The 57,671-nt window shown below is 69.7% G+C and carries 44 protein-coding genes and 4 pseudogenes (1 of these 48 running past the window's edge); 24 read left to right on the top strand and 24 right to left on the bottom strand.

Annotated features, from left to right (window positions below; translation table 11 throughout):
• From NRB56_RS16700 to NRB56_RS16690, 4 genes and pseudogenes are all read right to left on the bottom strand, one after another.
• Positions 1 to 618, bottom strand: partial view of an AI-2E family transporter gene (locus tag NRB56_RS16700; RefSeq protein WP_153343226.1) — the 5' portion only. The gene continues 564 nt to the left of window position 1, outside the view; the window shows 618 of its 1,182 coding nt (coding positions 1–618); the start codon lies at positions 616 to 618; its stop codon lies beyond the left edge, outside the window.
• 136 nt (positions 619 to 754) lie between these two features.
• Positions 755 to 978 (bottom strand): annotated as a pseudogene (locus NRB56_RS39035) (cytochrome ubiquinol oxidase subunit I); the annotation flags it as partial.
• A 20-nt stretch (positions 979 to 998) separates the two neighbouring features.
• Entirely contained in the window at positions 999 to 1,613 is a 615-nt protein-coding gene (locus NRB56_RS16695; RefSeq protein ID WP_319943093.1) for a flavodoxin family protein, read from the bottom strand.
• A 33-nt stretch (positions 1,614 to 1,646) separates the two neighbouring features.
• Entirely contained in the window at positions 1,647 to 1,871 is a 225-nt protein-coding gene (locus NRB56_RS16690; protein WP_153343739.1) for a DUF6480 family protein, read from the bottom strand.
• Between the two features lie 120 nt (positions 1,872 to 1,991).
• Between NRB56_RS16690 and NRB56_RS38380 the strand changes: the two genes are divergently transcribed.
• Complete coding sequence (locus NRB56_RS38380) at positions 1,992 to 2,129, top strand: hypothetical protein (RefSeq protein ID WP_194290888.1); 138 nt, start codon at positions 1,992 to 1,994, stop codon at positions 2,127 to 2,129.
• A gap of 23 nt (positions 2,130 to 2,152) precedes the next feature.
• Here NRB56_RS38380 and NRB56_RS16685 read toward each other — a convergent pair whose 3' ends face one another.
• A complete protein-coding gene (locus NRB56_RS16685; protein WP_153343224.1) occupies positions 2,153 to 3,349 on the bottom strand; it encodes an alcohol dehydrogenase catalytic domain-containing protein in 1,197 nt (398 codons plus the stop codon).
• A 468-nt stretch (positions 3,350 to 3,817) separates the two neighbouring features.
• Between NRB56_RS16685 and NRB56_RS16680 the strand changes: the two genes are divergently transcribed.
• Positions 3,818 to 5,917 carry a catalase gene (locus tag NRB56_RS16680; protein WP_319943092.1) on the top strand — a complete coding sequence of 700 codons (2,100 nt, stop codon included), beginning with the start codon at positions 3,818 to 3,820 and terminating at the stop codon, positions 5,915 to 5,917.
• Between the two features lie 275 nt (positions 5,918 to 6,192).
• Here NRB56_RS16680 and NRB56_RS16675 read toward each other — a convergent pair whose 3' ends face one another.
• Both NRB56_RS16675 and NRB56_RS16670 read right to left on the bottom strand, forming a co-directional pair.
• Positions 6,193 to 6,837, bottom strand: a complete 645-nt coding sequence (locus tag NRB56_RS16675) for a DUF305 domain-containing protein (protein WP_319943091.1) — start codon at positions 6,835 to 6,837, stop codon at positions 6,193 to 6,195.
• Positions 6,834 to 8,399: an LVIVD repeat-containing protein gene (locus tag NRB56_RS16670; protein ID WP_153343222.1), complete on the bottom strand. Its 1,566-nt coding sequence runs from the start codon at positions 8,397 to 8,399 to the stop codon at positions 6,834 to 6,836. Before NRB56_RS16670 ends, NRB56_RS16675 begins: the two co-directional genes overlap by 4 nt.
• Positions 8,400 to 8,642: 243 nt before the next feature.
• Here NRB56_RS16670 and NRB56_RS16665 point away from each other — a divergent pair, with 243 nt between their 5' ends.
• Together NRB56_RS16665 and NRB56_RS16660 are read left to right on the top strand one after the other, a co-directional pair.
• Positions 8,643 to 10,379, top strand: coding sequence for a sensor histidine kinase (locus NRB56_RS16665; protein ID WP_153343220.1), 1,737 nt, complete (start codon positions 8,643 to 8,645; stop codon positions 10,377 to 10,379).
• Positions 10,380 to 10,535: 156 nt separating this feature from the next.
• On the top strand, positions 10,536 to 10,904 hold the full coding sequence (locus NRB56_RS16660) for a hypothetical protein (RefSeq protein WP_153343218.1): 369 nt from the start codon (positions 10,536 to 10,538) through the stop codon (positions 10,902 to 10,904).
• A gap of 4 nt (positions 10,905 to 10,908) precedes the next feature.
• Here NRB56_RS16660 and NRB56_RS39030 read toward each other — a convergent pair whose 3' ends face one another.
• Positions 10,909 to 11,262 (bottom strand): HIT family protein, encoded by a 354-nt coding sequence (locus tag NRB56_RS39030; protein ID WP_227837869.1) that lies wholly within the window; start codon positions 11,260 to 11,262, stop codon positions 10,909 to 10,911.
• Between the two features lie 145 nt (positions 11,263 to 11,407).
• Between NRB56_RS39030 and NRB56_RS16650 the strand changes: the two genes are divergently transcribed.
• From NRB56_RS16650 to NRB56_RS16630, 5 genes are all read left to right on the top strand, one after another.
• Positions 11,408 to 12,481, top strand: coding sequence for an NAD(P)H-dependent amine dehydrogenase family protein (locus NRB56_RS16650; RefSeq protein ID WP_153343216.1), 1,074 nt, complete (start codon positions 11,408 to 11,410; stop codon positions 12,479 to 12,481).
• A 48-nt stretch (positions 12,482 to 12,529) separates the two neighbouring features.
• On the top strand, positions 12,530 to 12,976 hold the full coding sequence (locus NRB56_RS16645; protein ID WP_406603489.1) for a Zn-ribbon domain-containing OB-fold protein: 447 nt from the start codon (positions 12,530 to 12,532) through the stop codon (positions 12,974 to 12,976).
• Positions 12,969 to 14,171 (top strand): lipid-transfer protein, encoded by a 1,203-nt coding sequence (locus tag NRB56_RS16640; RefSeq protein WP_153343214.1) that lies wholly within the window; start codon positions 12,969 to 12,971, stop codon positions 14,169 to 14,171. Before NRB56_RS16645 ends, NRB56_RS16640 begins: the two co-directional genes overlap by 8 nt.
• Positions 14,172 to 14,273: 102 nt before the next feature.
• On the top strand, positions 14,274 to 15,323 hold the full coding sequence (locus NRB56_RS16635) for an SDR family NAD(P)-dependent oxidoreductase (protein ID WP_153343212.1): 1,050 nt from the start codon (positions 14,274 to 14,276) through the stop codon (positions 15,321 to 15,323).
• Positions 15,324 to 15,457: 134 nt separating this feature from the next.
• Positions 15,458 to 16,519 carry an LLM class flavin-dependent oxidoreductase gene (locus NRB56_RS16630; RefSeq protein ID WP_319943090.1) on the top strand — a complete coding sequence of 354 codons (1,062 nt, stop codon included), beginning with the start codon at positions 15,458 to 15,460 and terminating at the stop codon, positions 16,517 to 16,519.
• A 202-nt stretch (positions 16,520 to 16,721) separates the two neighbouring features.
• Here NRB56_RS16630 and NRB56_RS16625 read toward each other — a convergent pair.
• A pseudogene (locus tag NRB56_RS16625) lies at positions 16,722 to 16,862 on the bottom strand (DUF222 domain-containing protein); the annotation flags it as partial.
• A 93-nt stretch (positions 16,863 to 16,955) separates the two neighbouring features.
• Between NRB56_RS16625 and NRB56_RS16620 the strand changes: the two are divergent.
• Positions 16,956 to 17,441 (top strand): annotated as a pseudogene (locus NRB56_RS16620) (DUF222 domain-containing protein); the annotation flags it as partial.
• A gap of 85 nt (positions 17,442 to 17,526) precedes the next feature.
• On the opposite strand, the gene NRB56_RS16615 reads toward NRB56_RS16620, so the two are convergent.
• The 6 genes from NRB56_RS16615 to NRB56_RS16590 form a co-directional block, all read right to left on the bottom strand.
• A complete protein-coding gene (locus NRB56_RS16615) occupies positions 17,527 to 18,558 on the bottom strand; it encodes an aldo/keto reductase (protein WP_153343210.1) in 1,032 nt (343 codons plus the stop codon).
• Between the two features lie 83 nt (positions 18,559 to 18,641).
• Positions 18,642 to 20,009: an NtaA/DmoA family FMN-dependent monooxygenase gene (locus NRB56_RS16610; RefSeq protein ID WP_319943089.1), complete on the bottom strand. Its 1,368-nt coding sequence runs from the start codon at positions 20,007 to 20,009 to the stop codon at positions 18,642 to 18,644.
• Between the two features lie 11 nt (positions 20,010 to 20,020).
• Entirely contained in the window at positions 20,021 to 21,235 is a 1,215-nt protein-coding gene (locus tag NRB56_RS16605) for an LLM class flavin-dependent oxidoreductase (RefSeq protein WP_153343208.1), read from the bottom strand.
• Between the two features lie 558 nt (positions 21,236 to 21,793).
• Positions 21,794 to 23,260: an MFS transporter gene (locus NRB56_RS16600; protein ID WP_153343206.1), complete on the bottom strand. Its 1,467-nt coding sequence runs from the start codon at positions 23,258 to 23,260 to the stop codon at positions 21,794 to 21,796.
• Positions 23,261 to 23,310: 50 nt separating this feature from the next.
• A complete protein-coding gene (locus NRB56_RS16595) occupies positions 23,311 to 25,800 on the bottom strand; it encodes an FAD-dependent monooxygenase (RefSeq protein ID WP_194290887.1) in 2,490 nt (829 codons plus the stop codon).
• A gap of 32 nt (positions 25,801 to 25,832) precedes the next feature.
• A complete protein-coding gene (locus tag NRB56_RS16590) occupies positions 25,833 to 33,218 on the bottom strand; it encodes an amino acid adenylation domain-containing protein (RefSeq protein ID WP_153343202.1) in 7,386 nt (2,461 codons plus the stop codon).
• A 356-nt stretch (positions 33,219 to 33,574) separates the two neighbouring features.
• Here NRB56_RS16590 and NRB56_RS16585 point away from each other — a divergent pair, with 356 nt between their 5' ends.
• A complete protein-coding gene (locus tag NRB56_RS16585; RefSeq protein ID WP_153343200.1) occupies positions 33,575 to 34,126 on the top strand; it encodes an NADAR family protein in 552 nt (183 codons plus the stop codon).
• 2 nt (positions 34,127 to 34,128) lie between these two features.
• Here NRB56_RS16585 and NRB56_RS16580 read toward each other — a convergent pair whose 3' ends face one another.
• From NRB56_RS16580 to NRB56_RS16570, 3 genes are all read right to left on the bottom strand, one after another.
• Positions 34,129 to 34,815, bottom strand: a complete 687-nt coding sequence (locus tag NRB56_RS16580; RefSeq protein WP_153343198.1) for an alpha/beta fold hydrolase — start codon at positions 34,813 to 34,815, stop codon at positions 34,129 to 34,131.
• A 79-nt stretch (positions 34,816 to 34,894) separates the two neighbouring features.
• A complete protein-coding gene (locus NRB56_RS16575) occupies positions 34,895 to 35,485 on the bottom strand; it encodes a lipocalin family protein (RefSeq protein WP_153343729.1) in 591 nt (196 codons plus the stop codon).
• A 160-nt stretch (positions 35,486 to 35,645) separates the two neighbouring features.
• Positions 35,646 to 36,284 carry a TetR/AcrR family transcriptional regulator gene (locus tag NRB56_RS16570; protein ID WP_153343196.1) on the bottom strand — a complete coding sequence of 213 codons (639 nt, stop codon included), beginning with the start codon at positions 36,282 to 36,284 and terminating at the stop codon, positions 35,646 to 35,648.
• A gap of 175 nt (positions 36,285 to 36,459) precedes the next feature.
• Here NRB56_RS16570 and NRB56_RS16565 point away from each other — a divergent pair, with 175 nt between their 5' ends.
• Both NRB56_RS16565 and NRB56_RS16560 read left to right on the top strand, forming a co-directional pair.
• Complete coding sequence (locus NRB56_RS16565; protein WP_319943088.1) at positions 36,460 to 37,803, top strand: NAD(P)/FAD-dependent oxidoreductase; 1,344 nt, start codon at positions 36,460 to 36,462, stop codon at positions 37,801 to 37,803.
• Between the two features lie 19 nt (positions 37,804 to 37,822).
• Entirely contained in the window at positions 37,823 to 39,616 is a 1,794-nt protein-coding gene (locus NRB56_RS16560; protein WP_153343193.1) for a hydroxysqualene dehydroxylase, read from the top strand.
• Between the two features lie 77 nt (positions 39,617 to 39,693).
• Here NRB56_RS16560 and NRB56_RS16555 read toward each other — a convergent pair whose 3' ends face one another.
• On the bottom strand, positions 39,694 to 42,885 hold the full coding sequence (locus NRB56_RS16555; RefSeq protein WP_153343727.1) for an HAD-IA family hydrolase: 3,192 nt from the start codon (positions 42,883 to 42,885) through the stop codon (positions 39,694 to 39,696).
• Between the two features lie 148 nt (positions 42,886 to 43,033).
• Here NRB56_RS16555 and NRB56_RS16550 point away from each other — a divergent pair, with 148 nt between their 5' ends.
• The gene (locus tag NRB56_RS16550) at positions 43,034 to 44,011 is read left to right on the top strand and encodes an Acg family FMN-binding oxidoreductase (protein ID WP_153343191.1); all 978 of its coding nucleotides are present in this window, start codon (positions 43,034 to 43,036) and stop codon (positions 44,009 to 44,011) included.
• A gap of 74 nt (positions 44,012 to 44,085) precedes the next feature.
• On the top strand, positions 44,086 to 44,733 hold the full coding sequence (locus NRB56_RS16545; RefSeq protein ID WP_153343189.1) for a response regulator: 648 nt from the start codon (positions 44,086 to 44,088) through the stop codon (positions 44,731 to 44,733).
• Between the two features lie 9 nt (positions 44,734 to 44,742).
• Here the strand turns inward: NRB56_RS16545 and NRB56_RS16540 are convergent, their stop codons facing one another.
• Positions 44,743 to 45,345, bottom strand: a complete 603-nt coding sequence (locus NRB56_RS16540; protein ID WP_153343187.1) for a TetR/AcrR family transcriptional regulator — start codon at positions 45,343 to 45,345, stop codon at positions 44,743 to 44,745.
• Positions 45,346 to 45,462: 117 nt separating this feature from the next.
• Between NRB56_RS16540 and NRB56_RS16535 the strand changes: the two genes are divergently transcribed.
• The 7 genes from NRB56_RS16535 to NRB56_RS38375 all read left to right on the top strand — a co-directional run bounded on the left by NRB56_RS16535 (position 45,463) and on the right by NRB56_RS38375 (position 52,349).
• On the top strand, positions 45,463 to 46,629 hold the full coding sequence (locus tag NRB56_RS16535) for a spirocyclase AveC family protein (RefSeq protein ID WP_406603488.1): 1,167 nt from the start codon (positions 45,463 to 45,465) through the stop codon (positions 46,627 to 46,629).
• Position 46,630: 1 nt separating this feature from the next.
• On the top strand, positions 46,631 to 47,446 hold the full coding sequence (locus tag NRB56_RS16530) for a CbbQ/NirQ/NorQ/GpvN family protein (RefSeq protein WP_153343185.1): 816 nt from the start codon (positions 46,631 to 46,633) through the stop codon (positions 47,444 to 47,446).
• The gene (locus NRB56_RS16525; protein ID WP_153343183.1) at positions 47,443 to 49,134 is read left to right on the top strand and encodes a nitric oxide reductase activation protein NorD; all 1,692 of its coding nucleotides are present in this window, start codon (positions 47,443 to 47,445) and stop codon (positions 49,132 to 49,134) included. The genes NRB56_RS16530 and NRB56_RS16525 overlap by 4 nt, the downstream gene beginning before the upstream one ends.
• Positions 49,135 to 49,238: 104 nt before the next feature.
• Positions 49,239 to 50,348, top strand: coding sequence for an NAD-dependent epimerase/dehydratase family protein (locus tag NRB56_RS16520; RefSeq protein WP_153343181.1), 1,110 nt, complete (start codon positions 49,239 to 49,241; stop codon positions 50,346 to 50,348).
• A 478-nt stretch (positions 50,349 to 50,826) separates the two neighbouring features.
• The gene (locus tag NRB56_RS16515) at positions 50,827 to 50,994 is read left to right on the top strand and encodes a hypothetical protein (RefSeq protein ID WP_153343179.1); all 168 of its coding nucleotides are present in this window, start codon (positions 50,827 to 50,829) and stop codon (positions 50,992 to 50,994) included.
• Positions 50,995 to 51,209: 215 nt separating this feature from the next.
• Positions 51,210 to 51,842: a VOC family protein gene (locus NRB56_RS16510; RefSeq protein WP_153343177.1), complete on the top strand. Its 633-nt coding sequence runs from the start codon at positions 51,210 to 51,212 to the stop codon at positions 51,840 to 51,842.
• A gap of 93 nt (positions 51,843 to 51,935) precedes the next feature.
• On the top strand, positions 51,936 to 52,349 hold the full coding sequence (locus NRB56_RS38375; RefSeq protein ID WP_194290885.1) for a hypothetical protein: 414 nt from the start codon (positions 51,936 to 51,938) through the stop codon (positions 52,347 to 52,349).
• Positions 52,350 to 52,401: 52 nt separating this feature from the next.
• Here the strand turns inward: NRB56_RS38375 and NRB56_RS16500 are convergent.
• Both NRB56_RS16500 and NRB56_RS16495 read right to left on the bottom strand, forming a co-directional pair.
• Positions 52,402 to 52,632 (bottom strand): annotated as a pseudogene (locus NRB56_RS16500) (alpha/beta hydrolase fold domain-containing protein); the annotation flags it as partial.
• 387 nt (positions 52,633 to 53,019) lie between these two features.
• Positions 53,020 to 55,272, bottom strand: coding sequence for an MMPL family transporter (locus tag NRB56_RS16495; protein ID WP_153343173.1), 2,253 nt, complete (start codon positions 55,270 to 55,272; stop codon positions 53,020 to 53,022).
• Positions 55,273 to 55,442: 170 nt separating this feature from the next.
• Here NRB56_RS16495 and NRB56_RS16490 point away from each other — a divergent pair, with 170 nt between their 5' ends.
• Both NRB56_RS16490 and NRB56_RS40150 read left to right on the top strand, forming a co-directional pair.
• Entirely contained in the window at positions 55,443 to 56,108 is a 666-nt protein-coding gene (locus NRB56_RS16490; protein ID WP_319943087.1) for an HAD family hydrolase, read from the top strand.
• A gap of 313 nt (positions 56,109 to 56,421) precedes the next feature.
• The gene (locus tag NRB56_RS40150; protein WP_194290884.1) at positions 56,422 to 56,571 is read left to right on the top strand and encodes a nuclear transport factor 2 family protein; all 150 of its coding nucleotides are present in this window, start codon (positions 56,422 to 56,424) and stop codon (positions 56,569 to 56,571) included.
• A gap of 196 nt (positions 56,572 to 56,767) precedes the next feature.
• On the opposite strand, the gene NRB56_RS16475 is transcribed toward NRB56_RS40150, so the two are convergent.
• Both NRB56_RS16475 and NRB56_RS38365 read right to left on the bottom strand, forming a co-directional pair.
• On the bottom strand, positions 56,768 to 57,178 hold the full coding sequence (locus tag NRB56_RS16475) for a hypothetical protein (protein WP_153343171.1): 411 nt from the start codon (positions 57,176 to 57,178) through the stop codon (positions 56,768 to 56,770).
• Entirely contained in the window at positions 57,178 to 57,396 is a 219-nt protein-coding gene (locus NRB56_RS38365) for a hypothetical protein (RefSeq protein ID WP_194290883.1), read from the bottom strand. Before NRB56_RS38365 ends, NRB56_RS16475 begins: the two co-directional genes overlap by 1 nt.
• Between the last annotated feature and the right edge of the window lie 275 nt (positions 57,397 to 57,671).

Here is a 57,671-nt window from a genome sequence, read left to right as displayed (position 1 = left end):
GGTGAGCACGCAGACGACCACCGTGCTCGTGATCGCGCCGAATACGACCTTGCCCGCACCGACCAGCCCGTGGGTCAGATCGGCGGATTTCGTATCGATCGCCTGGCGGATCTTCTCGTCGAGATGGAGTTTCTCGGCGGCCGATCCGAAGGCCGGATAGGAATTCTCCAGTTGCTTCAGGCGATCGGGTGCGTGGTCGACCAGCGCCTGCCCCTGATCCACCAGCGGCGTGATCACCGCCACCAGGAAACCGGCGAGCGCGCCGACGATCACCAGCAGCACCAGCGTGACCGCCAACCCGCGCCCGATCCTGTGCCGGGCCAGCCACGACACCGCCGGCTCCATCCCGATCGCCAGGAACAGCGCGGCGACGACCAGCAACAACGCCTCGTGCGCGGCGAACACCGTCTTCACCGCGCACACGGTCGCCAGCACCCCCGCCGCCCCCGCGACTCCGATCATGAACGGCGACCGCCGATCGAACCGCCGTCCCGGCGTGCCGAGCGGATGATCCGGCCCACTGATCTCGGCCGCCTTCGCCTCCGCGGCGGTGATCGGTTCCGGCTCCCCCGCGGGATGCGGCTGCCCCACCCATTCGTTGTGTTCGCTGTCGTTCATGTCCACCCTCGTAAACCCGGCATCCGGCACGGCGGCAATACCCACGCCGATCGCATCGACACCGGACTCCAGTGGCGGCCCGCATGTGATTCGGCCCGCATCCGTTCCACCATGTGCGGGAGTGCAACTCGAAGGCGGGGCGCTCGGAGGGCCACCCGAAATCCGCTGCGCCGTCTGGAGTTACGAACCCGGCCGTGGCCGTCGTCGTACCGAACGAGTACAGCCGGCGAGCACGTCGACCCGCGGGAACGCCACGTCGGGTGCGCCGATCCATAGCGGCAGAACACAATTCGCGAATCCGAAGACGGTGAACAGCTGGTTGAGCTGTTCCGACGAGAGGAACTGCGGGCCGGCACCGACGGCGAGGCCCGCACTCTCTCCTAGGAGTATCCGGGGTACTGCGCCCCGCGGAGCAGCCGGGCCAGATGCACGGCGTTCCGCGCGGCGGCCTCGGTGGCGGACGCGATCGCCTCGGGCGTCGCGTCCAGATCCTGATAATCGACGGCCTGCATCGCCTCACCGTTCCAATAGGTGGAGCCCTGGGCCGGGATGGTGAACCCGATGTCGTCGAGTCCCTGGAACACGTCGGCGATCACCTTGTGCGCGCCGTCCTCGTTGCCGACCACCGCCACGGTCGCCACCTTGCCCAGCATGCTCGGCCGGCCCTCGTCGTCGGTCTCCGACAGTTCGGCGTCCAGCCGTTCCAGCACCCGCTGCGCCACCGACGACATGTGCCCCAGCCAGACCGGCGTGGACAGCACCAGGATGTCGGCGGCCCGGACCCGTTCCCGGATCCCCGGCCACTGATCCCCGTCCCCTTCATCGATCCGCACGCCCGGCCGGACATCATGGTCCGCGACCCGGATGAGGTCGCCGTCGACGCCGTGACCGGCGAATCCGTTCAGCAACTGGCGCGCGATCAACTCACTGCTCGACCTCGCCGGGGAACTCTTCAGCGTGCACACCAGCGCGACCGCCGTCAGAGAATCTGACACGTGCTTGCTCCTCTTCCGCCGAATCCCGTTCGGCTAGCTGACGATCATCCAGATCAACGCGACCGCGACGGCCACGAACACCGCGACCAGCACCACCACGGCGGCGATCACGGCGATGCCGGTCGGCGGGAAATGCCGCCGGGTGCGTGGTTCGGGCGCGGACAACCCCGAGGTCTGCGCGGTGTCCGGCGGAGTACTGCCGGGCCGGACGCCGCCGCCCGGTTCGAGATCGGGCACGCGGTGCGGGTCGGGATCCATCGACACAGTGCTCACCTCCCGTCGTTTCGCCTGTTCATGCGCGGCGGTTACCCGGCCGTTCCGGCGTCAATCGGGCAACCGGGGCGCGGTGGGACGCGGGGATGTGGGTAACCGCCGCGCATGGAGCTACTGCTGGTACTGATCGTGATCCCGATCGCCGTCGCCATCGTGGTGATCCGGCGCCGGCAATCGGGACGCAACCACGAACCGGAACCTATCACCGGCAACGAGGGACAACGCACCGTCGACGACATCTGACCCGAGGGCCGGGGCAGGCCGGTTCAGGTCAGCGCGGCGGCGGGATCCAGGACGACCTTCACCGCGCCGTCCGATTTGTGCTGGAACATCCGATAGGCGTCGGGCGCGGCCGCCAGCGGAAGCCGATGCGTCGCAAAGGTATCCACGCCGAGCGGGTCGTCGTCACCGAGCAGCGGCAGGATCTGCGGGACCCAGTGCGTGACGTTCGCCTGCCCCATCCGGACCTGGATCTGCTTGTCGAACAGGATCCGCATCGGCAACGGGTCCATCATCCCGCCGTACACGCCGACCACGGAGAGGGTGCCGCCGCGCCGCACGATGTCGATGGCACTGTGCAGGGCGGCCATCCGATCCACGCCGGCGTTGTCGAAAACCTTGCGCGCCAAGCCGTCCGGCAGGAATCCCGCCGACCGCTGGGCCAGCGCGGCGACCGGCGAGCCGTGCGCCTCCATCCCCACCGCGTCGATCACCGCGTCGGTGCCGCGGCCGTCGGTCAGTTCCCGCACCATGTCGCCGACCGGCTGCTGCGCCGTCGTGAGGTCGATCACCTCGGCGCCGCGTGCGGCGACCCGGGCCAGCCGTTCCGGTACCCGGTCGACGCCGATCACCCGCAGCCCGCGGTGCAGTGCGATGCGGCAGGCCATATCGCCGATCGGCCCGAGCCCGAGCACGGTGACCGATCCGCCCTCCGGCACCGCCGCGTACTCGACCGCCTGCCACGCGGTGGGCAGCACATCGGACAGGAACAGGAACCGGTCGTCGGCGGGACCGTGCGGCACCTTGACGTGCGTGGCGTCCGCGTACGGCACCCGCAGTAGTTCCGCCTGCGCGCCCGGCACCTGCCCGTACAGTTTCGAGTATCCGAAAAGGGCCGCGCCGCTACCGTATTCGCGAGCCTGGGTGGTCTCGCACTGGGTCGGCAGCCCCGCCGAGCACATGTAGCACCCGCCGCAGCTGATCTGGAACGGGATCACCACCCGGTCGCCGGGGGCGAGCGTCGTCACCTCCGGACCGACCTCCTCCACGATGCCGATCGGTTCGTGCCCGAGCACGTCGCCCGGGTCCATGTACGCGCCCAGCAGTTCGTACAGATGCAGATCCGAACCGCAGATCGCGGTGGAGGTCACCCGCACGACGGCGTCGGTGGGCGCCTCGATCCGCGGGTCGGGAACCTCCTCGACGGACACCGCACCGCGGCCCTGCCATGTCACGGCTTTCATCCCACCGGTTCCTTCCGCTCGCTGCCTCGTTGCCGTGGACGCCGGGTCCACACCGGGCCGGTTACCCCGTGACCGATCCTCAATCCGGCCGATCGCCGCCGCGTATCCGATCGGACACGATGCGCACCCGCGGCGGTACGCGCGATTGACCCCCGATTCCGGGGGTAGCACGGCGGCGTCGGAAATCTGCGATCCGCATTTCGGAGGAATCGTGCAGTCACTGGAACTCGTTCGTCCCCTCGCCGCGGGAACACCGTTCCCGCCGGCGCCCGACCCGATCCCGCCGACACCGCCGCCGGATCCGCGACCCGAACCCCCGATCCCGGATCCGATCCCGCCGGCGCCGGGACCCCAGCCCGAACCGACGCCGGACGTGCCACCGATCCCGGCGCCGGATCCGCCACCGATGGATCCCGCTCCGCCGCAGCCGCTCTGAACTCGTAGTCACCAGTACCGGGAGGATGAACAGTGGACGATGTATCGGACCCCAAGCAGCAGCAGTTGGACCAGTACCGGGTCGATCGGGAGCAGGGCCGGCTCACCACCCAGCAGGGTGTGCGGGTCGACAGCACCGACGACGCGCTGTCGGTCGGCCAGCGCGGACCGACGTTGCTGGAGGACTTCCACGCACGGGAGAAGATCACCCACTTCGACCACGAACGCATCCCCGAACGGGTGGTGCACGCCCGCGGCGCCGGCGCCTACGGGCGATTTAAGGTGTACGACGATCGGCTGGCCCAGTACACCGCGGCCCGGTTCCTGACCGATCCGTCGCGGGAAACGCCTGTGTTCGTGCGCTTCTCGACGGTCGGGGGTTCCCGCGGCTCCGCGGACACCGTCCGCGACGTCCGCGGTTTCGCGACGAAATTCTATACCGCGGAAGGCAATTACGATCTGGTCGGCAACAACTTCCCGGTATTCTTCATCCAGGACGGGATCAAGTTCCCCGACTTCGTGCACGCGGTGAAACCGGAGCCGCACAACGAGATTCCGCAGGCATCGTCGGCGCACGACACACTCTGGGACTTCGTCGGGCAGCAGGCGGAGACGCTGCACGCGATCATGTGGCTGATGTCGGATCGCGCGCTGCCGCGCAGCTACCGGATGATGCAGGGTTTCGGCGTGCACACCTTCCGCTTCGTCGACGCCGCCGGTCGCGCCACGTTCGTGAAGTTCCACTGGAAGCCGCAGCTGGGCGTGCACTCGCTGGTATGGGACGAGTGCCAGCAGGTCGCCGGCCGCGACCCCGACTTCAATCGCCGTGACCTGTGGGATTGCATTGCGGCGGGCCAGTTTCCGCGCTGGCAGCTGGGCGTGCAGCTGGTGCCGCAGGAGCAGGAGTTCGATTTCGACTTCGATCTGCTCGACGCGACGAAACTCATTCCGGAGGAACAGGTCCCGGTGCTGCCGGTCGGCGAGATGGTGCTCGACCGCAACCCGGACAACTTCTTCGCCGAGACCGAGCAGGTCGCCTTCCACACCGCGAACCTGGTGCCCGGCATCGACTTCACCGACGATCCGCTGCTGCAACTGCGCAACTTCTCCTATCTCGACACCCAGCTGATCCGGCTCGGCGGGCCGAACTTCTCCCAGCTGCCGGTCAATCGGCCGGTGGCCGACGTGCGCAACCATCAGCAGGACGGTTACGGCCAGCACGCGATCCCGCAGGGCGAGGCGGCCTACACGATCAACACCGTCGGCGGCGGATGCCCGGTGGTGGGCGGCGACGGCGAGTTCCGGCATCATCCGGATCGGTTGCAGGGCACCGCGATCCGGCAGCGCGCCGAGAGCTTCCGGGAGTACTACCGGCAGCCGCGGATGTTCTGGCGCAGCATGTCCGAGCCGGAGGCCGACCACATCGTCGGCGCGTTCGTCTTCGAACTGGGCAAGGTGACCCGCCCCGCGATCCGGGAGAAGGTGCTCGAGCATCTGCTCCGCATCGACAGCGATCTGGCCGATCGGGTCGCCACCGGGCTGGGGGCCACCGTCCCCGACATCGCGCTGGGCGATGACGACGACGCCCCGGTGTCGCCGGCGCTGTCCCAGGTGAATACGGCCGACGCGGGCTCGATCGCGACCCGCAAGATCGCGATACTGGCCGCCGACGGCGCCGATCTGCCCGGTATCGCGCGGGTCAGGTCCTGGCTGGACGAGCACGGCGCGATCACCGAGATCGTCGCCCCGCACGGCGGCTCGATCACCGGCGCCGACGGGCAGACCCTGCCCGTGGAGCGGCCCCTGCCGACCGTGGCCTCCGTACTCTACGACGCCGTGCTCGTAGCGGGCGGTACCGGCGCCGTCGAGACGCTCGGATCCGTCGGTCCCGCACTGCATTTCGTGCTGGAGGCGTTCAAGCACCGCAAGCCGATCGGCGCGTTCGGCGACGGTGAGTCGCTGCTGCGGCAGATCGGCCTCGTGGCCGGCGACGCCGAACAAGCCAGGCAGAACGGAGTGGTGGCCACGACCGCGAGTGGCGCCGAGGTACCGGACCGGTTCAGCGAACTGTTCGCGGAACTTCTCGCCGCGCATCGGGTCTGGTCGCGAGCCACCGACGCCGTCCCCGCCTGAGACAAGGATCGACACGGGTCTCGCGCTTGACCGACAGCCGCGCTTGGAGCGGGGCGGGGCGGGGCGGTAGACCGTTCCCGCCCCGCCCGTCCCGATCCCTCGGCGGCCGATCCGCCCGTCCCGATCCCTCGGCGGCCGATCCGCCCGTCCCGATCCCTCGGCGGCCGCCCCGCTCGTCCTGATCCCTCGGCGGCCGCCCCGCTCGTCCTGATCCCCGGTGGCCGCCCCGCTCGTCCTGATCCACCCGTCCCGATCCCCCGCAGCCGATCCGCTGCTCAGCGGCCGAGCGGTCCGGTCTCCTTGTCCAGCAACAGGCCGAGGAGACCGGTTTCGCGGCTCTGGGTCGTGATCATGTCGCGCGCGGCCTGTTTCACGACGCCGGTGGTCAGCAGGTGGTCGGCGGCCTGGGCCATCGCGATGCCGCCGTAGTGGTGGCGTTGCATCAGGTTCAGGAATCGGATCGCGGCGTCCCGGCCGGTGGCGTGGGCCAGGCCGTCCAGGTCGGCCTGAGTCGCCATGCCGGGCATGGTATCCGGGGCCACGGCCGCAGAGGCCCCGTGATGCGCCGATGGGGCGGCGGCGTGCATCCAGGCCATCGGGGCCGGGTCGGTCGTCGTCGCGCCGGCCAGGCGCAGCCAGCCCAGCATCATCCCGATCTCACCCCGCTGGGTGTCGGCGATCTGCTGAGCGAGCCGCACCACCATCGGATCAGCCCCCGGATCGAGCCGCTGCACCAGCAGCAGGGCCTGCTGATGGTGCTCGGTCATGTCCTGGACGAAGGCGATCTCGGTGGCGCTCAGCACCTTCGGGGCCGGGGTGGGCTCGGGCCACAGCAGCGGGCGCAGCGCCGCGCCCATCACCATCAGCAACAGGGCCGCGCCCAGCCCGGCGAGCGCGACGCCGCCGCGGCGGACGGTCACGATCCCACCGTCGAAGACTGGTCGGCGGGAACGGAATACGTGCCGGGCGCCAGTTGCAGAGCCAGGAATCCGTTGTCCGCGCAGGCCGTCCACAATTGGTCGCCGTGCCATTCCGGCGGCGCGAAGCACCAATCGGTGGACAGATCACCGCCGACCAGAGCGCCGGACCGCGGTCCCAGCGCCTCCGCCGGATCGAACAATCCCTGGGCCAGCGCCGCGATGATGGACGGACCGTCGAGCAGCGGGGCGCCGATCACCGAGGCCAGCGCGTGCGGCGAGTTCCACAACTGAGTGTTCTGCCCGGTCCGGGCCGGCGGGTTGTAGTACGCGATCTCCCGCACCCGCGCCGGATCCCGCACGTCGAAGACCCGGATCCCGGAGGATTCCCAGCCGCACGCCAGCGCGGTCGGGTCGACCGGCCGATCGGCGGCGCAATAGTGCGCATCGTAGGCGAACACCGAGCCGCCCATGCTCGACGCCAGCGCCCGATCCTGGTTGGCCGGCAGCTCGATCGCCAGCTTGATCGAGGATACGATGCGCGGCCGGTGGTCGTCGGAGACGTCGATGAGCTTCACCCCGCCCGCGCCGGCCTCGTCGACGGTGAACAGGTATGGCCGGTCGCCGTAGCTGACCGGAATGCTGTGCTGGGTGGCCCAGCCGTCGTTCCAGTGCAGTTCCGCCAGCACCGGTACCCGCGGATTCGGGTCGCGGCGCTGGATCGCGCTGGTGTCGAGCACCGTGATGCCACCGAAGTTGTCCGACAGGTAGACTCGGTCGCCGTCCGCGCTGACCCCCATGCCGTGCATGGACAGTCCGGGCAGGCCCTGCCAGATCACCCGTGGATTCGCGGGATCGGCCAGGTCGACGGCGCTGACGATCCCCGGCGCGACCCCCGAGGCCCAGTAGGTGTTGCCGTCCGGCGAGAATCCGCCCTCGTGGGCCGTGATCGGTACGGGCATCGCGATATTCGTGCCCGGCCCGGGATTGAGCAACCGCGGATGCGCGCAGTCGGAGACGTCGTACACCGAGATCAGCCCGAATCCGGTCAGCAGCGGAACACCGGTGCCCACCAGCAGCTTTCGCGCCGGATTCACCTTGAGGCTCTCCCAGGTGCCCGCCAGCATCGCCGGTTCGGTCAGCGTCGTGGACAGCACCGGATTCGCCGGATCGGCGACATCGACGACCTGCACCCCGGTCGCGGGCCCGAGCAGATCGCCGGGGAACAGACTGCCCATGTACAGGCAGTGATCGAAGGTGGTGGAGGTGATTCCGCCACCGCGACCGGCATATCCGCCGAGCCGCGTGAGATTGCACCGGTACCCCTCGGTGCTGCGGCCGGAGTTTCGGTCGGCGGCGCTCACGTCGCCCTGCAGGCCGGTCTCCGGCCGCGAATCCGGACCACACTGCGCGGCCGGCACCGATACCGAGTAGGCGCCGGCTGTTTCCCGGACCGGGCCTTCGTCGGGTGGTTGCGCGGACGCCGTTCCGAACGGGATCAGGCACACCGCCGCCGCGACGGCCACGAGTAGCTTCCGGACACGAGACACAGGCTGCACGATCATGTTCTCCCTCGCCGATGAGGGTGCCTTCCCGGTTGAGCTCACCACGACAGTCCGGAACGACTGTGGCAAAGAGCTTAACCGTTGCTCGCCCGCGATTCGGCAAGTACGGCAACAATTCTCGGGCCGACCGAGAAACGCGCCGTCCGGAAATTCACAGTTACCCGGCCGGCAAACTTTTCGGCAGCGGGAAAACGACGAATCGGTTTGCTGACACGGAACTTTCGGCATGTGAGAATGGCTGGCATGTCCGACCCGGAGGTGCCGATCGGCGACCGTACGTCCCTGAGCGACGTGTTGTCGCAGTTGCGACTTCGCGAATTACTGATCGAGGTGCAGGACCGCATCGGGCAATTGGTGGGTGCGCAGAGTCGCATCGACCGGCTGATCGAGGCGATGCTGGTCGTCACCGCGGGCCTGGACATCGACGACACCCTGCGGTCCATCGTGCACACCGCGATCGAACTGGTCGACGCGCGCTACGGTGCGCTCGGCGTCCGCGAGACCCGTGGCACCGGGCACAATCTGGCCGAATTCGTCTACGAGGGCATCAACGACCAGACGCGCACGCTGATCGGTGACCTCCCGCACGGCGGCGGCGTGCTGGGGCTGCTCATCGAACAGCCGAAACCGCTTCGCCTGAACGATCTTTCGACGCACCCGACCTCGGTCGGATTCCCCGTGAATCATCCGCCGATGAAGTCGTTCCTCGGGGTGCCGGTCAAGGTGCGCGACGAGGTGTTCGGCAATCTGTACCTCACCGAGAAGGCCGACGGTCAAGAGTTCACCGAGGACGACGAGGCGGTGGTGCAGGCGCTGGCCGCAGCCGCCGGAATCGCGGTGGAGAACGCGCGACTGTACGAGGAATCCCGGCAGCGGCAGCGCTGGCTGGAGTCCACCCGCGACGTCGCCACCGAACTGCTGGCCGGCGGCGAACCGTCGGAAGTGCTCGATACGGTCGCCGATCATGCCCGGGTACTGACCGATTCGGTGTGCACGTTCATCGCACTTCCGGAGGACCCGGACAATTCCGACGACCCCGATGCGGAATTGATGGTGTGCGCCGGCTCCGGCGCGCCCGCCCGGGTGTTGCTGGGCCGCCGAATTCCGGTGCGCGGTTCGCACACCGGTACGGTATTCCGCACCGGCGACGCCGCGACCGCGCGGGAATTGGCCTACAACCCGTTTCCGGATCTGCAGGAACGATTCGGCCCCACGCTGATCCTGCCGCTGCGCGCGCGAAAATCCGTGATCGGCGTCCTGGTCGCGGTCCGCGCGGTGGAGGCCGCCGAATTCGAGGACGCGGCGCTGCCGATGATGGCCCTGTTCGCCGATCAGGCCGCGATGGCCCTGCAACTGGCCGAAACCCAGCGGCGCATGCGGGAACTCGACGTGCTGTCCGATCGGGATCGCATCGCCCGAGATCTGCACGACCGGGTGATCCAGCGCCTGTTCGCGACGGGCCTGGCCCTGCAGGGCACGCTGCAACGCGCCCGCTCGACCGAGATGCGCGACCGCCTGACCCGCAATGTGGACGATCTGCAGTCGGTGGTGGAGGACATCCGGGAGTCCATCTTCGACCTGCACGGCGACGAATCCGGCGCCTCGCCGCTGCGGAAACGGCTGCACGACGTGGTGTCCGACATGACCTCGGCCACCAGCCTGCGCACGGTCACCCAGTTCAGCGGCCCGGTCTCGGTGGTTCCCGGACCGCTGGCCGACGATATGGAGGCGGCGCTGGGGGAGGCGCTGAGCAATGTGGTCCGCCATTCCGGCGCCGACACGGTCACCATCACCGTCTCGGTCACCGACGACGTGACCCTCGAAATCACCGACGACGGAAGCGGTTTCGACCCGGAGGTCACCCGGCGCAGCGGCCTGGCCAACCTCGAGGCGCGGGCCCAGCGGCACGGCGGCCGGGTCACCCTGTCCCCCGCGCCGGCCGGCGGCGCGACCGTGCACTGGTCGGTGCCGCTGCCCTGATCGCGGCGATCGGGTGGCGGGGCGGAGAAGATGACCAATGGCCCTCCCGGCCGGCGGTTCCGGACCGTAGCGTTCCAGATGCGTTTCACACGAGCCCGCACCGGCTCGAACGCCGGATCCGCGCCGGCGACCCGTATACGCTTCGGAGGGCCAGTCATGACCGAGACGTTTTCCGTTCCGTCACCCATCACCCGCGTCGCCGCCGTGCGGCCGCTGCCCGGGGAGGGCGCCGAATCCCCCAGCGGCGCAGCGGCTCTGGCCGAACTCGGCTGCCGGCTGGCCCGGCAACTGTTCGACGCCGGCCTGCGGCTGGACGCCCTGCACGCCGTCTACGATCGCCCGGACGCCTCGCGGGAGGATCTCCGTGCCGCCGGCATCGCCGTCGGCGACATTCTCGATCGGCTGGGCACGATGCTCCACGACACCGGCAAGACCATCCTCGCCGACGCGATCGATCGGATGCCGTACGAGCCCGTCGAGTACGAGCCCACCGACCCGGTCCGGCGCTCCCGCCGCGGACTCTGACCGTTCACCGCGACCGGCCCCCGGTCGGCGGCGTCCACGGCAGGGGCAGCCCGTCGCCGGTGCGGCGCGGGACGTAGTGCACGTGGATGTGCCGAATCGTCTGCGTGGCAGCGGTTCCCGACGATGTGATCAGATTGAAGTCGCCGCCCTGACGCCCGCCGTAGTACTCCGCGTACCCCATCGCGATCCGGACGGCCGCACCACTGGGATGTTCGGCGTGCCAGACGGGGACGAACAACTGGTGTCCGGGGGTCACCGGGTTCAACGGTTCCAGCCGCACCACGACGGAGTTGTAGACCTGGTCGTAGTCGTAGGTCGCGATCCGCGCGCAGAACGGACAGTCCCGAATTTCCGGCATCGCCGCCTCCCCTCCTGTGATCACTCCACGGTAAATCCGGAAGCTGAATTGCGTCCGCAGCGTTCCGCTCGGCTCCGGGAACTTGACACCCGATTCCGCGTGCGGACAGACTCCTGGACACGTGTCCCGTCTCAGGAGGTTCCCGATGGTGTGGCGAGTCGTGCAATGGGCCACCGGTTCGGTGGGGCGGGCGGCGATCGAATGCGTCCGGCGGCATCCGGAACTCGAACTCGTCGGATGCTGGGTGCATTCGCGCGACAAGCACGGCCGGGATGTCGGCGAGCTCATCGGCACGGATCCGCTGGGGGTGGTGGCCACGTCGAGCGCCGAGGAGATTCTGGCGCTGCCCGCCGACGCGGTGGTGTACGCACCGCTGCTGCCGAACCCGAAAGAGGTTGCGGCACTGCTACGTTCGGGGAAGAACGTCGTGACGCCGGTCGGATGGTTCTATCCCGCCGCGGGCGAGGCGGATTCGCTGCGGCAGGCCTGCGCGGAAGGCGGAACCACCCTGCACGGCACCGGAATAGATCCCGGCGGCGTCACCGAGATCTTCCCGCTGATGATGACCGCGATGTCGTCGGCGGTGACGTTCGTGCGCGGCGAGGAGTTCTCCGACATCCGCACCTACGACTCCCCCGACGTGGTCCGGCAGATCATGCTGTTCGGCGCGACCCCGGCCGAGGCCGCCGCCGGCCCGATGCTGTCGCTGCTCGACAACGGCTTCCGCCAGTCGGTGCGGATGATCCTCGACACCCTCGGCATCGCCGCGGACCGCGCCGAGATCCGCGGCATCCACGACTGCGCGGTCGCGACGGCCCCGATCGACTCGCCCATCGGGGTGATCGAACCCGGCCGGGTCGCGGCCCAGCGCTTCCACTGGGAGGCCACCGTCGGCGCGGACACCGTCGTCCGGATCGGCGTCAATTGGCTGATGGGCGAGGAAAACCTCGATCCCGCTTGGACTTTCGGCCCGCAGGGCCCGCGGTTCGAGATGCAGGTGGAGGGCGATCCGGGCAATCATGTGGTGATCCACGGCTGGCATCCCGCCACCGTCGGCGCGGGCCTCACCCGCAACGCGGGCATCGTGGCCACCGCCGCGCATCTGGTGAACTCGATCCCGTACGTGTGCGCCGCACCCCCGGGCATCCGCACCGCCGTCGACCTACCGCTGATCGCCGGTCGGGCACATCCCCGCCTGCTCGGTCCACCGGTGCAGTGAAACCCGCACCCCGTTCCAAAATAGAACGTGTTCCTATACCGTCGGGGTGTGCAGAAAGAACAACGCCCTGCGGTGGCAGGCTGGTTCACCACCGTCGACGACGCGGCACGTCTGGTGGGAAGCCGCTGCGACGCTTGCGGCACACCGTATTTCCCGCGGAACACACTGGCCTGCCGCAATCCGCAGTGCACCGGCCCGAAGAACGGCTCCGAGCTGACCGAGTACCTGTTCTCGACGCGTGGCCGGATCTGGTCGTACGCGGACGCGCGGTACCAGCCGCCCCCGCCCTACGTCTCCCCGGACCCGTTCGAGCCCTATGTCGTCGTGGCCGTGGAGCTCGAGGTCGAGCAGATGGTGATCCTCGGACAGCTCGCCCGCGGCTTCACCGTGGACGATCTGGCCGTCGGCATGCCGGTCGAACTGACCGTAGGCGGGCTGTACGAGGACGAAGAAGCGGAACACACGGTGTGGATGTGGAGGCCGGTCGATGCCTGACCAGAACGATCGCGATATCGCCGTCCTCGGTGCGGGCATGCACCAATGGGGTAAATGGGGACGCAGTTTCATCGAATACGGCCTGGTCGCGGCGCGGGCCGCGCTGGCGGACGCGGGCGTCGACCATCGCGACGTCGGCTACATCGCCGGCGCGGACACGATCCGCAACGGCTACCCCGGCTTCATCGCCGGCTCCACCTTCGCCCAGGCCCTCGGCTGGTCGGGCGCCCGGATCTCGAGCAGCTACGCCGCCTGCGCCTCCGGCGCCCAGGCGATCGCCAACGCCCGAGCCCAGATCCTCGCCGGCCTGACCGACGTGGCGCTGGTGGTCGGCGCGGACGCCACCCCGAAGGGCTTCTTCCAGCCCGTCGGTGGCGAACGCCGCGACGACCCCGACTGGCTGCGCTTCCACCTGCTCGGCGCCACCAATCCCATCTACTTCGCCCTCTACGCCCGCCGCCGGATGGCCCTGCACGGCGCCACCCTCGACGACTTCGCCGCGGTGAAGGTGAAGAACGCCAAGCACGGCCTGAACAACCCCAATGCCCGCTACCGCAAAGAGGTTTCGGCCGAAGAGGTCGCCGCCTCGGCGATCGTCTCGGACCCGTTGCGTCTGCTCGACATCTGCGCGACCAGCGACGGCGGTGCGGCGCTGGTGCTGACGTCGATGGAATACGCCCGCCGGCACGGCATTTCCGATCCGGTCCGGATCCGCGCACTCTCCACGGTGACACCCACCTTCCCGAAAACCGTCCTGGACCTGCCCGACTTCGCGACGGACTCCGCCGTGGCCGTCGCGCCCCAACCCCGGACCTTCCGATCCGCCATCGCGCACGCGGCCTACGAGGAAGCGGGCCTCGGCCCGTCGGACCTGTCCTTCGCCGAGGTCTACGACCTGTCCACCGCGCTCGAACTGGACTGGTACGAGGACATCGGACTCTGCGAGGTGGGCGGCGCCGAGGAGCTGTTGCGCAGCGGCGCGACAACTCTGGGCGGACGCGTGCCGGTGAACCCCAGCGGCGGCCTGGCCTGCTTCGGCGAGGCGATTCCCGCGCAGGCGATCGCGCAGATCTGCGAACTCACCTGGCAGCTGCGCGGCCGGGCCGACGGCCGTCAGGTGCCGGACGCGCGAGCCGGCATCGCCGTGAACCAAGGCCTGTTCGGCCACGGTTCGGCCATCATCGCAACCCGCTGACCTCCGCCTCGCCCGGTGACGTCGGTCATACGGCTTGACTCTGCCATCAGTGTCAGAGTTTAGCGTTCGATCGTTGGCGTCGAAGCGGACGAAGGAGTGGTAATGGCAGCGGTGATCATCGGGGCAGGCCCGGGAATCGGACTGTCGGTCGCCCGGCGGTTCGCGCGAGCGGGCCTGCCGCTCGCGCTGATAGCCCGCTCGGACAAGACATTACGAGCCGCCGCCGAGGCCCTGGAACCCCTCGGCGTCCCGGTGGCGACCTTCGAGGCCGACACCACCGACGAGACGGCACTGCACGCGGCCCTGGCCGCCGCCGAGCGCGCCCACGGCCTGCCCGAGGTCGTCGTCTACAACGCCGCGCTCATCCAGCCGGACGTCCCCGGCCAACTGTCGGTGCGCGCACACGAACAAGCTTGGGCCGTGAACGTCGTCGGCGCGATCAACGCCGCGGCCCGGGTCCTTCCCGCGATGGCCGAACGCGGAAGCGGCACATTTCTCGTCACCAGCGGCATGCCCCGCCCGAAATTCGAGTATGTCAGCCTCTCCCTCGGCAAGGCCGGCGTACGCGCGCTGGTGGAACTGCTCGCCGACCGCTACGGCCCCGCGGGCGTGCACATCGCGAGCGTCACCGTGGACGGCCCGGTGGCCCCCGGCACCGCCTTCGACCCCGACGATATCGCCGAGTACTACTGGCAACTGCACACCCGGAACCGCTCCCGATGGGAACGCGAAATCGTGTACACGGGAAGCGAATCCGGTGCCACAGGCCCCCGCGAACAGGCCCACGCCACGATCGCGGAGACGTTCGCCGCCTGGCAGGCGGCCTTCGACGACCACCGGACTGCCGACATCGCATCCCTGTACACCCCCGACGCCCTGTTCCAGGGCATGGACGCGCGCCTGCGAACCGGCCCGGTGGAGATCCGCGAGTACTACGACGCGGTCACCGCGGGCACGACCGTCGCGGTGACGGTCCTGAACGCGACACCCGTCGCGCCGGGCATCGTGAGCGGATTCGCCGACGCCACCTTCACCCACCGCGACGGCGAGGTCCGCCCCCTCCGCCTGTCGGTGGTCCTCCGACGCGACTCGACCACCTGGCGGATCGCCCATTATCACGCCGCCCCGAACCCGTCCGCGGCCCACCGATAACCGCCCGTCCCGCAACCGAATCCGACAGAATTTATCTCCACCGATAGCCGTCGCCGCAGCTCGGGCACCGTTCCGGTGCCCGGCAGCGGCGGCGCCACCGCACCGGTCCCCGATCTCGGGACGATAATCGTCCGGTGAGCGCCGAATTCCTCTGGTACATACCGAACCAGGCCACACCCGGCCACCGCGGGGACACGGTCACGGCCGATCACAACACCCTCGACACGCTCACCACCCAGGCGCTGGCCCTCGAACAGCACGGCTGGCGGGGCGCCCTGATCGGCACCGGCTGGGGCCGGCCCGACACCCTCACCGTGGCAACGGCACTCGCTGCCCGCACCACCACTTTCGAACCCCTGATCGCCATCCGCCCCGGCTACTGGCGCCCCGCCCACTTCGCCTCCGCCGCAGCCACTCTCGACCATCTTTCCGGTGGCCGGGTACGCGTCAACATAGTTTCCGGCAAGGACGACCTCGCCGCCTACGGCGAATCCGAGGAAGACCAAGCCGAACGTTACGCTCGCACAGCCGAATTCATCACCCTCATCCGCAGACTGTGGACCGAGGAGCGGGTGACCCACACCGGCGCCCACTACCGGGTGACCGATTCGACGGTGGTCCCCCGCCTGACCCCTCGCCCCGGCCGCCCCCACCCCACCCTCTATTTCGGCGGCGCCTCACCCGCCGCCGAACAGGTGGCCGCGACCCTGGCGGACGTACAACTGTTCTGGGGCGAGCCGTATGCCGACCTCGCAACCCGCGTCGAACGCCTGCGAGCACTGGCGGATCGGTACGAAAGACAGCTGCCCCCACTGGAATTCGGCCTGCGGGTGACGACGCTGATCCGCGACACCACCGCGGCGGCCTGGGCCGAAGCCGAAGCGCGGGTAGCCGCGATGGCGGGGGAATCCACTGCCCCCCGCCAGGATTCGCACCGCACCGCGGTGGGTCAGCAACGGCTCCACGATCTGGCCGCCCGCGGCGAGATACTCGACGATAACCTGTATACCGCCCCCGGCCGAGTCGGTGGCGGCGGCGCGGGCACCACCTGGCTGGTCGGCTCCGCTCAGGATGTCGCAAAATCCCTCAAAAAGTATCAGGATCTCGGAATCACCCATTTCATTCTCTCCGATACCCCATATCTGACCGAAATCGCCCGTCAGGGAACACAATTGCTCCCGCTGCTCCGCGACTGAGAACCACCGCCGGTCGGATCACTCGCCGTGCTCCGGCACGGACCGCGATCCGGCGGCTTCGCATCGGAGATCGTGCGCGCCGAACCGAGTCCGGATCGTCGAGGTCGTCGAAAGGAGCCCCGACGCCGATCGCGGCAATTCGAGGATGCGACCGCAGTCGGCAGTCGCAAACGGTTTCGATCCGACACGCCGAAAGTGCTGGTAGGATGACGGTCACCGGAAGTCCGCGATGTCGGCCGAGTCGGCCGGAGGCGATATCGTCGCGCAGCACCGCTTTGAGCGCGTCGTGCTGACGTTGCGCGGTGCTGCGGGTATCACGTTGTGCGGCGGCCTCGTCCGGGTCTCGATGTCCCTTCAGGAGCTGGAAGACGCCGTCGCACAAGCCATCCCCGAAGGACCGCTACCCCGCGTAACCGGTCCCGCCGGTCCGGCCGTGGCCACCGGTGGCGGTGCGGTCATCTCCATCGGTGATGCTCTGCGCCTGGCCTCGCATGCCCACCACTATCTCGCCCTGTTCGACAACAGCGACGGCCGCCCCCTCTACCTCGGCCGCGCCAAGCGTATCGCCTCCGCCGATCAGCGAATCATGTTGCACGCCCGCGACATCGGCTGCACCTTCCCCGGCTGCACCAAACCGGGATACCTGTGCCAGGTTCACCATCGGACCGACTGGGCCACCGGCGGCACCACCGATGCCGACCAGCTGACCTTCGTCTGCGAACCCCACCATCAGCAAGCCGGGACACACGCCACCGGATGGGCTACCATCACCGCCCCGGGCGACCAGCCCGATGCCGGACGCACCCAATGGATCCCGCCGGTCCACATCGATCCGGCCCGGCGCCCCCGGGTCAACCGGTATCACCATCCTGGCGAATATCTCACGCCCACACAACAACCCGTTCACCGAAAACCGGGCTGACCGCCCATGCCCCCGCCCCGCTCCGTCACCGACAGGGCGGGCATAGGCGGATGCGCACGCTGTCGCGAGCCGCGACCGGCCGCCTTCACGACCGCGATCCCGTCCCGTGTACTCCGTGCTCGTCGACCAAGCTCAACTCCTCGTCGGTGAGCGGCGAGAATCGCAGGGCGGCGATGTTGTGGTCCAATTGGGCGGTGGAGCTGGCGCCGATCAGGGCGGAGGTGACCTCGGGGCGGCGCAGCACCCATTGCAAAGCCAGTTGGGCCAGGGACTGGCCGCGGGACTCGGCGAGTTTGTTCAGGGCGGCGGTGCGCTGACGGTAGGTATCGTCGATCATGTCCGGAGACAGGAATGTGCTGTTCTCGGCGCGCGCGCCCCGCGGGATGGTCTCCAGATACTTGGCGGTCAGGAGTCCTTGTGCCAGTGGGGAATACACGATGAGGCCGAAGCCGTCGCGCCGGGCGGTGTCGAGCAGGCCGTTCTGTTCGGGGCGGCGGTCGTAGATCGAGTAGCGGGTCTGGTGGACCAGCAGCGGTACGCCCGCCGCGCGGAGTAGTTCGGCGGCGGCGTGGGCTCGGTCGGGCAGATAGTTCGAGATGCCCACGTACAGGGCCTTGCCCTGTTGGACCGCGCTCACCAGTGCGCCGACCGATTCCTCCAGCGGCACATCGAGATCGGGGCTGTGGTGGTAGAAGATGTCGACGTAGTCGGTGCGCAGGTCGCGCAGGCTGTGCTCGAGCGAGGTCAGGATCGACTTGCGGGAGCCGCCGCGCAGGTAGGGGCTGGCGCCGATCGGGTTGCCCGCCTTCGTCGACAGGATGAGCTCGTCGCGGTAGCGGGTCAGATCCTTCGCGAGCACCGCGCCGAAGGTCTGCTGGGCGGCGCGATGCGGCGGGCCGTAACGGTCGGCATTGTCGAAGTGGCTGATGCCCAGATCGAAAGCGTGCAGGATGATTTCGCGCTGGGTGGTGAACGGGTAGTCGGCGCCGAACTTCTGCCACAGCCCGAATGAGAAGGCCGGCAGGTCGAGGCCGCTGGCGCCGCTGCGCCGATAGGGCAGCGTCTCGTAGCGGTCCGCTGCGGCGGAATAGGGGGCGTCGGCAGGGCGTTCGGTCATGGCGTCCTTTCGGATCGGTCGATCGTACATTCAGAAGTGCCCTGGGGGGCCGGCGATCGGGTCAGGTCGCCGGCCCCCGGTGCTCAATGTCGCGTGCTCGCCTCGAGATTCACCCGCGGCACCGGAATCCCCAGATTGTCCCGGAGCGTCGTGCCGGTGTACTCGGCGCGCAGCACGCCGCGGTCCTGCAACAGCGGCACCACCTTCTCGACGAATTCGTCGAGCCCCCAGGGAACCAGGTGCGACCCGAGGATGAATCCGTCGGAGCCGTCGCCGTGCACGAACGAAACGATGCGGTCGGCCACCTGGGCGGGCGTGCCGACCAGCGCTCCGCGTTCGTACTGATCGATCACCGCCTCGCGCAACGAGAGTTTCTTCGCGGCGGCGACCGCGCGCAACCGTTCGGCGGTCGCGAACCGATCCTGATGGACGAACGCGCGACCCTGGATGATCGGCGGCGCCTCCGGATCCGGATCGATGTCGGGCACCGGCCCCTCCGGATCGTAGCCGGACAGATCACGATTCCAGATCTGTTCCAGCAGAACCAGAGCCGTCTGCCCGGTGACCTGTTCGAGCTGCACCGTGCGGTACTTCTCGAGCGCCTCCGCCTCGGTGTCGCCCAGCACGAAACTCGCGGAGGGCAGGATCTTGATGTCGTCGGCGGACCGTCCGGCCGCCACCGCCCGCGCCTTGATGTCGCGGTAGAAGTCCGCGGCCTGCGGCAGTTTCCCGTACGGGGAGAAGATCGCGTCGGCGTTGGCCGCCGCGAACGCCCGCCCCTGCGGCGAGACGCCGGCCTGCAGGATCACCGGCCGGCCCTGCGGACTGCGCGGTACGGTGAACCGGCCCGAGATGTCGAACTGACTGCCGTGGAACGCGAATGCGCCGGCGTCCGGCCGGGCCAGGTAGCGTCCGGTCGCCGGATCGGCGGCGATGTCGTCCTCGCGCCACGAATCCCACAGCGCGCGTGTCGCTTTCAGAGTCTCCTCGGCCCGCGTGTAGCGATCGGCCGGGTCCAGGAAGCCGCCGCGGCGGAAGTTCTGCCCGGTGAAGGCGTCGAAGGAGGTGACCACGTTCCAGGCGGCCCGCCCGCCGGACAGATGGTCCAGGCTGGCGAACTGCCGGGCCAGTTCATACGGCTCGTTGAAGGTCGTGTTGATGGTGCCGGCCAGTCCCAGATGTTCGGTGACCGCGGCGAGGGAGGCCAGCACGGTGAAAGTGTCGGGCCTGCCGATGATGTCCTGATCGAAGATCTGCCCGGCGCGCTCGCGCAGGGCGAGTCCCTCGGCGAGGAAGAAGAAGTCGAAACGCCCGCGTTCGGCGGTGCGCGCGGTGTGCTCGAAGGTGCCGAAGTCGATCTGGCTGCCCGCCTCGGGATGCCACCACGAGGTGTGATGGTTGACGCCGCCGAGGTAGGCGCCCAGGATGACCTGTTTGGGTTGCGTGCTCACGGTGGCCTCGCTCAGCTGGTCGCGTAACGGTTGGGAACGTCGGACGGCAATCCGAGGACCGCGCGTAGCGGCCCGTCGGGATAACCGGTGCGGAACAGGTTGCGGCGCTGGAGTTCCGGTACGAGCCGCGTGGTGATCGCGGCGAGATCGTCGACCGCGACGCCGGGCCGCAGCCGGAAGCCGTCCACGCCCTGTGCCCGCCAGCCGGCCAGCAGATCGCCCAGCTCCGCGGCGCTGCCCGCGAATATCGCCGCATCCGAGGTGAATTCGGCGCCGGCGAGTTCGTTCAGCCGGTCCAGTCGCTGCCGCCCGGTCGCCTGCGCGGTGTCGAGGAACACCACGAGGTCGGCGTGCACCCGCAGCGGCCGGCCGCCGCGCCCCACCCGCGCCGCGGCGTCGGCCACCTGCGCCACGATCGGTGCGGGCCCGTCTGCGAGGGCGGGCGTGACGAACACGAGATCCGCACCGCGGGCGGCGAATTCGTAGATCAGCGGGGCGTGCGCCAGCGCGGCGACCACGGGCTGTCCCTGCGGTGGGCGGGGCGTGATGGACGGCCCGCGGACACTGAAGTACCGGCCCTCGAAGTCGACGTAGTGCAGCTTGCCGCGATCGATGAAGCGGCGGGACGCCACATCCCGGATCTCCGCGTCGTCCTCCCAGCTGTCCCACAGCCGGCGCACCACCTCGACCACATCGGCCGCCTCGTCGAACAGCTCGCGCGCCGCGTCCGGGAAGGCCCCGGAACCCACCGCCGCGGCCAGTTCGCCCGCGGTGAGCTCCGCGATCGTGCGCCGCCCGAAATGTGCTGCCTCCGTGGCGGTCCCGGACACCCGGACCTGCCAGCCGGCCCGGCCCCGCGAGGTGTAATCGAGGGTCGCGATCGCCTTGGACACATGGAACGGTTCGGTGTGGGTGGCGGTGACCACCGGGATCAACCCGATGTGCCGCGTCACCGGAGCGACGCGCGCCGCCACGAGATGCGCGTCCAGCCGGGCCCGGACCTGGTCCACGACATCGCGCGGCGGCCCGAACCGGTCACCGGGAAGGGACAGACTGTCCTCGACGGTGACATAGTCCAGCAGGCCGCGTTCGGCGGTGGTGACGAGGTCGGTCCAGTAGCCGGGGTCGAACAACTCGCCCGGACGGGAATTCGGTTCGCGCCAGGCAGCCGGATGCCAGCCCGCCCCGTCGAGCGCGACGCCGATGTGCAAGGGGTCCGATGCCATCGTCCCTCATTTCTCTGGGTACCAGACGATTCGGTACCGCCAACGCGCGCCCGCCACCGCCGCGGTCGCCCCCACCCCGCGCCGCCTGCCGTCGTGGTCCGCCGCGCTGACGCATCACCGCAGCTCCGGCGCCCGGATCGGCCGACCCGGCGGACGTGTCAACCCTTCGATTCAGCTCGAGCCCGGGGGAATACGCCGTACGTGGTCGGTACCGTGCGGCCGCCGCGGTCACTTGTCCCGTCGCTGTTCGCGGCCCGGGTTCCCGGCTCAGGCGTCGGCTCTGTGCGGCACCCGGGCCCGACCGGCGACCAGGCGGGTCGCCACCGTCCGGTCCGCCGCGTTTACTCGTCCGCAGCGTCCTGTTCGCGGCTGGGTTCACGGCCTCGGCTCGGCGCAGCGAGTCGCCCGTCGGCGACCACGTGGTCGACACCATCCGGCCCGCTGCATTCCCTAGTCCCCGTCGTGCCGTTCGCGGGTCGGCTTCGGCTCCATGCGGCCACCCGAGCCCGACCGGCGACCAGTGTTCCGGCGCCGCCGCCGCTTTCTCGGACCCGATCGTCAGCCGGCCAGGTCGGCCGGTGCCTCCCGATCGGCGGTCGGCGCGGCGGCGGTAGTGGTCGCGTTCGGGGCGAGGAACGCCGCCGCGACGGCGCAGAGCACGAGCAGGCCGACGGTGAGGTAGAGCGAGTCGGTCATGGCCGAGGCGTAGGGCGCCTTGTCCGGGTCGGCGACGTGCCCGGCGTCGGCGGACGAGGTGGGCAGGGAGTGGGCCGTCAGACGGGCGGTGATCAGCGCGCCGATGCCCGCGCTGCCGAGTGCCGAGCCGACTTGGCGGGTGGTGTTGTAGATTCCCGAGGCCGCGCCCAACTGGGTCAGCGGCAGGTTCCGCAGCGCGGTCGCGGGCAGCGGCGCCCAGATGCAGGCGCTGGCAATCCCGCAGACCGCCGACATCACGCAGATGAGCGCGATGGACCCGTGCGGGGTGGCGAGGCCGATGAACCACAGCAGACCCACCGTGAACAGGACGAAACCGAACGTCGGCAGATACCGCGGCGGCAGCTTGTCGGACAGCCTGCCGACCACCGGCGACAGCACGCCGGACAGGACCGCCATCGGCGCGAACACCAGGGCCGCCTCGGTCGGCGACAGGTCGCGCACCGCCTGCAGATAGAAGTACGACGGCACCATCTGGGCCGTCATCGCCGCGCCCAGCGCGCCGGTCGCCACGTTGCCGAGCGCGAAGTTGCGGTCGCGGAACAGGTTCAGCGGCACCAGCGGCTCGATCCGGTTGCGGCCCTGGTAGATCAGGTACGCGGTGAGCACGACCAGGCCGCCGAGGATCAACCCCCACACCCAGCCGGCCCAGTGGTAGTCGTTACCCTCCTGGATGCCGAACACCAACGCGGACATGGCGATCGCGACCACGATCACTCCCGGTACGTCGAAGCGGTGCCGGTTCGTCGGGAGCGCCGGCACCAGCCACACGCCCAGCGCGAGCGCGACCAGGCCGATCGGCACGTTGACGTAGAAGATCCACTCCCAGCCGCCGTTGTCAATGAGCACGCCACCGAACACCGGGCCGATCAGCGTCGCCACACCGGCGACGCCGCCCCACACGCCCATCGCCGCGCCGCGCTTGTCCGCCGGGAAGATCCGGCCGATCAGCGCCATCGTCTGCGGTGCGATCAGCGCGGCGCCGAGCCCCTGCACGGCGCGCGCGGCGATCAGCGACCCGATGCTGTTGGCCAGGCCGCACCACAGCGACGCCAGCGTGAAGACCGAAAGCCCGGCCAGATACAGGTATTTCGGCCCGAACCGGTCGCCGAGCCGGCCGGTCACCAGCAGCGGCACCGCGAAGGTGAGCAGGTAGGCGCTGGTCACCCAGATCACCTCGGACATGTCGGTGCGCAGGCCGGTCATGATCGCCGGGTTGGCCACCGCGACGATGGTCATGTCCAGCAGGATCATGAAGTAGCCCACGCACAGCGCACCGAGCGCGCCCCAGGGGCTGCGTTCCGTCGACATCGTTTTCCCTTCTCGCAGAAGCGGTACCGGATCCCCGATCCGGCGGCGGCTCACGGCGCGGCGGTCTCGGTGGCGGGCAGGCCGTTCCGCAGTGCCGTGGTGACCGCCGCGCTCAGATTCCCCGCACGTTCGGCCGTCAGCAGGCCCTCGATGTAACCGAGGTTCAATGATAAAGCGTCGGAACCGATTCCGACGGCGAGCATCGTCATCCCGCTGATCGACATACCCGATGCGAACTCGGCGCCGGAGATCCGCCACTCGCCCACCCGATCCGGGAATTCCCGGGTGTCCAGGTAGGTCAGGCAGAGATTGCCGGGGCCGTGCGCGTCCAGGCGCTCGATGACCTCGCCTGCCCGGTCCGGGGTCTCGGGCACCAGGAATTCGATGCCGGCCAGACCGGCCAGATGCGCGCGGTCGGCCACCCGCGCGGCGAAATCGCGCTCGAACTCGGCCGCGACGGCCCACAACGACGGCCCGGCCGGAATCGGCAGCCCGAGCATCGCCTGGTACGCGCCGGTGCGAAGGTCGTCCAGCGGCCGTTCCAGATGTTCCCGGAACAGCACCGAGACGCCGATGGTGTGATGTGCCTGCGGCGCACCGGTATCCGCGGCGGCGGCGCGGGCCAGCGCGGCGGCCACCAGGCTGCGTGGCGTGACGCCGTGCTCCTGGCAGGCCGCCAGCAGTGCCTCGTAGTCGGCGCCGGTCACGACGCGGCGCACCGACCGGGTGAACCGTTGCGCGGGAGCCACTTCGGCGTCCGCCGCCAGCCGCACCGGATGCCGCGAGCCGTCCCGCTGCGCGTCGGCCCGTAACCGTTCCAGCGCCCTCCGCTTGCCCTCCGCTCCCCGGAATTCGCTGGGCAACAGCGCTTCCGGACCGGGCAGCGCCGGGATCTCGGGTACCCAGCCGGTCGTGCCGGCCGCGGCGAACTCCAGCACCTGCCGGGCGAACGACAGGATCGTCACGGCGTCGGCGATCGTGTAGACCGAGGTCAGGATCAGATCGTGGATACCGGGCGCGACGGTGACCAGGGTGGCGCGCAGCGGCGGCGCGCCGGCGGCGAACCGTTCCCGCAGTTCGGTGTCGATCTCGGCGGTCCAGTCTCCGGAGGTGGCCTCCCGCAACGGAATCGGCTGTGCGGCGATCGGTACGAAGCACGGGTCGCGACCCTCGTCGCTGTGGACGACGGCATGCAGCATCGGATGCCGCCGGACCAGCGCGGCCAGGCCGGTGCGCACGGCCTCGGCGGTCAGATCACCGTCGACGCGGAGCCGGGACACGATGTGCAGCGGTGCGACCCGATCGACGGTCCAGTGCCAGCGTTCCAGCGGCGACAGCGGCCGCGGCAGGGTGCCACCCCCTTCCGGATCGCCCAGGCCCGGCCAGGTCATCGGCTCGAGCATGCGGGTCCGGCCGCCCTCCTCGCCGGGTTCGGACATGTAACGGTCACGGGCGGCGACCACTTCGGGATCGACGGTCTGCTCCAGGTGGCCGAGCTTGCGCGATTCGTCGACGAACATGGTCATGCGGGCGATCCGGCGGTGTTCGTAGCCGCGCAGCGCGGTCTCGGCGTCGTCGTGTGTCGCCAGGGCGTGCGCCAGCACGATCGCGTCCTCGATCGCGGCGTTCGCGCCCTGGCCGAGGCTGGGCAGCATGGGGTGGGCGGCGTCGCCGAGCAGCGTGACCCGGCCGCGACCCCATTCCGGCAGCGGCGGCCGGTCCTGTGCGGGCAGCGCCAGGATGTCGGCTTCGGGTGTGCCCGAGATGATCTCGGCGATCTCCGGCGCCCAGCCGGTGAACCGGGCCAGCAGGTCGGCCTTGTCGTGCGGCCACGCCGCCGCCAGTTCGGCGGTGGTGGTCAGCGTGCCCCACCAGTAGATCCGGCCGTCGCCGAGGTCGCTGATGCCGAATCGCTGTCCGGTGCCCCAGTATTGGACCGACTCACCGGGTTCGACGACCGGATGGTCGAACCGCGCGAGCGCGAGCCAGCACACGAATTCGCCCGAGCGCGGTGGTTGCGCACCGTGCAGCCGGGCCCGGATCGTGGAATTGATGCCGTCCGCGCCGATCAATACATCGGCGGCCAGCGTGCGGCCGTCCGCGAGTTCCACCGCCACCGCGTCGGCGGTCTCGGTGAATCCGCGCACCTCCGCGCCGGATTCGACTCGCAGATCGGGGCCGCAGTGGGACAGCAGCACCTCATGCAGGTCCGGCCGTGCCAGAACCACCGCCGGCGCGCCGAGCAGGGCCTCCATCGGGGCGACGTCGACCCGGCGCATGACCGAACCGTCCGGCCGCCGGTAGCTCGCCGACCGCGCCCGCTCGCCGGCCCGCAGCAGATCCTCGTCGATCCCCGTGCCCAGGGTGCGCAGCGCGTTCATCGCGTTCGATTGCAGGGACAGGCCGAAACCGGCTGCGCGCAAGGTCGACCCGCGTTCACACAGTACGACCTCGAGGCCGGCCCGGCGCAGCGCCGCCGCCGCGGTGAGGCCGCCGATACCGGCTCCGACGACGAGGGCCGAACGCGCGGGAGAATTCACGGAATGTCCTTGCTGTAGCGGAACGGAACGGTTCACGAGACACTCGCCGTGGTGGGGCCGAGCAGTCGCTCGAGCTGGGCGGCCACCTCGACGACCCGCGGCGGTTGGATGAGCGTGAGATGATCGCCGGACACCTCGATCACGTCGATTCCCCCGGCGGCGTGGACATCCCAGCCGTTGGTGGGGTCCCGATGCAGGGTGCCGACCCGATCGTGCGACAGGCGCAGCATCGCCGGCAGCGGTTCGGCGGCGCGCAACAGGGTGATACGGCCGGCGTAGGGCTGCGGGCGATAGCCGGTGAACGCGCGCCAATTGTTCACGAACACATCGAACAGCCGCCGGACCAGCGCCCGCGAACCGGCGGCGGGCAGCACGCCCGCCTCGACGGCGGCCGCGAGCATGAAGTCGAAAACCTCGTCGTCGCCGACGAGTTCGGCCGGGATCTCGACCGCGGCGTCGTCCGCGCCGCGCGCCGGCAAGAGCAACTCCCACAGGAAGAATTCCCGCAGCCGGTGCTCCGACACCGGTGCGGCGTCGCCGTGCCCGACCGTCATGGCGTCGATCAGCACCAGTGTGCTCACCTGCTCGCCCACCTCGGTCAGCTGCCGGGCCATCTCGAAGGCCGTCATGCCGCCCAGCGACCAGCCGCCCAGGTGGTAGGGACCCTCCGGCTGGATCCGCCGGATCGCGGCGAGATGGTCGCGCGCGATCTCCCGCATCGACGCCGACGCGACGGTGCCCGGTTGCAGGCCCGCGGACTGCAACCCGAAGAGCGGCCGGCCCTCGGGCAGCAGCTTGCCCAATTCGACGTAGCAGAGCACATTTCCGCCGATCGGCGGCGCCAGGAACAGCGGGGCGCCCTCGCCGTCGCGCAACCGGACCAGCGGATCGACTCGCGCGTCCGGCCGTTCCCGCAGCCGCCGGGCCAGCGCGGCCACCGTGGGGCCGGTGGCCAGCGACGAGACCGGCAGCGAGATCCCGAACCGCTGTTCGAGGGATACGATCAGCCGCACCGCGGTCAGCGAGGTACCGCCCAGCGCGAAAAAGTCGTCGTGGACGCCGATTTCGGTCAGTCCCAGCGTTTCGGCCACGAGTGCCGCCACCACCGATTCGGCCGGGGTGCGCGGCGCCACCGCGCCGACCGGCGCGACGGGCGGCAACGGCCGGGCGGCCAGTACCGCGTCGGCCCGTTTACCGCTGGGAGTCAACGGCATCGCGTCCAGCCGGACCACTCGCGCGGGAATCATGTACTCCGGCAGCCATTCCCGGAGCGCGGCCAGGATGCCGGGTTCGTCCACACCGGCGCGGGAACCGACCAGGAACGCCACCAGCCGGGTGTGCGCACTGGAGTCACCGGCACTGTGGTGTGCGACGACGGCGACCTCGGTGACGCCCGGCAGCGACGCGGTGACCCGCTGCAGGGCCAACTCCACCTCCATCGGTTCCACCCGATGACCGCGGATCTTGACCTGCCCGCTCCGGCGTCCGTCGCACACCACCTCGCCGGTGGGCAGCCGGCGGCCGATATCGCCGGTGCGATAGAGCCGCGCGCCGGCCGTGCCGGGATGCGGCCGGAAGGCGGCAGCGGTCAGGCCGGGGCGGCCGAGGTAGCCGTCGGCCAGTGCCGCGCCGCCGAGATGGATCTCACCGGGCACCCCGTCGGGCACGGCCCGAGACTGGTGGTCCAGGATCAGGATCTCGGCGTTGCCGATCGCGGTCCCGATCGGCGGCAGCACCGGGAACCGCGCCGGGTCGCCGATCATCGTGTAAGCGGTGGCGACATGGGTTTCGGTGGGGCCGTACTGATTTTCCAGGATCACGCCGGTGCCCGCGGCACAGAGGGCGCGGATCTCGTCGGTGATCCGCAATTGCTCACCGGCGGAGACGATCACCCGCAGCGTCGCCGGCGCGGTGCCCAGCCGGGTGGCGGCCTCGGCGAGTTGCTGTAAGGCCACGTACGGCAGGAAGATCCGCTCGGTGCCGGTGGTCCGCAGCAGACCGGCCAGCGCGGGCAGATCGTGCCGTTGTTCCTCGGTGAGCAGGACCAGCCGCCCGCCGCCGCACAGCGTCGACCAGATCTCCTGGAACGCGACATCGAACGACAGCGGCGCGAATTGCGTTGTCACCGGGGCGCGTCCGGTCTCCGGCAGCCGTCCGCTGGGCGCCGACAACTGCCACCGGATCAGATTCGCCAGCGCCCGGTGCGGCATGGCCACCCCCTTCGGCGTGCCGGTCGAGCCGGAGGTGAACAGCACGTACGCGGTCGCGGCCGGGGGGACCTGGGGCAGCTCGGCCGACGGGGGCGAGTTGAGCAGTTCATCCAATCGCAGGCACGAATACTCCTGCGGCACAGTCGTTTCGAAACCAACGCCGGTGATCACCGCGACCGGCCGGGCCTGCTCTAGCATGGCCTGCCGGCGAGGCAGCGGATAGCTCACGTCCAGCGGTACACAGGCGGCACCCGCTTTCGCGATGGCGAGCACAGTGGCCACCAGTTCCGGCCCGCGGTCCATCGCGAGCGCGATCCGGTCGCCAGGCCGGACCCCACGTGCCACCAGGGCTGCTGCGATTCGTTCGGACATATCGGCCAGTTCCGCGTATGTGACGGTGCGGGAACCGAATTCGAGGGCGACGGTCTCCGGCGCCGCAGCGACGCAAGCGGCGAACAGATCGATCACGGTGCCGGGCCCAGGGGCAGCTGTGGGCTGTTGCGGCGTGACTGGAACGAACGTGCCGGGATCGGTGTCGGTTGTGGGCTGTTGCGGTAGGGCTGGAGTGGGCGTGCCGAGGTCGGTGTCTGTTGCGGGCCGATACGGTGCCGCCGCAGCGGGCGTGCCGGGATCGGTGTCCGCCGCGAGCAGTCGGGGCGTGTCCGGAGCGAGGGCTCCGAAGTCGGCCGGGCCGGTGGGATCGTCGGTGAGCAGGCGCAGGATCGCGAGATACGTGTCGCCGATCAGCGTCAACTGGTCGTGGGTGTAGTGGGTGGGGTCGCCGTCGAGGCGCAACGACAGGCTGCCGTCGGACGGGTTGCGGACGGCGTTGACCAGCAGGGCGAAGTTGGTATCCTCTCGGACGTCGACGCCGAGCAGTTCCACGTCCAGGGCTCGCAGGGTCGCGCCGAAGGCGTGGAAGTGGATGTAGTTGAACGCCGTGTCCAGCGTCAGGCCGAGGTCATGCTGAATCTCGGTGAGCGGAAAACGCTTGTGCGGCGCGCTGTTCCGCTCCTGTGCGAAGAGGGCGGTCAGAACCCCGAGCCGGCTGTCGCAGCCCGCGAGGTCCAGCCGGAACGGCATGGTGTTGAGGAACAACCCGGCCGTACGCTCGGCATCGAGCAGATCCGGCCGGCCATGCGTGACCACGCCGGTCGTGACGTCCGTGCGGCCGGACAGCCGGCTCAGGGTGCACAGATGGGTGGTCAGCAGCACCGTCTTGAGGGGCAGGTGCGCCTCGGCGGCCAGCCGGTCCGCCCGCTCCCGCAGGGCGGCGGTGATCGGAATCGACACGGATATCCGGGCATTCGCGGCCGCGGGTCCGGTGGCGGGAGCGATCGGCACGTGCGGCCGCATGCCGGGGATGCGGGTGGATTCCGCACCGGCCAGCAGTTCGGTCCAGTACCGGCGGTCGACGGGGTCCGCGATCGACTCCCGTTCGGCGCGTACGTATTCGGCGAACGACGGCAGCTCGGGCTCTCGGCCCGAACCTCGGGCCGGTGCGCGATAATCGGCCAGCAGCTCCGACAGCACCGTGGCCACGCTCCAGCCGTCGAGGATGGCATGGTGGAACGACAACACCAGATCGATCCGGTCCGCGCGCCGGAAGATCGCCACGTGGAACAGCCCGGGCCGGCCGAAATCGTAGGGCTCCGTTCGCCGTTGCGCGACATGGTGTCCCACGACCGCGTCGGCCGTCTCCGGTGCCGCCGCCCGCAGATCGGTGATCGTCAACGGTGCGTCCACGTGGTGATGGACCAGCTGCAACGGTTCGGAGAAGGCGGCGGGCTCGAAGGAGGTCCGCAGCACGGGGTGCCGTGCGACGGCCCGCGCGAGGGCGGTGCGCAACGCCGCCTCGTCCCAGTCCATGCGCAGCGAGTACCGGAAAACATCTTGGTAGAGCGGTGTTCCGGCACGTTCGCGACTGTGGAACAGCATGCCCAGTTGCAGGCGGGTCAGCGGATAGGCGTCGGCGACGTGGCCGAGCCGGGCCCGGTCGATCACCGCCACCAGTTCGAAGGGTGTCACCGCCGCTGTGGCCGTCTCCGCGACGCGGACCCGTTCCGCCAGTTCGGCGATGGTCGGTGATTCGGCCAGATCGCTTGCGGCGAAGGACAATCCGCGCGCCTCGGCGCGCGCCCGTACCCGGAGCAGCAGGATCGAGTCGCCGCCGAGGTCGTAGAAGTTGTCCGTCACCGAGATCGACTCGCGGCCGAACACCTCGCGCCAGATGCCCGCGAGCTGATCCTCCACCCGGGTGCGCGGCGGGCTCGCCGGGCCGGCCGCGCCGCCGGGCCGGATCGCGGCCAGCGCGTTCCGGTCGGTCTTGCCGCTCGGCGTGCGGGGGATGGCGTCGACACCGATGAACTCCGCGGGAATCATGAACTCCGGCAAGGTGGTCGAGAGCGCGGCCCGCAGCGCGGCGGGTTCGAGCGGGCTCGCGGACACACAGTAGGCGGCGAGCCGGCTGCCGCGGCCGGGTGACTGCCACTCGATGACCGCGGCGGCGGTGATCCCGGGTACGGCGGCCAGGGCGTTCTCCACCTCCCCCGGTTCGACGCGGTTGCCGCGGATCTTCACCTGACGGTCGATCCGGCCGAGATATTCCAGGTCGCCGTCCGCCAGCCGGCGGACCATGTCGCCGGTGCGGTACATGCGCTCCCCGGGATGGAACGGATCGGGGACGAACTTCTGCGCGGTCAGCTCCGGCCGGTTCCGGTAACCGCGCGCGACACCCGCGCCCGCGATACCCAATTCGCCCGGCACACCGACAGGTTGGGGCCGGTCGGCGGGTCCGAGGACGTAGAGGCGGGTGTTGTCGATCGGCCGGCCGAGCGGCACCCGGGTCACCGGCAGGTCCGGGTCGGTGGGGCAGTCGTACCAGGTGACGTCGACCGTCGCCTCGGTCGGGCCGTACAGATTGACCAACCGCGGGGCGCGGGCGCCGAGCGGTTCGAAGGCCCGATTCCAGCGTGAGACCTGATGCGGCAGTAGCGCTTCCCCGCTGCAGAAGACGATCCGCAGCCGCGCTGCCCGGGATACCAGCGACGGACCGGCCTCCAGCAGCTCCAGGAAGGGCGTCAGCATCGACGGCACGAAATGCAGCACCGTGACACCGAACTCGTCGACCGCGTCCAGGATGTCGCGAGGATCCTTCTCACCGCCGGGCTTCAGCAGCGCCGCGCGAGCGCCGGCGAGCCCCCACCAGAACAACTCCCATACCGAGACGTCGAACGACGCCGGTGTCTTCTGCAGGATCACGTCGTCGGGCCGCAGCGGGTACCGGCGCTGCATCCAGGCCAGCCGGTTGATCACCGAACGATGCTCCACCTCCACGCCTTTGGGCAGCCCGGTGGATCCGGACGTGTAGATCACATAGGCCAGTTCGGCACCGCCGGGCATCGGCCCGGGTCGCGGTTCGGCCACCGCTGCGCCCGCGGTCCAGCGGTCGGAGGTCAACGCGGTCACGCCCGCGCGCCCGGCGATCGCCGCACCGGTGGCATCGGTCAGGGCCACGGCCGCGGCACTGTCGGTGAGCAGGAATTCGATCCGCTCGGCCGGATAGCCCGGGTCGATCGGGACATAGGCGGCGCCCGCGTACATGGTGGCGAGAATCGCGACCACCAGATCGATCCCGCGTTCGAGCACGACCGCGACCGGATCCCCGGGCCCGATGCCGTTCTCCCGCAACCGGATCGACAGCGCTACCGTCCGATCCACGAGTTCCCGGCAGGTGAGCGCGGGCCCGGCGGCCGGGTACAGCGCGACCGCCTCCGGAGTGCGCTCCGCCCGCGTCAGAATCGCGCCCGCCACGTTCGCCGAATCGTCGTAGGGACGTTCGGTGGCCCGCTGCCGGTCGATCAGCAGATCGTGGTCGGCCGGGGGCACCACGGACAGTTCGGCCGGATCGGCGTCCAGCATGGCGATCCCGCTGTCCAGCAGCGTGATCAGTCCGGCGACGACGGATTCGACGGTGTAGTCGGCGTCGAAGACATCCACGGCGTAGTCCAGCCGGATCGGCAGCGGGCCCTCGTCCACCTCCATGATCGTCCAGGCCATCGTGTTCGGGCTGTAGGCCGGTAGGCCCGAGCCGGCGAACGTGGTCGACACCGACGACTGCCCCGGGCTCTGCCCCTCGACCCGGCCGCGACCGGGCGGCAGCCGGACATAGGAGACGGTGACGTCGAAGAACCGCTGCACCCGGTCACCGGCCCGGCGCAGCTCGGCCACCAGATCGCCGAGCGGGTACCGTTGATGTTGCTTCATCTGGCGCACATCGGTTTTCACCGCGTCCACCAGCGCCGCGACCGTCGGATGCGCGGCGGTCCGGATCGGCAGCGGCAGCGTATTGGCGAAGTTGCCGACGGTAGCCTGCTCGGCCGGATTGTTGCGGTTGCTGAACGGGACACCGAGGACGATGTCCTCCGACCGCAGGACTCGGGACAGGTAGACGCCGAGCATCGCGCACAGGTACGGGTACAGCGAGAGACCGGCCGCCCGGATGCGGTCGACCAGCGCCCGATCGAGCGTGAACCCCCGGGTGACGATCGGTGCGAGCTCCTCGATGCCGTGCCGGCGATCGAACAGCGCGGGTGTGACGCCGCGCAACCGGGACGTGAAGGCGCCGCGATCGATGCGGTACTGCGCGCTCGCCCGGTAGTCGCGTTCGTACGCAAGGCATTCGGCGAACGAGGATCCCGGCAGGTCGGGCGGGACCCCGGTCCCGGCGGTCACCGAGTAATCGTTCAGGAGCTCGGCCCGGAAGTTGCGCAGTCCGGTCGCGTCGACCATCAGGTGGTGCGCGGTGGTGACCAGATGACAGGAGATGTCACCGGCCCGGATAATGGTGAAGCGGAACGGCTCCGGGCCGGTCACGTCGATCGGCGAACCGGTGAGCTCCCGAATGTACTGCTGTGCAGTCGCTTCCGGATCGTCGGCATCGGTGACGTCGAGCACCCGCACCGGCGGGATCCGGCCGGGCGGCAACTCCTGATAGGGCACGCCGTCGGACACTCCGTAGCGCATCCGCAGGCCGTCGTTTCGTCCCAGTGTACGCTCCGCCGCCGCGGCCATCGCCGGCACATCGACGGGAATAGTCAAGTGCCACACCGCACAACAGAGATAACTGGGCAGATCCGGATGTAGCTCGGCGACCGCCCAGATATCACGCTGGTAAGCGGTGAGCGGCAGACGGGTGGAAACAGACATGGGTACCCCACTGTGAACCGTTGCGATGCACCGTCACGAGACGGCGCGGTTCGACCATGTCGAACCCGAAACTGTTGCGTTGCAATGAATCCCACGACCAAGCTAACGCTCGGTCTCCATTCGACAGCCTAACCGAAGAACGGTGGGTGATGTCAACGGAAATTACCGGCACTGGGAAACGGCCGCTCCGGCATCGCGACAGCGGCGAATGTCGCGAAAATCGGTCAGCACCACAACTTTCGGGGGTTGCCGGCATCGCCGGCCGGCCTGCGGAGCCGGGCCGTCCGGCACCGATCCGGCGGGCCCCGGGCGATATCCGGGTGCGCTCCGGCCGGCGACCGGGGCACAATCGCGGGATGCGAGCGCGAAGTGTCACCGGCCTGGTCGAGCTACTGGCAGCCGGTGAGCAGGTGGAATATCTCCTGTTCTGGGGGCATCGGCCGCCCCGGGAGGGGTCCGCCGGGCCGCATTACCTCAGCCAGTGGTGGCCCGCCGAGTTCACCGTCGACGGGCTCACCTTTCGCACCGCCGAGCACTACATGATGTGGCGCAAGGCAATACTTTTCGGGGATACCGCGAGCGCCGATCGAGTGCTGAACGCCGAACATCCTCGCGAGGTGAAATCGCTGGGCCGGCAGATCAGCGGATTCGATGACATTCTCTGGCAAGCGCATCGTTTCGAGATCGTCGTGGCCGGGAGTGCCGCCAAATTCGCACAGCACGAGGATCTTCGGCAATACCTGACGGACACCGGTGACCGAGTCCTCGTGGAAGCCAGCCCGGTGGACCGGATCTGGGGTATCGGACTCGCCGCCGACGATCCGCGCGCCGCGGAGCCCACTCGATGGGAGGGCCTCAATCTGCTCGGGTTCGCCCTGATGGAGGCCCGCGCGGCGCTTGCCCGGTAGCGCTACAACCAGCCCTCGGCGGTCGTGAGGAAGGTGTCGAGGTCGTCGTTGTGCACGACATGCCCGGTGCCCGGCGCCACCCGCACCTCGTATCCCTCGGTGCGGAGCCGCCCGGCCAGGGTGGGGTGGATCATCGGCTGATCGTCGGCCGCGACCACCAGCGACGGAACCGGCGGCGGGACCGGCCGATCGCCGGGGAAATCCGCCGCGGTGACGAGGGATTCCGGATCCCAGCGCGCCAGGGCCGCGTGCTTCTCGCGGACGGCTTCGGGCCGCCAGCGGAAATGGAAGGCGGCGAGTTCCTCGATCGTCCAGCCCTGCTGCGCGCGCAGGAACTCGCCGACCTCCGCGCCCGGCGGCACTCCCCAGGGCGGATCGACGTAGACGGCGCGATCCGGGCGGATCCGTTCCACCGCGGCGGCGAGTACCAGCCCGCCGAGGGAGTGACCGATCGCCAGTTCGGGCCGTCCCGGAACCGCCTCCGCCAGGGCGTCACCCAGGCTGCGCAGGGCGTAATCCCCACGGGGACTGCGGCCGTGGCCCGGGAGGTCCGGGGCGAGCACCCGGTACCCGCGGTCCGCGAGTACCGGGCCGAGGGCCCACCAGGATCCGGAATCGGTGGTCATGCCGTGGACGAGTACCGCGAGGCGGTCCCCCGCGCCCCATTCGCGAATGTGCAAATCCGTCATGCCACTCCCCACCTCTCGCTCCGCACACCGAAGGCCGCGTGCCGCAGCGTGATCGGCGGCAGCCGGCCCTCGATCCACCCTATCGGAGCGCCCGGGTGACCCGGAGCCCGCACAGCGGCGCCGGGTCCGGCAGGCCGCCCGTCGTCGGTGACACCAGGTATCGGCAGTCGTCCTGGCCGGCGGCGGTGATCGCGGCGTGGATCCGATCCCACTGCGCCGCATCGAGTGCCGGAGTGCGGGAGAGGACGAACCCGGACGCACCACTCGGATCGGTGACCAACGCCCAGACATAGTCCTCGCCCAGTGCCGTCACGATGTAGTTGATGGGCCCGTCCGGCCGCTCCTGCGTCGGCACCCCGGGGAAGCTGACATGGAACTGCGCCATGGTGTCCGGATCATTGAGCCGGGCCGTGCCGTCGATCGTGTTCGCCCCGCCGGACCACGTGGTGCACGTATTGCGCACGGCGACATCGTTGTCCGGCTTCAGCGCGTACTCGGCCCGGGTGTCCCGCGCGCAGACCAGATTGAAGTACTGCGGCACCGCCGCCAGTTGATACCAGGTGCCCAGGTAGCGATCCAGATCGAGGCGCGCCACCGGCGCGGGCCCGGGAGGCTGCGCCGACGCGGTCGCCGCGCCGCCGGCCAGGGTGGCGAAAACCGTTGCGGTCATCGCGGTTCGGAGTAACCGGCGGGCTCGGGCGGAGCCCGGGGTGATCGGGTCGGCATGCGCACGGTTCGGCCTCGTCATACCCCCACGATACCCACCAATCGATGCAGAATCGATGCATGGTGAGATCGGCCATACCGCGGGTGCGAAGCGGAGAAGGGACTCAGTCCTCGCCGTAGACGACGAGCCAGATGGCCCGGCCCAGCGATTCGGCGAGCACCCGGTCGTCGACCAGTGATTGTCCGGAGCAGGCCACCGAGATGGTCCGCTCCACCATGGAGGTCAGCACGATCGCCGTACCGGTGACATCGAACCCGTCGTCGATGTTGCCCGAACGCTGTTCGGCCGCAAGACGTTCGCACACGACGGTGCGGAACCGCCGCACCCGTCCGCTCCAGTATCGGCCGACGTCGCGATCGTAGGCGGAGACCTCGGTCAGCGCGTTCAGCAGCGCGCTGTGGCGACGGAAGCCGGCGATCATCTGGGTCATCGCGACGACCACGGTCTGCCGCGCCTCGGCGTGGTCGGCCCGCCACCAGTGCTCCGCGGCGGCGAACAGGTCGGCGGTGACGAGATCCGCCATCCGGATCAGCAGCCGGCTCTTGTCCGGGAAGTAGCGGTAGAAGGTCGAGCGGGCCATGTGCGAGGCGGTCGCGATGCGCTGGACGGCGAGTTCGGTGTACGGCGTGCCGTCGGCCATCAGCTCCTCGAGCGCGTGCAGCACCCGGGTCTCGAATTCGCTGCGGCGGTCGTCGTCCGGTTGCGGGCGGCGCTCCTTCGCGACGCGTGTCAGCGACGCCATGCGGTGCTTCCCGGCGCGGTCATGGGTTCCATTCTGCCCGTGCGCCGCAGGATATGCCGATTTCGGCCGATTGCCCCCGGACCGGCGTGAATCGGCCCTAACATAGTCGGACATAGTGTCCGAGACATAGTGACCGGGGGCTCTCGTGGGATCCGCGTCCGAGACGGTGGGATCGGTGCCCGAACACACCGACGTGATCGTGGTCGGCGCGCGGTGCGCCGGCTCCGCGACGGCGATCGAACTCGCCCGCGCCGGCCGGCGGGTGGTGGTGCTGGACGCCGCCGCGTTTCCGTCCGACACCCTGTCCACCCATCTGCTCTGGCCCGCCGGGGTCGTCGAACTGCGCGACCTCGGCGCACTCGAGCGCGTGCTCGGCTCCGGGGCGCCCCGGCTGACCACGGCCCTCGCCGCCGGGGCGGGATTCGAGATCCGGTCCCGGTTCCCCGACGTGACCGGCATCGACTACGCCCTGTGCGTGCGCCGTCCGGCGCTCGACGCCGCGCTGGTCGCCACCGCGCGGGCGGCGGGCGCCGAGGTGCGGGAACGATGCCGGGTGCACGAGCTGATCCGGCACGACGGCCGGATCGCCGGGGTGCGGTATCGCGATCACGACCGGGTCGAGCGAGAACTGCGCGCCCCCTTGGTGATCGGTGCCGACGGCCGGGCCAGCACGGTGGCGCGGCTGGTCGCGGCGGGCGACCCGCACCGCAGCGAGCCCAGCGGGCGCGACTGCTACTTCGCGTATTGGACGGACCCGCACGAGGATCGGCGGCAGATCGCCGCGCAGTGGCGGGAGGGTCCGTTGCTCGGGACGGCGTTCCCCTGCGACGACGGCCTGATGTTGTGCCTGGTGCAGCCGCCCGCCGGATACGCCGGGCGGGGGCCGGGCGCCGCCGAGGCCGCCTATCGTGCCGCCGTCGCCGGAATTCCGGCGCTGCACAACCGATTACGGGGCTGCGAGCGGGTCGGCCGGGTGCGCTCGGCCACCGGCCTGATCTCCTGGTTCCGCCGGTCCAGCGGGCCCGGCTGGGCACTGCCCGGCGACTCCGGGCATTTCAAGGATCCGGTCACCGCCCAGGGCATCCGGGACGCGCTGCGGTACGGTCGGCTGCTCGGCGCCGCGGCGGCCCCGGCACTGGACGACCCGGCCGCCCTCGACCGTGCGCTGCGCTCCTGGGCGTGGCGCCGGGAGCGGGAATGCGCCGCGATGTACCGCTGGACCAACCGCCTCGCCCGCGGAGAGGCCATGGGGCCGTTGGAGATCGAGCTGTACCGCGCGGCCGCCCGGGATCCGCGGCTGGCCGCCGCCACCCTCGAGGTGATGTCGCGCACCCGGGCGCCGTCACGGATCCTCGACCCGGCCCGGCTGGTCGTCCTGACCGCGCGGGCCTTCCGGAATTCCCGCGGCCGTCGCGGCGACCTGGTGTCCCAGGTCGCCGACGAGGTGCGCGGGATCGCCGAGGGCTGGCTGCAGCGCCCGGCACATCTCAGCACGGCGCAACAGTCGCCGAATCGGTAACTCTCCCAGGGAGATCCGCATGTATGAACACACTCGGGCCGCGGACCCGGCAGGTATCCGGCGTCGCACGGTGCTGCGAGGCGCCGCCCTGGCCGGGGTCTCGATCGCGGCCGCGGCGGCGGCCACCGGTCCCGCCGTCGCCACCCCACGGCGGCGCTCCCCGGCGCCGGCCGGCCGCGACGTCGCCGTCTTCGGCGGGGGCATGTCCGGCCTCTCGGCCGCCCACGAACTGATCGAACGCGGCTACGCCGTCACCGTCTACGAGCCCGCTTATCTCGGCGGCAAGGCGCGCAGCATGGGCGTGCCCGGCACCGGCCGGGGCGGGCGGCTGGACCTGCCCGGCGAGCACGGCTTCCGGTTCTTCCCCGGATGCTATCAGCACGTCCCGGACACCATGAGCCGAATCCCGTTCCGGGGCAACCCGAACGGTGTCCGCGACAACCTGATCCGGGTGGAGTCCGCGGTTGTCGGGTTCCGGAACCTGCCGCCGATCTTCGCGCCCGTCGGCCTGCGCGGAATCACCAGGCTCACACCGGAACTGGTGCAGTCCTCGATCGCCTCGGCGCTGTCGTTCATCCCCGGGCTGCCGCCGGCCGAACTGGCCTTCTTCGGCCGGCGGATGGCCCTGTGGTTCACCTGCTCCACCGAGCGGCGCTATGGGCAGCTGGAATACATCTCGTGGTGGGACATGCTCGCGGCGGACGGCAAATCGCCTGCCTATCAGGAGTATCTGGTGTCGGCGCTGACCCGGATCACGGTGGCCGCGAAGCCGCACCTGAGCTCGGCCCGCACGATCGGCACCATCGGCGAGGCGCTGGTCCTGGCGAGCACCGGCCTGTACCCGCAGTATCAGGGCGGCGCCGACCGGATCCTGAACGGTCCCACCAACGAGGTGTGGATCGATCCCTGGGCCGACTACCTGCGCTCGCGCGGCGTGCGCTTCGAGATGGGCACGCGCGCAACGGTTCTGAATCTCGACGATGGCCGGATCGCGGCCGTGACGGTGCGGGACGCCGCCGGTGCGGTGAGCCGGGTGACCGCCGACTGGTACATCTGCGCCATGCCGGTGGACCGCGTGGTGGACCTCCTGGACGACGCCATCCTGGCGGCCGATCCGCGGCTGGCGGGCATGCGCGACCTGATGACCGACTGGATGGTGGGCATCCAGTTCTATCTGAACCGCCCCACCGGGCTGCCCGAGGGGCACATCGCCGCCCTCGGCACCCCGTGGGCGCTCACCGCCCTGCGCCAGGCCCCCATGTGGCCGGTCGACTTCCCCGCCCGCTACGGCGACGGCACGGTCCTCGAATGCCTGAGTGTCGATGTGTCGGACTGGGATGCGCCAGGTATCCGGTTCGGCAAACCCGCCAGACTGTGCACCGCCGAGGAGGTCGCGCAGGAGACCTGGGCCCAGCTGCAAGCCTGGCTGAACACCACCACCGACTGGCTGCGGGACGAGGACCTCGCCACCTGGCACCTGGACCCGGGCGTCCACTGGTCCGGCGGCGTCACCCACAACGACACCCCGCTGCTGGTCAACACCGTCGGGTCGTACGACAACCGGCCCGACGCGCACTGCGCGATCCCCAACCTGTTCTTCGGCGGCGACCACGTCCGCACCTCCATCGATCTGGCGACCATGGAGGGCGCCAACGAATCCGGTCGCGCCGCCGCCAACGCCGTGATGGACGCCGCGAACGACCCCGGCCCGCGCGCGGCGATCTTCCCCCTGGTCGAGCCGGCCGAATTCGCCGCGCTGCGCCGTCTCGACGCCGACCGCTACCGAGCCGGCCTGCCCCACCTCCTGGATTAATAGGCGATCGGGTCCGCGGCTGACGAGTATCGCGATTCGGCTGTCGTCGCGGCACGGGCCGCCGCCCGGTCCGCGGGTCAGGGCCCGGCGACCGGCCAGCGCACCACGCCGCCCGGCGACAGTCGTTGTACCCTTGCGGCGCAATGGATCTCGACCGGCGCCGCGGTGCCGGGATCGGAGCGGACCTCCACCCGGGTGGTGTCGATGCGGATGGTCAGCCGATGGCCGCGATAGACGATCGGAAAGGTCAGTCCGCCCAGTTCGGGGGGCCACTGCGGATCGAGGACCAGGTGATCGTCCCGGATCTCCAGGCCGGAGAAGCACCGCTGGACCAGATCGATACTGCCGGCCATGGCGCCGAGGTGGATTCCCTCCTCGGTCGTGCCGCCCTGGATGTCGGCGATGTCGGCGTCGAGGACCTGCCGGAAGAATCGCATGGCGCGGCAACGGTCGGCGCGGGCCAGCACCCAGGCGTGCACGACCGCGCTGAGGGTGGAGCCGTGTGAGGTGCGGGCCAGGTAGTAGTCGATGGTGCGGGGAATCATCTCGCCGGGCAGGTCGTAGCCGAGGCGGCGCAGGATCTCCCGGACCTCGTCGGCCGACAGCAGATAGAACAGCATGAGGACGTCGGCCTGTTTACCGGCGCGGTAGCGGTTGATGTCGTCGCCCTCGGACTCGAGGATGCGATCCAGCCGCCGGATGTCCGGATAGGTCCTGCGGTAGTGGTCCCAATCCAGTTCGGCCAGTTGCTCGTACCCCGCGAACTGACTGAGGACGCCGTCATGGAACGGGATCGTCAGGCGGCGGCTCACCGTGTCCCACCGCTCCGGCTCGCCGGGCTCCACGCCGAGCGACTCGAGCAGGCGGTCCCGGACCCGGGGCGCCAGCAGGTTCAAGGCCCGTTCCGCGTGGCAGATCGTCCAGACGGCCATGATGTTGGTGTAGGTGTTGTCGTCGACCCCGTCCTGCGGAGCGTCGGGATAGCCGGAGTGGAATTCGTCGGGGCCGACCACGCCGGTCAGATGACAGCGACCGGTCTCCGGATCGAAAACGGCTGCGCTGGACCAGAATCGGGCGATGTCCACCAGCAGTTCGGCGCCGTATTCGGTGAGGAATTCGATATCGCCGGTCACCTGGTAGTACTGCCAGACGTTGTACGCGATCGTGCCGCCGATGTGGTGCGCGCGGTGACTGGGATCGGGCCGCCACCGTCCGGACAGCGGATTCAGATGCAGCGACTGGCTCTCCTCGCGCCCGTCGCTGCCGGACTGCCACGGGAACTGCGCCCCCTTGCGGCCCGCCGCGGCGGCCGCGCGCCGGGCCTCCGGCAACCGGCGGTGCCGATAGCGGAGCAACGCTCTGGTCAGCGCGGGAAAACGGGGGTTGAGGATCGGGAAGACGAACAGTTCGTCCCAGAAGATGTGTCCGCGGTAGGCCTCGCCGTGCAGCCCGCGAGCGGGTACCCCGGCGTCCAGATCGGCGGTGTGCGGCGACAGGGTCTGGGCCACGTGCAGCAGATGCAGGCGCATCACCCGCAGCGGGTGTTCGCGGTTGTCGAGTTCCAGGCACAGGCGGTCCCAGAGATGCGACCAGGCGAGGCTGTGGGCCGTGAGCAGTTCGGCGAATCCCGCCGCGTCGGCCAGCCGGCGGGCCGCGTCCTCGTCCGGCGCCGAGACGGCGTGGTCGCGCCCGGTGACCACGGCGGCCACCTTCTCCAGCGTGACCGAATCCCCCGATCCGAGGTCGAGCGCGAACAGGTGACCGGCCGCGTCCCCGCCGGTCGTGAATTCACCGCGGACAGTGGATGTCTCGCCCTCCCGCCGCACGATGTGCCGGGCGGCGACCGATACCGGGATCCGGGAAGTGCTGGTGCGCACCGATATCAGGACCGAGTCATCCGACAGCTCCCGCGCCGCGACCGTTTCCAGATGCCGATCCGACAATTCGCGGTATCGTGCCACCAGGGTGTTGCGCACCCCACCGTCGACGATGGTCCGGATCTCCAGCCGTCCGGCCCAATTCTCCGCGGTGACAGTCGTTTCCAGCGCGCACAGATGCGGCGAGTGCATCGCGGCGAAGCGCCGCTGGCAGACCGCGGTGACGCGGCCCGCGTCGTCCCGGAACCGGAACCGGCGGGTCAGCAGCGCCCGGCGCAGATCGAATTCCTGCCGGTAGGAGAGGATCTCGGCCTCGTCGAGGTCGAACCAGGCGCCCCCGTCGACGCGGAAGGTGACCGGCAGCCAGTTGGGCAGATTGACCAGGCTCTCGTTCTCGACGGTGTGCCCGCCGATCTCGTCGGCGAGCCGGTTGTAGATGCCCGCGACGTACATGCCGGGGTAATGATGTTCGCCCGCAACGGATTCCGGTGCGGCGCCGCGCACCGCCAGATATCCGTTGCCCACGGTGCACAACGTCTCGCGCAATCGCTCGCCGGGCGGATCGTAGCCGTCGTAGGTGAGCAGCCAGGAGGGCGGAGCCGCCGGCCCCTCGGACAGCGTCGCCACCGATCCGGAAGGCCGGCCGGGCACGTCGCAGGCGAACCGATCGCCGCCGCGCACCTCGACCTCCGCCAGATCTGCGACCACGACATCGGCGCCCGCGTCCCGCAATTCCCCCGGGTGCCCGCCGCGGTCGACGCCGATCACCAGGCCGAAACCGCCGGCCCGCCCGGCCCGCACCCCCGCCGTCGAATCCTCCACCACGACAGTGCGTTCCGCCGCGGCGCCGAGCCGGTGCGCCGCCTCCAGCAGTGTCGCCGGATCGGGTTTGCCCGGCAGCGCCGACTCCTCGGCGACCACGCCGTCGATCCGGACCGGGAACAACTCGCCGATTCCCGCCGCGCGCAACACCGCCGCGCAGTTGTGGCTCGCCGAGAACAGTCCGGTACCGAACCCGTCGGCCCGCAACCGCCGCACCACCTCCACCGTCGACTCGAACACCGGCACGCCCTCGCGTGCCATCCGGTCCAGGAACAGTTCGTTCTTGCGATCACCCAGCGCACGCACCTCGCCGCCGGTGACCGGGATCCCCCGCGCCGCGAGAAAATCCCGGATCGCCGCGTAGCGCGGCTTCCCGTCGATCCAGCGCCGGTAGTCGTCGGCGGTGAACGGGCTCGTGTCCGCGCCCGGCGACGGGTCGGTCCGGGTGAGGAACTCGGCGAAGAGTTCGGTCCACGCCGCGGCATGCAGCGCCGCGCTGTCGGTGACCACCCCGTCCATATCGAAGATCACCGCATCGTGTCGTCGCGCATCGATCGTCGCCGGTGCCATGTCCAGATCCATTGTTCCACCCGGGCACGGGTACGGACCGCCCCGAGATCACGATCGGGCGACACCCGTTCGGAACTTCGCCAGGTCCGGGCCCGATGTGGCGATCGGGGGCGAGCGGGTGGCCGGCGCGGCTTCTACCGTGGAGGATATGAACACCGTCCCTTCCGGAGAGATCATCGAGAAGGCGGTCCAACTGGCCGGTCGTGCCCCCTCGCTGCACAACAGTCAGCCGTGGCTGTGGGTCTTCGACGGCGCGACGCTGCAGTTGTTCGCGGTCCGCGAGCGGTCGCTGCCCAACACCGACAGCAGCGGGCGCCAGCTGATCATCGGGTGCGGTATCGCGCTGGGCCACCTGCGCGCCGCGCTGGCGGCGGCCGGCTGGCGGGCGGAGGCCGATCGGTTCCCGGACCCGAACCGCCACGATCATTTGGCGACGGTCCGATTCGCCGAGGCGCAGATCGTCACCGACGCCGACCGCGACCGCGCGGACGCGATCCGCCGCCGCCACACCGACCGGCTGCCCTTCGCCGCCCCGGCGAACTGGGACCGATTCGAGGTGGTGCTGCGGTCGATCATCGATCCCGCGTTCGCGATGATCAGCGTGCTGTCCGAGGACAGCCGCCCCGACCTGGCCCGCGCCTCCCGGCTCACCGCCGATCTGCGCCGCTACGATTCCGGGTATCAGGCCGAATTGCATTGGTGGACAGGGCATGTCGTCGGTTCGACCGGCATCCCGGCGAGCGCGCTGACCGCGGCCGCGGAGCAGGAGAAGGTTCCGGTGGGCCGCAGGATGCCGGCCCCGGCGGCAGCCGCGCGGCACACCGAGGAGACCGCCGACCATTCGGTGGTGGTCGCGCTGTCCACCGACACCGACGGCGTCGAGGATGTGCTGCGCTGCGGGGAGGCCCTGTCCACGGTGCTGCTGGAGAGCACCGTCGCCGGGTACGCGACCTGCCCGCTCACCCATCTCACCGAATACGATCGCAGCCGGGCGATCATCCGCGAATTGATCGGTGGCACAGCGCAACCGCAGGTGCTGGCCCGGATCGGCGCGGCGCCCGCGGATCGCGCGGCGCCCGAGCCCACGCCGCGGCTGCCGCTGTCGGAGATCCTGCGCCGGCAGTGAGGACCTTCGGCCGTATCGGGAGCCGGTCGCGACCCCTACCGTGAGGATCGCCCCTCCCGATGATTGGATCCGTCATGATCACGGTTTTCCTGGTGGACGACCATGAGATAGTCCGCCGCGGCCTCGTTGATCTGCTGTCCGGCGACCCGGAACTGACCGTCGTCGGCGAGGCTGGTGATGTGGCCGGAGCGCTGGCGCGGATTCCCGCGCTGCGGCCGGACGTCGCGGTCCTGGATGTGCGGCTGCCCGACGGCAACGGCATCGAACTGTGCCGCGAACTGCTGTCGAAACTCGACGATCTGCGCTGTCTCATCCTGACCTCGTTCACCGACGAGCAGGCCATGATGGACGCCATCCTGGCCGGCGCCGGCGGATACGTGGTCAAGGACATCAAGGGCATGGAACTGGCCTCGGCGATCAAGGCCGTCGGCAGCGGCCGCTCACTGCTCGACAACCGCGCCGCCGCCGCGCTGATGGACCGGCTGCGGCGCAGCACCCAGCCGGACGGCCCGCTGGCCGGCCTCACCGAACAGGAACGCAGACTGCTGGACCTGCTCGGCGACGGGCTGACCAACCGGCAGATCGCCGAGCGCATGTTCCTGGCCGAGAAGACGGTCAAGAACTACGTGTCCCGTCTGCTGGCGAAACTGGGCATGGAACGCCGAACCCAGGCCGCGGTCTACGCCTCCCGGCTGCGCACCGCCGACGGTGGCGTGCGCTGACCGATGCCGTCAGGGCAGTTTGATGGCCGACATATACATTTCGAGGACGGGCCGGTGGAGGTCGTCGCCGTCGAGCTGGGTGCCGAGTACCACGGAATCGGTGGTGGCGATGAGGATCCGGGCGAAGGTCAGCGGGGGGATCAGCAGGGTTCCGCCGATCCGGTCCAGCCCTTCGAGGATGAACGTTCCCAGTTCCTCGACGACCTCGGTGCGCTTGGCCGCCACGCGTTCGCGCGCGTCGGGGTTGCGCAGTAGGTAGAGGGTGAATTCGAGGCCGAGTGCGGCCTGCGCGCCGCCGTGGCCGCCGGCCAGCTCGCGCCACCGGCGGGCGACTTCGTCGAGTTCACGTGCTCCCACTTCGTGGGCCGCGGAGAGGATCTCGGTGAACGTCTCGAAGTAGCGGCGCCAATACCGGTCACTCACGGCGAGGAAGAGGTCTTCCTTGGTCGGGAAGTGCTTGTAGATGGCGCCTTTGGTGTAGCCGGCCGCGTGCGCGATGTCGTCGAGGCTGGCGGAGGTGAAGCCCTTCTCGGCGAACACTTCTTCGGCGGCGTCCAGGAGCAGGGTGCGCGTGTGCTCCAGGCGTCGCTCTCTCGTCCAGCGCTCGACCATACCAGCCAGTATGCCACAGGATCTGGAAAACCCTTCCGTCGTTCAGATACTGGGTAGTATCCTATCGGCGTCTGGGTATCAAAGCGCCGCTGAGCGGTGGTCCGGGAGGAGACAGTCGTGAGCGAACTGTCGGAGAAAATGGCAACGTCGGCGACCGAGCCGCGAATCACGGGGATTCCGCCCGCCGGGAACCCGTCGAAGATCGGTGCCGTGCGGGTGTGGGCGGTCCTCGGCGGCCTGATCCTGGCTTTCCAGCTGTACGTGTGGATCCGGTGGGTGACGGGGCCGTATTTCGTGCGAGTTCCCAAGGGCCCCAGCGATCCGCCGACGTTGATGAAGGTCATCCTCATCACGTGGACCACGGTGATCATCGCCGGTTTGCCGGTGGGGATCTATTACTTCATCGTCCGGCCGTGGCGGCGCGAGCGGCGGATCACCACCGACGGCATGCTGCTGGTGGCCTGCGGGCTGTTGTTCTTCCAGGACCCGCTGTTGAACTACTTCAACACCTGGAGCACATACAACACCTGGATGTGGAACCGCGGCTCCTGGGTGGCGCACATTCCCGGCTGGCGGTCGTACGCGGAGCCCGGGCACATGATGGCCGAGCCGATCCTGATGAACGCGCCGGGCTATTCCTACGGGGTGCTGTTGTGCACGATCCTCGGCTGCTGGGTCATGCGCCGCGCGAAGGCGAAATGGCCGAACATCAGCAACGCCGGGCTGATCGGCGTCCTGATCGTGTGGACGTTCATCTTCGACTTCGTCATCGAGGGCCTGTTCCTGATGCCGATGGGATTGTTCACCTATCCCGGCGCGATCAAATCGCTGTCGATCAACGCCGGGCACTATTACCAGTGGCCGGTCTACGAAGGGCTCATGTGGGGCGGGGTCCAGGCGGGGCTGTGCTCGCTGCGTTTCTTCACCGACGACCGCGGCCGGACCTTCGTCGAGCGCGGCCTCGAGCGCGTCCAGGGCGGGTTCGTGCGGCAGCAGTTCACCCGGTTCCTGGCGATCTTCGCGGCATGCGCCACCTTCTTCTTCGTCTGCTACAACCTGCCCGCCCAGTGGTTCGGCATGCACACCGAGTCCTGGCCCGCCGATATCCAGAAGCGTTCGTACTTCGACATGGGTGTCTGTGGTGAGGGCACCGATCGGCTGTGCCCGGATCCGGTCCTGCCGATCCCGGGCAGGGACTCCGGTTACGTCACGCCGGACGGCAAGTTCGTGCTGCCCGAGGGCGTCGAGTTGCCGAAAATCGTTCCCTTCGACAAAGGACACTGAGATGACCCTCACTGCATCCGCCGTGCCCACTCGGGTGGCGACACCGTTCTACCGGGCAGTCGGTGACGAGGTCGCGGTGTTCCGCGCGGCGGCCGGTCGTGGCCTGCCGGTCTTGCTGAAAGGCCCGACCGGCTGTGGGAAAACACGATTCGTGGAGACCATGGCGCACGAACTCGGCCGGGAACTGATCACCGTCGCCGGTCACGAGGACATGACCTCGGCCGATCTCGTCGGCCGGTTCCTGTTGCAGGGCGGGGAGACGGTCTGGGTGGACGGCCCGTTGACCCGGGCCGTGCGGCAGGGGGCGATCTTCTACCTGGACGAGGTGGTGGAGGCCCGCCAGGACACCACCGTGGTCATCCATCCGCTGGCCGATCATCGCCGGGAACTGCCGGTCGACCGGCTCGGCACGACCTTGTCGGCGGCACCCGGATTCCAGCTGGTGATCTCCTACAACCCCGGCTACCAGAGTGTCCTGAAAAGCTTGAAGGAGTCCACCCGCCAGCGATTCGTCGCCATCGAACTCGGCTTCCCGCCGGTCGACATCGAGACCGACGTGGTGGCCCACGAAGCCGGGGTCGACCCCGAGACCGCGCGCGCCCTGGTCATGCTCGGCAACGCCATCCGGCACTTGGAGGGCTCACCGCTGCGGGAAGTGGCGTCGACCCGGTTGCTGATCCTCGCCGGCGGACTCGTCGCCGAAGGGCTGGGTCTGCGTACTGCCGTGCAGTCGGCCGTCGTCCAGGCACTGTCCGACGATTCCGATGTCGTCCGCGCCCTCGGCGAGCTCGTCGACGCCGTCCTGCCGCGGACATGACCACCGATACGGACGGCCCCGCCCGGCTCCGGCTCCTGGCCACCTTCGTCGCCGGCGCGGCGGTGCAGATCAGCGAGGCGCCGGCCGGGACGGCCGCCCACACCGACGGACAGGTCATCTTCGTCTCGGCCGGCCGATCCGCCGCCGAGCAGCGGCGGGAAATGCTGGTCCAGGCCGCCCTGCTCGGCGCGGGGAGCCTGGACCATCGACTGGTGAAAGCGCTGTGGGCACGCCCGGCGGTGGCACGCCGCTACCTCGCGCTGGAAGGCGACCGGGTGCTCACCGAACTCGCCGCCCGGCTACCCCTCGCCGCCACGCTCGCCCCCAGCGGCGGCCCGGCCACCACGACCGCCGACGAGTCCCTCGAACGGGCCAGAAGCCGTGCCGCCGTACCTGATCCACCGGATTGGTACGGAACGGTCAAACCCTCTCGGTTGACCTCCGCGACCCATGGGCCGGGCACACCGGCCGGCCCGGCCGAACTGCGCCTGGAATTCGATCCGCTCGACGTGCCCGAGGCCGGCGACGACGGCGACCAGGAGAAGTCCGGTGAGAGCAAGATCCTGAAACTGTTCGAGAACCCGCTGTTCGGCTCCCGGGCTCTCTCGGACTACTTCCGCAAGATGATGGGCAGTTCACGCTCGGCCGGCGACGGCCCGGCCGGCGCCGAAACTCCCGTCCGTGCCGTCCGGCGGGCACAACTGCGCGGGGTGCACGCGCGGCCGTTGCCCACCCGCGTCCATTTCACCGACGACGGCAGGCCCGCGGTCGGCGTCGGCGGCGCACTGCACCCGGAATGGGATGTGCACCGCGGCCGATATCGGCCCGACTGGTGCCGGGTCATCGACTTCCCGCCGGCCACCACCGCCGATGTCACCGACGCGGGTGTCCCGCACGACGACGTACTGCGCCGGCGGCTGTCCCGCGTCGGCCTCGGCCCGAAAGTGCTGCGCGGCCGGGTCGACGGCGACGACCTCGACGTGGAGGCGCTGATCAATATGTTCGTCGATCTGCGCTCCGGCTTCTCACCACCGGAACACGTCTACCTGGAACGCCGCAAACTCGCGCGCAACCTCGGAGTCCTCATCCTGCTCGACGCTTCCGGCTCCGCCACCGACACCGATCCCGCCGGGCTCACCGTCCATGATCACCAACGGCGCGCCGCCGCCACCCTGGCGGTCACCCTCGAAGAACTCGGGGACCGCGTCGCCGTCTACGCCTTCCGGTCACAAGGCCGTCACCAGGTCCACCTTCTCGCGCTCAAGACATTCGACCAACGCTTCGGCGCGGTCGGGCGAGCCCGCCTCAACCAGTTGCAGCCCTTCGCCTACACCCGCCTGGGCGCCGGCGTCCGCGGAGCCGGTGAAATCCTGAAAACCCAAGCGGGCACGCCCAATCGGCTGCTGCTCGTCCTCTCCGACGGATTCCCCTACGACGACGGCTACGAAGGCCGCTACGCCGAAGCCGACGCCTGCAAAGCACTCGAGGAACTCCGCACCGACGGCGTCGCCTGCCTGTGCCTGTCCCTCGGCACCGGCACCGATGCCGAAGCCCTCCAACGGGTTTTCGGCTCCGCCGGGCACGCCGCGGCCGAGACCCTCGCGGACCTCAGCCCGCGCATGGACGAGCTGTTCCTGACATCCCTGCGACAACTCAGCGCCCCGAAACCCACGCCGGTCCACCGCTGACCCACCCGGTCCCCGTACCACATCGATTGCGGCGCACTGTGTCTCGGCTGCCCGGCCGCGACGCCACGCCATCGCCGACGATGCCGAACACGAAGGAAAACCGCATGTCCACCGCGCCGCAGTCGAGCGACTCGAACGGATCCCGCCCGGATACCGTCCTGGTGACCGGAGCGTTCGGCCTCGTCGGCGCCGCGACCGTGCGCCGGCTTCTGGATGAGGGATATCGGGTGGCCGCGACGGATCTCGACGTGCCCGCCAACCGGCGCGTCGCCCGAAAACTCGGCGACCCCCATCTGTCGGCCCATTGGGCCGACCTGACCGACCCGAACCAGGTCGACGACCTGATCTCCACGGTCGCCCCCACCGCGATCGTGCACCTCGCCGGGATCATTCCACCCCAGTGCTACCGCCACCCCGGTCTGTCCCGCGCGGTGAACGTCGACGCCACCGCGTCCCTGCTCCGCGCCGCCGGAAACCTCGCGGCCGCACCACGATTCGTGCAGGCGTCCAGCATCGCCGTCTACGGCCCCCGAAACCCTCACCGGCACAACGACATACTCACGCCCGATACCCCCATCCGGCCCGTCGACGTGTACGGAACGCACAAAGCCGAAGCCGAAGCGCTGGTCCGCGCGGCACCGCTGGAATGGGTCATCCTCCGCCTCGGCGGCGTGATGACCACCACCGGCGGCCTCGCCGTCAACACCGACATGCTCCACTTCCAGGCCGCGCTCCCGGCGGACGGCCGAATCCAGACCGTCGACGTCCGAGACGTCGCCACCGCGTTCGCCGCCGCCCTCACCACCCCGGCCGTCCGGGAAATCTTCCTCATCGCCGGAGACAGCTCACACCGGCAGCAACAGCACCAGGTCCGGGACTCCGTCGCCGCCGCGCTCGGGCTGATCGACGCCTTTCCACCGGCCAGACCCGGTAACCCCGACAACGACGAGGCCTGGTTCGCCACCGACTGGGTCGACACCGACCGCTCCCACCGGGTCCTCGCGTTCCAGCACCACTCCTGGCCGGACATGCTCGACGAGATCCGCGCCAAAGTCGGCCCCCTCCACCACCTCCTGCGCCCCGCAGCACCCCTCGCCCGGGTCTGGCTGAACTGGCTGTCCCCCTATCACGGAGACCACCGGACCTACGCCGATCCCTGGAACGCCATCCGGCCCCGGCTCGGCAACTCCCTGACCCAACCCGAACAGCACTGAACACCGCCGCGCGGGCCGGGTATCGGCCGAGGGCGTGATCAGCTTCCGGCCGGGGTGGCCTCACCGCCGGGCCCGTGCGTCCGCGGGACTTGTCCGTATGCATACCGAATACATATCGTGCGGAGTCCGTCGGCCGGGCGTCCCGCGCACGCGACGACGACTCGGCGGGCGGTCGTATAACAGGCCGCGCTGCGGTCACCCGGCAAACGACCGCCGAAACAATGGCTCCGAGAACATCGCCGCCGCGCCGGATCGCACCCCGTCCCAGGCGGAGAATTGCGGACGAGGCGCGGAAGAAACGTGCCCAGGGCAGGTATTTCCGCGGCGGAAACCATTCCGGCACAGCGATTCCCGTCCCGGGTCCCGATGCCGCCGATTCGGACCGGTAGGCGGCATTCGCCCGATTTCATGAAATGTCCAGTATGGTTTATACCCCGCTTCGCCGAGCGTGCAGCAATTTCGCAGTTAATATCGAGAAATGTGTAACGACCGGAGCTCGGGAGGTGTTTTATGTATTTGTGGGGGCGCATTCGCCATCGGTGTCCCCGCCGATTATTCGGAACAATGGGGAGAGGGGGTGAAGAAGATGATCCTCGGATTCCTCGGCACGTTGCTGGCGGCGCTGCTCGCCCTGATCGGGCTGTGAGCGCCGGGCGCCGGGGATTGTGAGCCCGGCCGGCGGCTGGTCAGCAAGCCACCGACCGGATGTGACCCTCACTGAGCCATCCCGAGAGTCCTGCTCATGATAGACCCGGCCGACCGCCCGCCGCGAAAGATCCGCGGCGGGCGGTCTCGTGCGGTATCCGAACCGATCAGGAATCGAGAAGCGCCGCACGGGCGGCCGGAATTAGCGTTCCTGTCATGAACAACATCACCGCTCACGCCGGTATCGACGCCATCGTCCTGGAGGTGTCCGATCCCGAGGCCGCCACCGCCTTCTACGACGCCGCCTTCGGCCTCGGCGACCGTCTCCGCGTCCGGGCCACCGAGGCGCCGACCACCGGTTTCCGCGGCTTCGTGCTGTCCCTCGTGGTAGCGCAGCCGAGCACCGTCGACAACCTCGTCGGCACCGCCGTCGCCACCGGCGCGACGATCGTCAAGCCCGCGAAGAAGAGCTTCTGGGGATACGGCGGCGTCCTGCGGGCCCCGGACGGAACCCTGTGGAAGATCGCCACTTCCGCGAAGAAGGACACCGCGCCGGCCAACCGGGACATCGACAGTTTCGTGCTCCTGCTCGGCGTCGACAATGTGAAGCACACCAAGCAGTTCTACGTCGACCGCGGCCTGGCCGTGGCCAAGAGTTTCGGCAGTAAATACGTCGAATTCGACACCCCGTCCGAGTCGATCAAACTCGCCTTGTACGGCCGGCGCGCCGCCGCCAAGGACGCCGGTGTCGCACCGGAGGGCACCGGTTCGCACCGGATCGCCGTCGCCGGCAGCCTGGGAGTATTCGCCGACCCGGACGGGTTCGAATGGGAGTCCACCACCGCCTGAGGCGGTTGATCCGATCCGGCGACCGGCGTTTACTGGAGAGGCAGCAAGATCGTCGGGCTTTCACCGGAGGGATCGACAGATTCGAGGATAGTCATGAGCGTTATCATCGGCCTCATCATCCTGATCATCGCCGCGGTCGTGGGCGTAGCCGGGGTTCTCACCAATCTCGGTGACTCGCACGCGATACGGGATGATTTCAGTATCTTCGGTTATCACGTCACCGGATCGACCGGACTGCTTTTTCTGTACGGCATCATCGTCGGCGCGGTCGCACTCGCCGGCCTGAGCCTGCTCCTCGCCGGCGCCCGCGGGGCCGCCCGCCGCGAGCGGATGGCCCGGATGGAACTGGACCGGTCCCGCCGCGTCCCGTACACCGCGGGCGGCGACTACGTCGTGACCAGCGCGGACCAACCGCTGGTCAGCCCCCGCGCCGACGTCGCGGACGTACCCCATCACGGCAAGCGGCATCGGTGGGGGCGAGGCGGCACGGGACCGCATCCGGCCTGATCCGGGCCGAACCCCGACGGCCGGCGGTCGCGCCCGGCCGGAATCGGATCGCTCAGTGCAGGGCCCGGCGCAGGGCGGTGTCGGCGTCGGCGGCCATCCGGCGGGTGACCGCGGCGTCGCGGGCCAGCGTGCAGCCGTGGAACGTGCCCGGGTAGAGATGCAGTTCGACGCTCACACCCGCGGCCGGCAGCCGCTGCGCGTACCGCAGTCCCTCGTCGCGCAGCGGATCGAATTCGCAGATCGCGACGAAGGCGGGCGGCAGGCCGGTCAGATCCGCCGCGCGAGCGGGCGTTGTGCCGGCAACTGCCGGGCCGGCGCTCGCGCCTGCGGTACGTCGCCGAGGTCGGGCCGGGGAAGCCGGTCGGCCCAGGGGCGAGTTCGGGGTCGAAGGCATAGCTCATGGGGGGCGAAGGACGGCCCGCGCGCCTACCTCGGCACGACGGTCCCCCCGAACTTCTTCCTCGTCTACGGCCCCGACATGAATCCGTACGGCGGGCTCGGCGTGGTCAACCATCAGGAGATGGCGACCCGCTTCCTGCTCACCTGTATCGCGGAACTGGTACGCGGGCAACACCGTACGGTCGCTACTACACCAACGAACACGGCCGCTCCGCGGTGAACTGCCCGTTCCCCGGCAACGAGATGTGGCACCGGCTGCGCACCCCGGACTTCAGCGAGGTGATCCTCGGCTGACCGTGGCGTCCGCCCGTTCGGCCGACCGCGGCCCGTCCTCGCCGGCGGGCCGGTGCTCGGACTGCAGGGCGTTGCCCTCGATGTCGAAATCCGGCACGACCTTGTCGAACCACTTGGAGTGGGCCCACATTCGATCACCGAGCAGGCTCATGACCGCCGGGATCAGGGTGAGCCGGACGACGAAGGCGTCGAGGAACACCCCGACGGCCAGCGACAGCCCGATCGACTTGATGATCGGATCGCCCGCGGCGAGGAAGGCGATGAACACGCCGAACATGATCAGCGCCGCGGCGGTCACCACCCGTGCCGACAGCCCGACACCGCTGCGGACGGCGGCCTGGGCGTCACCGGAGCGCCCGTACTCCTCCTTGATCCGGGAGACGACGAAAACCTCGTAGTCGCTGGACAATCCGAACACGATGCCCAGCACGATGATCGGCAGGAAGCTGATCGTCTCCCCCGGCGTGATCCCGAGCAGCCCGGCGCCCCAACCCCATTGGAACACCGCCACCTGGATGCCGATGGCGGCGAACACCGACAGCAGGAAGCCGACGATCGAGGTCAGCGGTACCAGCGCCGCGCGGAAGGCGATCGTGAGCAGGATGAACGCGAGCCCGACGACGACCACCAGGAACACGGGCAGCGCCGAGCCGAGTTTGTCGGAGGTGTCGATATTGGACGCCGTGGTGCCGGTCACCTGAACGGTCGCACCGGTCCCGGCCGTGACGGCGTCCCGATCGTCGCGGATCCGCCGCACCAGATCCGCGGTGGCCGGATCGTTCGGGCCCGTCGTGGGAACCACCTGGAGCAACGCGGTGCCGTCCCGGACCGGGCCCGGCGCGGCCACCAGGACACCCGCCTCGCGCTGCAACCTCGCCGCGATCGCCGGCACCGCCGTCGCGGGATCGGCGTTCGCGGGCAGTTCGGCCACCACCAGCAGCGGCCCGTTGAAGCCGGGACCCAGATGGGCGGCGGTCAGGTCGTAGGCGCGGCGCGAGGTGTTGGATTCCGGCTGGGACGCGCCGCTGGGCAGCCCGAGATGGATGCCGAGCGTGGGCAGCCCCGCCACGATCAGCGCGGCGGCCCCGGCGATCAGCAGCGGGAGCCGGAAGCGGACCACGACACGCGCCCAGCGCGCGCCGAGGGTCCGTTCCGGGGCGAACGCGGCGGTCCGGGCGACCCGACGCGCCCGCCCGGGCAGCAGCGGCGTGCGGATGAACTTCGCGACCGTGCCGCCCGCGAAACCCAGCAGCGCGGGCAGCAGCGTCACCGCGATGAGCAGCGCGACCAGCACCGCCCCCGCCGCCGCCAGACCCATGTAGGTCAGGAACGGGATCCCGACCACCGCCAGCCCGCACAGCGCGATGATCACCGTGACCGCCGCGAACACCACCGCGCCACCGGAGGTCCCCACCGCGAGCGCGGCCGATTCGGCCAGCGGCACATGCCGCAGCACGTTCGTGCGGTATCGGTTCAGAATGAACAGCGCGTAGTCGATCCCGCACGACAACCCGAGCATGAGGGCCAGCGACAACGCCGCCGACGGCATGTGCACCACGGCGGCCGCCGCGTAGATCCCGAGCGCGCCGATCCCGACCCCGATGCACGCGGTGACGATCGGCAGCCCCGCCGCCACCACGGCCCCGAACGTGATCAGCAGGATCACGAATGCCGCGACGACGCCGATGATCTCCGGAACCTCCGGCACCTTCACCTGATACCCCGGGTACGCACTGCCGGAATACTCCACCCGCGCACCGGCGTCCTCGGCCGGTCGCATCGCCGCGCGCAACGCGTCCAGCGCCGATTCGCCCACCTCACCGGACGGATCGGACCACTGCACCGTGCCCAGGCCGACCTGCCCGTCGGGAGACACCTGCCGGGTCTGTTGCGGACCCAGCGCCGCGACCACATCCGGCACCGAATGCAACCCTGCCATCGCCGCGTCGATCCCGGCGGCGAGCGCGGGATCGGAGATCTTCGCACCGGCACCGGCACCGGCCGCGAACACGATCTGGGTCTGCGCCCCGCCGTATTCCGGCATCGTCTGCCGCAGGTGCTCGACCGCGCGCTGGGATTCCGTTCCCGGAATCGTGAAATCGTCGGTGGGCCGCCCCCCGGCGGTGAGCCCGGCAACGGCAACCCCCGCCAGAATCAGCAACCAGATGCCCGACACCAACCACCGGCGCCGGAAGGCGAACGCGCCGATAGCGTACAGATAACGCGACATCACGTGCCCTCCTGAGAAGTACGAGCCCGAATCCGCGGCTTCCACTGTGCACTGCCCCACGCCGCGCCGGACTACGCGCCGCCTTCCCGGCTCCGTGATGTGACATTCCGCGCACGAACTGGTTATCGCCCCGCCCGATTGACGACGGCAGAGCCGGGTAGCCGGCCCAGGTGCCCGAATCCCCCGTAGCGGTCCTCGATATCGACGGGACGCTCATCGACTCCAACTACCAGCACGCCCTCGCCTGGTACCGCGCCCTGCGCTCGGTCGACGAGATCCACCCGGTATGGCGCCTGCACCGCCTCATCGGCATGGGTGGCGATCAACTGGTCACCGAGATCGGCGGCGCGGACCTGGAACGCCGGGCCGGCGACCGCGCCCGCGAGCGCCAGGGCGAGGAGGTGGACGCCCTCCTGGCGGAGATGTCGCCGCTACCCGGCGCCCGAGACCTGCTCACCGCCGTCAAGAAGCGCGGTCACCGCCTGGTCCTGGCCAGCTCCGCACAGCAACGCCACGTCGACGCCTTCCTCGACAAACTCGACGCCCGCGACCTCGTCGACGCCTGGACCTCCAGCGCCGACGTCGAGAATTCCAAACCCGCACCCGACCTGCTCGAGACCGCCCTGAAGAAACTCGGCGTCCCCGCCGACACCCCGAGCGTGGTGGTCGGCGACTCGGTCTGGGACATCGAAGCGGCGAAACGCGCGGGCATGCCCGCGATCGCCGTCCGCTCCGGCGGCTTCGGCGACGACGAACTCCGCCACGCCGGCGCCATCGCCCTCTACGACACCCCCGGCGACCTCGCCCGCTCCCTGGACGAAACCCCGCTCGCCTGAGTACTGGATTCGATCATCACCGGCTGTCAGCGCGGGACCCGCGTCTACTCCGTCGGCGGCCCGCCCGGCGGTGAATATCTCAACACCCTGACGGCGAAACGCAAGGGCCTCAACATCCAGTTCGGCGGCGGTCCCCTGCCGGCGCACTGGGACGACGCGTTCGAGGCCGTCTGTTCCGGCCGGCTGGACGTCACCCCGATGCTCGGCCGCACGGTCGGACTCGACGAGGTACCCGCGGCGCCGGACGCCGCCCGCGACGCCGCCGGCCCCGCGCGCATCGTCGTCGTCCCCTGAATTCCGCTGAGGAGCAACCGTGTCCGAGATCGAAGAACTGCGCGCGGCGGTCGCCGCGCTGACCGACCGCGTGCGAGAACTGGAGGACCACCGCGAGATCGGCGCCCTGGTCGCCCGCTACGGTCCCGCCGTGGATAGTGGCTCGGGCGACGCCGCCGCCGAATTGTGAACGGAGGACGGCCTTTTCGCCGCGGTCCCGCAGCTCACCTTGCGCGGCCGCGCGGAGATCCGCGCGATGGTGCACGGCGCCGGCCATCAGAGCCTGATCCACATCGAGGGCGAACTCGCCGCGCTCGGCCCGACCGGCTACCGGCCGCTGCGAGTACGAGACACCCTCTTCTGACCCCAGTGCGGCGTGCGCGGGATCAGCCGATGATGGGATTGCCCCACCCGTCGAGGCATGCGCTGATGATTGCCACTATGCCGATGTAGCAGGGGATAACTCCGAACCCGACCAGGAATCGAATTGTTGTGGCGTTCCGCCCTCGGCGGCGCATGCGTATGGTGCTGATGGTCGCGGTCGCTGCCCAGATTGCCAGCGCGAGGATTGCTCCCACAGGGATGGCCCAGAAGTACAGCACTCCCACCAGCGCAAGCACACAGAGGACGAGCATGGCGAGCCCGGCCAGGGCGCCCGCAATCAGGTGCCAGCAGTACCGCAACCAGGTCCCGGCCGCTGTTGCGATGCCGCTGTATGCACCCGCCTCATCCAGCGGCGCTCGTTCGCCGAGTCCTTGCTCAGCTCTTGTCATTCGGGGGCTGGGGTGCGGGTTCATCACTGCTCCTGGGTATGATCGACGGCGAGAAATCGGTCCACGTCGTCGCTGTTCTCGTCACAGGATTCGAGCAGGCGCTCGTTGAGTACCGGGATCGGGTGGTCCAGCCAACCGGGCCGTTCGCCGTCAACGGGCAGTAGTTCGTGTCGTTCGACGAATTGCTCGGCGAGGTGTCGGACCGATTCACGCAATACGCTGACGACTACTCCCTCGGCCAAGCTGGTCAGCTCCTGCAACAGGGCGCGAGTCCGGTCGAGTTGATCGGTCTCAGCGCTGCCGGCCTGGATGCGGGGCCACAGCGTTCGCTCGAATGTGGCACCGAAATCGGCTGCGATTCGATCGGTATGCGCACGCAGCCGGACGATCGGGACTGCTGCAGGTATAGGTGACAACCGAGTTGGCTTGCCTTCGGGCGGGCTGGAAGGATGTCGCTGTGGCCAAGCCTTACCCCCGCGAGTTCCGGGACGATGTCGTCCGGGTGGCCCGCAACCGT

Origin of the sequence: Nocardia aurantia, from assembly GCF_009604425.1 — a bacterium.
Taxonomy (GTDB): Bacteria; Actinomycetota; Actinomycetes; order Mycobacteriales; family Mycobacteriaceae; genus Nocardia; species Nocardia aurantia.
The sequence above is the reverse complement of the archived record's forward strand: the minus strand, read 5'-3'. Positions and strand labels throughout refer to the sequence as shown.

Coding starts and splice junctions, on each gene's coding strand:
- NRB56_RS16690 (WP_153343739.1), bottom strand. CDS start 1,871: ATGGATCCCGACCCGCACCGCGTGCCCGATCTCGAACCGGGCGGCGGC.
- NRB56_RS38380 (WP_194290888.1), top strand. CDS start 1,992: ATGGAGCTACTGCTGGTACTGATCGTGATCCCGATCGCCGTCGCCATC.
- NRB56_RS16685 (WP_153343224.1), bottom strand. CDS start 3,349: ATGAAAGCCGTGACATGGCAGGGCCGCGGTGCGGTGTCCGTCGAGGAG.
- NRB56_RS16670 (WP_153343222.1), bottom strand. CDS start 8,399: ATGATCGTGCAGCCTGTGTCTCGTGTCCGGAAGCTACTCGTGGCCGTC.
- NRB56_RS16665 (WP_153343220.1), top strand. CDS start 8,643: ATGTCCGACCCGGAGGTGCCGATCGGCGACCGTACGTCCCTGAGCGAC.
- NRB56_RS16660 (WP_153343218.1), top strand. CDS start 10,536: ATGACCGAGACGTTTTCCGTTCCGTCACCCATCACCCGCGTCGCCGCC.
- NRB56_RS39030 (WP_227837869.1), bottom strand. CDS start 11,262: ATGCCGGAAATTCGGGACTGTCCGTTCTGCGCGCGGATCGCGACCTAC.
- NRB56_RS16650 (WP_153343216.1), top strand. CDS start 11,408: ATGGTGTGGCGAGTCGTGCAATGGGCCACCGGTTCGGTGGGGCGGGCG.
- NRB56_RS16640 (WP_153343214.1), top strand. CDS start 12,969: ATGCCTGACCAGAACGATCGCGATATCGCCGTCCTCGGTGCGGGCATG.
- NRB56_RS16635 (WP_153343212.1), top strand. CDS start 14,274: ATGGCAGCGGTGATCATCGGGGCAGGCCCGGGAATCGGACTGTCGGTC.
- NRB56_RS16615 (WP_153343210.1), bottom strand. CDS start 18,558: ATGACCGAACGCCCTGCCGACGCCCCCTATTCCGCCGCAGCGGACCGC.
- NRB56_RS16605 (WP_153343208.1), bottom strand. CDS start 21,235: ATGGCATCGGACCCCTTGCACATCGGCGTCGCGCTCGACGGGGCGGGC.
- NRB56_RS16600 (WP_153343206.1), bottom strand. CDS start 23,260: ATGTCGACGGAACGCAGCCCCTGGGGCGCGCTCGGTGCGCTGTGCGTG.
- NRB56_RS16590 (WP_153343202.1), bottom strand. CDS start 33,218: ATGTCTGTTTCCACCCGTCTGCCGCTCACCGCTTACCAGCGTGATATC.
- NRB56_RS16585 (WP_153343200.1), top strand. CDS start 33,575: ATGCGAGCGCGAAGTGTCACCGGCCTGGTCGAGCTACTGGCAGCCGGT.
- NRB56_RS16580 (WP_153343198.1), bottom strand. CDS start 34,815: ATGACGGATTTGCACATTCGCGAATGGGGCGCGGGGGACCGCCTCGCG.
- NRB56_RS16575 (WP_153343729.1), bottom strand. CDS start 35,485: ATGACCGCAACGGTTTTCGCCACCCTGGCCGGCGGCGCGGCGACCGCG.
- NRB56_RS16570 (WP_153343196.1), bottom strand. CDS start 36,284: ATGGCGTCGCTGACACGCGTCGCGAAGGAGCGCCGCCCGCAACCGGAC.
- NRB56_RS16560 (WP_153343193.1), top strand. CDS start 37,823: ATGTATGAACACACTCGGGCCGCGGACCCGGCAGGTATCCGGCGTCGC.
- NRB56_RS16555 (WP_153343727.1), bottom strand. CDS start 42,885: ATGGCACCGGCGACGATCGATGCGCGACGACACGATGCGGTGATCTTC.
- NRB56_RS16550 (WP_153343191.1), top strand. CDS start 43,034: ATGAACACCGTCCCTTCCGGAGAGATCATCGAGAAGGCGGTCCAACTG.
- NRB56_RS16545 (WP_153343189.1), top strand. CDS start 44,086: ATGATCACGGTTTTCCTGGTGGACGACCATGAGATAGTCCGCCGCGGC.
- NRB56_RS16540 (WP_153343187.1), bottom strand. CDS start 45,345: ATGGTCGAGCGCTGGACGAGAGAGCGACGCCTGGAGCACACGCGCACC.
- NRB56_RS16530 (WP_153343185.1), top strand. CDS start 46,631: ATGACCCTCACTGCATCCGCCGTGCCCACTCGGGTGGCGACACCGTTC.
- NRB56_RS16525 (WP_153343183.1), top strand. CDS start 47,443: ATGACCACCGATACGGACGGCCCCGCCCGGCTCCGGCTCCTGGCCACC.
- NRB56_RS16520 (WP_153343181.1), top strand. CDS start 49,239: ATGTCCACCGCGCCGCAGTCGAGCGACTCGAACGGATCCCGCCCGGAT.
- NRB56_RS16515 (WP_153343179.1), top strand. CDS start 50,827: ATGTGTAACGACCGGAGCTCGGGAGGTGTTTTATGTATTTGTGGGGGC.
- NRB56_RS16510 (WP_153343177.1), top strand. CDS start 51,210: ATGAACAACATCACCGCTCACGCCGGTATCGACGCCATCGTCCTGGAG.
- NRB56_RS38375 (WP_194290885.1), top strand. CDS start 51,936: ATGAGCGTTATCATCGGCCTCATCATCCTGATCATCGCCGCGGTCGTG.
- NRB56_RS16495 (WP_153343173.1), bottom strand. CDS start 55,272: ATGTCGCGTTATCTGTACGCTATCGGCGCGTTCGCCTTCCGGCGCCGG.
- NRB56_RS16475 (WP_153343171.1), bottom strand. CDS start 57,178: ATGAACCCGCACCCCAGCCCCCGAATGACAAGAGCTGAGCAAGGACTC.